The sequence below is a fragment of the Streptomyces sp. NPDC028928 genome, assembly GCF_055564915.1.
This window is the reverse complement of the sequence record NZ_JBVHVI010000001.1, coordinates 485975-541962: the sequence shown is the minus strand read 5'-3', so window position 1 is coordinate 541962 and position 55988 is coordinate 485975. Positions and strand designations below refer to the sequence as shown.

Genomic DNA, 55988 nt, shown 5'->3' with positions numbered 1-55988 from the left:
CGGCCCTGGAGGCGGCGCTCACGACTCTCGCGGACACGGCCCACCAGGGCCTGCGCCACCTGACCCCCGTGACCCGCACCGCCCTCACCGACAGCGCGGCCCGCCTGCGCCGCACCGGACTGGACGCGGCGGCTCGCCTCCTGGAGGACCTCACCCGCACCCTGCATGACCAGGGTGCCCCCGCCGCCGTCCCGCACTGGGTGACGGCGCAGATCCACCTGACGACGAGTCTGGACCTGCACCAGGAGGACGGCGGGCGCGTCGGTGAGCACGCAGGGGGGTGTCAGTAGCGCACGGCGGTGCCGACCTCGGCCTTCACCCTTCCGGACAGCTCGCGGTTGCTGCGCGCCGTCGCCGTGCCGGACTTTCCGGCCGCCACGTCGGGGACCGTCACCACGACGACGTCCAGCACGTTCCCGCCGCCGTCCCGGAAGTCGACCACGACGACGAAGGACTTCTTCGTGTCCGCGGTGTTGTGGGCCGTCACGGTGACGGTGCTGTGCCCGCTGTCGTCCGTCCCGGTGGCACCGAGCTTCACGTCGTCCTTTGCGTCGATGCCGCCCTTGACCGAGTCCACCTTGCGCTTGGCCTCGGCGGTGGCCGACGCCAGGGACTCCGCCGCCCGGGAGCCCGCGGAGGCGGCCGCCGAGGCGGCGTCCTTCGCCGAGCCGCCGCCGTCGTCCGAGCATCCGCCTGCGCCGACGGCGACCAGCGCCATCAGCACGGCGACCGCCGTACTCCGTCCCACGTGTCCAGGCACTCGCGGCCTCCCTGCTCACCGTCCGGGGTCGGTCCCCTTCTCCGAGTGAAAGGCCGCCGGCCGCCGAGCGCACGTCCAGGCGCGCGCACCACCCGGCGTCAGAACGCCCCGAGGTCGGCGGACACCCAGTGTTCCGGCCGCATGAAGACGATGAAGTGCTCGCCGAGCCGGGCCTGGTCGTACTCCACGAACGCGGCGACCTTGTCCTCCGGGAGGTACCGCGCGGCCATGTCCCAGGACCGCTCGCGGCTGTCCGGTGCCGTCCTGGTGACCGGCCCCTCCACGCACACGTAGCGCACGGTGGGTTCCGTGCGCTGCACCATCAGGCTGAAGCGGCCCGCGGAGCGGATCGCCCGGGCCTTGCGCGAATCGGGCCCGGTACGCACCCACAGCTCGCCACCCGGCGTGTACTGGTACCAGATGGGAACCGTCAGCGGGCCCCGGCCCGGCCCTTCGACGACCGACAGCGCGCCGATGTGGGGCTCCGCCAGGAACTGCTCTCGTGCTTGAAGGGAGAGTGTCATCCGGCCGACCCTAGCGCTGATCGCACCATCGGGCGCACGGCCGGTGCCCTAACCGGCTTCGCGGTCCAGGACGCGGCGGGCGGCCTCGGCCTCCGCCGCCGGCGGGGACAACTCGTCCAGGGTGTCCAGCTCGTCGTCGGATTCGAGTTCCCGCTCCCACGCCGCGGCGAGCTGTTCCTGTTCCTCGCGCGGCTTCGCACCGACGGACTCGCGGTGGCCGGGATCCAGTGCCGCCAGGAATCGCTCGACGGGGTCCATCGGCATGCAGTGCTCCTTGTCGCCGCTCAGGGGGCCGCCTCCGGCCAGCATGGCGGGCGGTTCACGGATCGCCCGTCCGACACGGCCCCGGACCACCCTGATGGACCTGGTCGGGCACGGGCTCTAGGTGTGCCGGGCGTGCACCGGGTCGTTGGCGACCTCCTCCGGGCAAGTCCGGCGCCGGCGGCTCGCCCGCCGGTCGCGCTGCCAGTCGGCCGTCGCGAGCGCCAGCGACGCCGCCATGCCGACGAGGGCGGCGCCCAGCGCGGTGACGAGCGCGCCGCGATAGTCCTGGGTCCGGCCCAGCACCAGGTAGAACAGGCCGGGCAGGGCGGCGGTCCCCAGCGCGGCGCCCAGCCGCTGGCCGGTCTGCAGGGCGCCGCCCGCCGCGCCCGCCATGCGTACGGGCACGTCCCGCAGGGTCATGGTGATGTTGGGGGAGACCACGAAACCGCCGCCGACGCCGCCGAGGAACAGGACCGGAGCGGCGACCCACGGCGCGATGCCGAGGGGCGCGAAGCGGAGCAGCAGCGCGGTGCCGCCCAGACCGACGACGACGCCCACGAGGCCGCACACGGTGAGCAGCCGGCCGAACCGTTCCACCAGCCGGCCGGCGACCACGGCCGCGCTCGCCGAGCCCAGCGCGAAGGGCGTGACGGCGAGGCCGGACCGCAGCGGGGAGAATCCGAGGCCGTGCTGGTAGAAGAGGGCGAAGACCAGCCAGACGCCGCTGAAGCCGATGAAGTACAGCGTGCCGATGCCGGCGCCGACGGCGTAGCCGCGCACGGTGGTGAACAGGCGCGGGTCGAGCAGCGGCTGGGCGCCCCGGGCGACGAGGCGGTGCTGCCACCGGGTGAAGACGGCGAGGAGCACGGCACCGGCCGGGAACAGCCACCACAGCCGGCTGAGTCCGCCGGAGTCGGCCTGGACCAGCGGGAACATGAGCGCGAGCACCCCGAGGCCGAGGAGCAGGACGCCGGCTGTGTCCACCCGCCCCCGCTCGGAGCGGCGGGTGCGGGGCAGCAGCCGGCGGCCGAGGAGGACGGCGAGGATGCCGATGGGCACGTTGACGTAGAAGATCCACCGCCAGCCCTGGGCACCGGAGGCCAGGGCGAGGATGGTGCCGCCGATGAGGGGGCCGACGGCGGAGGAGATGCCGACGGTGGAGCCGAAGAGGCCGAAGGCACGGCCGCGCTCGGCGCCGCGGAACATCTGCTGGATGAGCGCGGAGTTCTGCGGAGCCATGAAGCCGGCCGCGAGGCCCTGGGCGAGGCGGGCCACCACCAGCAGCGTGATGTCCGGGGCCGCCCCGCAGGCAGCGCTGCAGACCACGAACCCGCTGAGGGCCAGCAGGAAGATACGGCGCCGGTCCAGGGCGTCGCCGAGGCGGCCGGCGGTGACCAGGGCGAGGGCGAAGGCCAGCGCGTATCCGGAGACCACCCACTGCACCTGGGCGGGAGAGGCGTGCAGATCGCGCTGGATGGTGGGCAGGGCGACCGCCACGATCGTCACGTCCAGCAGGCTCATGAAGCCGGCCACCAGGGTGACCCACAGGGCACGCCACCGGTGCGGATCCGGCTCGTACCCGGCCTCCCGGGAATCCGGGCCCCGACCGTCTGCCGCCGATGCCGACGCTGTCACCTGGACTCCTCTCGCTGGGGCCGCCACCGGGCGGCCCAGGTTCCCCCGCCCGGCACGGGCACACCTACCAGCCTGCTACCACTGGGTGAGCGGCGCCGTCAGGCGGTTGCGGCCGACCGCAGCCGACGGGCCGTCGAGACGGGCGGTGAGGACGCGGTCCAGGCGTCGTGCGGCGTCCTCGGTGGGGGCCCGGGCCGTGGGCCTGGTCCCGGACCGCCGACGCGTCCGCTCGGCCGGTGCGGACATGTCCGGCTTCCCAGCGGGTAGGCGTGCGGCCAGGAGACGGGGGAGCGCTGATGGAGCCGGTGGAGGCGGAGCCTGGCGGTGAGGGTGTGACCGGACCCGAGCCGATGTGCGAGATCGTGCCACTCGACGGTCACGGCGCGTGTATCGCCGAGGCGCGTCATCATGCGGCGGGCTTTCTGGCCCGAGTGCAGGGGGAGTATGGACTTCCGGTGTCGGCGCGGGTGATGGACGTGACCCGGCTGGTGGTCAGTGAGCTGGTCACCAACGCCCGCAAGCACGCGTCCGGCCCGGTGCTGTTGGAGCTGCGGGTCGTCGACGGTCTGGTCGAGGTGGTCGTGTGGGACGGCGATCCAGGACTGCCGGTGGCGCAGGCGGCCGATCCGGGCCGGGTCGGGCAGCACGGGTTGGAGATCGTGATGGCGGTCGTGCAGGGCTTCGAGGTCCACAGGGAGCCGGTGGGCAAGCGCGTCATCGCCCGTATCGCCCTGGCCGACGGAGCCGGACCGGATCCGCACCGGCCCCGCCTCCCGAAGGCCAGGGCACGGGCCCGCACGGACCGAGCCGGGGTGACCGGGACTGTGGCGGACCCGACGCCCCCCGTGTCCTGAACGCCGGAGACGGGGGCGAGCCCGTTGCCGGCGACACCGCCCGTTCAGGCGCCGTCGGCGCGCATGGCCGTGCTGCGTGAATCGGTGAGCGTGAAGTGCTCCAGGGCGCCGGTGAGGGAGAAGAGCCGGCCGACCGCCGGGTGGAGGGGGCCGAGCAGGACCAGCTCCCGGCCGCTCGCCTGATGACGGCGCCAGGCGTCGAGAAGGGCGTTGAGCAGTCCGCTGTCGGCGAAGGTGACGCGGGAGAGGTCCACCATGGTGACCGGACGCGCGGCGTCGTCGGCCTCGTCCCAGGCGGCCTGCAGCAGGTCGCTCTCAGTGTGGTCGACCTCGCCGCGGACCGTGATCTCGAAGACACGGGCATGACAGGTCACCCGCACGGTAGCCCTGCTGTCCCAGTGCATGCCTTCGCCCTCGCGCCGTTCGCCGGTGGCCGGGCGGTGGGGACCGCCCGGCCTTGCCTGATCCTCCTACCCTGTTCGGGCCACAAGTTGCCCAAGGACAAGTTGTTCTGCAGGCAGGTCACCGGGCACCGCGCCCGCCGACCGGGGTGACGGTTGCGCCGCAGGTCAAGTGGGGAACTGGTCGGCCCCGAGCACCTTCCCGCACAGCTGCTCGCGGACCTGCGGCGTTCCACGACGACGAGGGCATCCGGGGCAGCTGGGACCCGGCGGACGAGGAACGCATGGCGGACCGCGTGGAACGGCAGGTCGAGCGCTTCGCGCCGAGCTTCCGCTCGCTCGTCCGGGCGCGGCGGGTGCTCGCACCGCCCACCCTCCAGGCGCTCGACGCCAACCTCTCGGGCGGCGCCCTCAACGGGGGCACGACCGCTCTGCACCAGCAGCTCGTCCTCCGGCCCGTGCCCGGGACCGGACGGCCGGAGACCCCGGTCCCGGGGCTCTACCTCGCCTTCGCCGGAGCCTGATCACACGTCCGGCCGACGGTGCAACCGGTGACCCGCCGGAACGGGAAGGGATGGGCAGACGGCATCCGGCCACAGCATCCGAGGAGTGCCATGAACCAGTACGAGGACGGGCCCGACGCCAGGCACCGCCGTCCCGAGGGTGTCGACGACCTGACCGTCGAGGCCCTCGGATCACTGTCCAAGGCACTGGAGACCACGGAGCGCGCCCGCGGCCACCTGTACAGCTTCCACCAGCTCACCGGCGGTGCGGACCTGGAGCTGGACCGGTCGGTACGGCTGCTGCGCGAGGCCGGGCACCACGAGTGGGCGGACAGGGTGGAGACCGAGATCCTGGGCCGCAACGTCCTTCCCGGTTACTGGACGTTCCAGGTCGTCGAGGCCTACAACGCCACCTACTACCGCCCGTTCTGCGAGCTGGAACGCCTCGCGGTGGGGGAACTCGCCGAGGGCCGGGACCACCTGTACGAGGCCGAGATGAAGGAGGCACGCCGCACCCCCGGACACCCCGACCACACCGCGCGCCCCCCGCCGCCCGAGGACGCCGGAATCTGGGGCAGCCCTCCGTGGTGATCGCCAAAGCCGGGGTCGCGCAAGGCGGCCCGCTCGCCGCGACGGACCCGGCCGACTGGCGCCGGGTCGTGGACCTCAATCTGACCGGCAGCTTCCAGACCGCACGCTTCTCTCGGCGCCGCTCCGCTGATGAGCGCCTACTGCGCGTCGAAGGCGGGAGTGGAGGCCTTCGCGCACGCGCTGCGCGCCGAGGTCGCCGGTTACGGCGTCGCCGTGGGCACCGCCTACCTGAACTGGACCGACACGGACATGGTGCGCGACGCCGACCGGAACGCCGTACTGCGCGAGCTGCGGTGGCTGCGGATGGCGCAGCCGGTGCCGGCCGTCCTGCCCCGCTGGTGCTGCGGCTGGCTCGCCGGCACCTGCCCCGCCTGGAAGCCGAGGGAGTACTGGCACCGACCGGGCTGCTCGGCGCCGGCAGCGAGGCCGACCACGCGGCGGGTGGACACGCGCGCTGAAGGACGCGAGACGCCCCCCGCCCCCGCATCCACCTCCGGACGGTGCCCATGCAGACGTTCCTGCCCGACTCCGACTTCCGTCGCTCCGCCCTGCTCCTGGACCGCCGCCGACTGGGCAAGCAGCGGGTCGAGGCGCTCCAGGTGCTGCGCGGCCTCACGGTCCCCGGATACGGCTGGCGCCGGCACCCGGCCGTGCGGATGTGGCGCGGGTACGAGGAGGCCCTGGTCCGTTACGGCCTCGAAGTCTGCCGGGTATGGCGGGAACTTGGCCACCAGGACAGCTGCGCCGCCTCACTGGTCGCCGGATACGCCGCGTGCCGTCCGGGGGCGCCCGTGCGTGACCAGCCGGCTCTCGCCGCCGTCGGGGAACTGCCGCCGTGGCTCGGTGACGAGGCGTTTCACCGCAGCCACCAGTCCGCGCTCGTCCGCAAGGACCCGGAGGCGTACGCGCACGCGTTCCCCGGCGTCCCCGACGATCTGCCCTATGTGTGGCCGGCTTCCGACCGGGACGAGGACTCCGCCTGACCGCTCAGGGCGTGAACTCCTCCTCCAGGCGGTCGATCGCGCCGTCGGCGCCGAGGTGGTACCTGAAGACGAGCCCGCTGTCGGGGTGCGCGTCCAGCCAGTCGAGGAACTCCTGGACGCCGATGTGCTGGTTCTCGGTGCTTTCCACGATCGGGTTGGTGACGGTGACGTACGCCGCCTGGTCCATGGGGATGTACGTTTCCTTGCCCACGGTCTCGAAGGGTGCGCCGTCGGAGTCCGCGGGAGCACAGCCCCAGGCGCCGTGCTTGACGATGAGACTGAGCGAACCCCCTTCAGGGGTGTAGCGGTAGACCGCGATCTCGTCGGGGGAGATGGGCATCTTGTGGTCGCAGCCGCTGCCCGTGCCGGCGGAGGCGGCCGGTTCGGCCGGTGCCGGTGTCGCGGACGCGGTGGCCGCGGCGGACGGCGACGTGCCGGTCGTGGGCTTGCCCGCCGGCTTGGCACCGGCCGTCGGGGCTGCGGCCCCGGCCCCGCCGCCGCTCGGCTGCGCCGTCGCGGCGGCCCCGCTCGCGTGAGACGCCGTGGGGGCTCCGTCCCCGTCGCAGGCCGTGAGCATCAGCGCCAGGACGGCGGCCGACACGCCCGTCACGGTCGTACGGAGAACGGTGCCGGGTCTGAGTCGGTCGGTGTTCGGGGACGTCGTCATGGCGGATCCTGTCAGGTGAGTGGGAACGGGCTGTGTCTGTCCCAGGGACGGACGATTTCCAGCCACCCACCGGTTGCGCCGTCCCTGCGCCGTTGCCGGCTCGTGACACGGTTCCCGGCACCGCGCCCGCCCCCCGTTTCCTCCACCGCCCCCCGGGGAACCCGGGCGCGGCGACGAGCGGATCGGAGGACGGTCATGACGGGACACACCGACAAGCCCGCCGACCGGTACGCCCGGGCCCGCGGCGACGAGGAGCCCGGAGCGCACTCGGGCGGTGAGAGCCAGGCCCGCGAGCGGTCGATCCCCGGCACGGCGAGCGCGAAAGAGGGCTACCAGCCCGAGCAGGGCACAGTGGCCGGCGAACCGCTGCGCGGCGTCGACGCGGAGGAGCGGGAGAAGGCGGACCGGGAGGGGGAGGACCAGACCGGTTCCGGCCGGTAGACACCACGGGCGGGAACGGCACGGCGTGCGGTCCTCACGGCTCGGCGGAGTGCCGCTCCCCGTCTTCCGACGTGGACGTCTCGGTGCCTCGGCCGGCGGTGTTCCCGCCGTGCGGCCGGTCGTCGGACGGACGCCGTACGACCAGATCCGCCACCTCGAACGACATCTCGGTGGTCTCGGCTGCCGGCGCCGGGTGGTAGCGGCCCGCGCTCACGGAGAGGTTGACGATGAGATGGGCGCGCCACGCCCGCCCCACGCCCCGTTCGTCGGCGAAGACCTGGGTGCCGTTCAGCCACCAGACCACCGAACGGGCCCCGAACTCGGTGCGCACCTCGATCCAGGCGCCGGGGCTGACGGCCTCGTCGTGGACGTACCGGTTGGCGTCGCGCACATGGTTGGTGAACTCCAGCAGGTCCGGGTTGTCGGGGTGGTATTCGAAGACGTCGATCTCGTGGTTCCCGTTCCGCCAGGTCCAGATGGCCGGCCAGGCGCCGATCTCCCGGGGCAGCCGTACCCGCGCCTCCAGGACGTCCCCCGGCCGGACGGTGAACCCCTCCTCGCTGCCCTCCGTGGTGAGCAGTCCCGTGTCCCACTTCCCGTCCGGCCGGCGGGTGGCCCGGAACGTTCCCGAGCGGCTGTAGTCCGCGTCGGAGACCAGGTGGTCCAGTTTGTCGTCGTCCGGATTGACCGGGCCGCCTCCCGGATAGGCCCACGAGCGACCCGCGACCCACTGGGTCTCCGAGGCGAAGTCCGCCCTGAACACCACGTCGGACGCGGGCGGGGTACGCGGACCCGGCACCGGGCCACGGGATGTCGATTTGTCCATACGCGATGTCTCACCGGCTGACAACCGGTCATGCGCGCAGGCGGCGGGCCGCCCGCGGGCACATCCGTTCGGGGTGTCGCTCTAGAGGGCGATCAGCCGTCGGCGTGCAGGGCGTCGAGGGAGGCGTTGACCGTAGCCCTCCGACCCAGGGAGACCGTCTCCCGGATGCCGGACGGACAGATCAGCCTAAACTTGCCCATATGGTCACATCACGTAGTTGTGCGGTGTCGAAGCGTAAGCGGAAGTCCATACGAGCCCCCGGCCTGGTCTGCGCAGCCCTCGCCGCGGCCGGTGCCCTGCTCACCGGCTGTGGTGACGACGCCGGCGGCGGTGCGACGGAGGCCGCCCAGGTGGCCGTACCGCCACCCTCGCCCTCAGCCCCGCCCTCGCCGAGCTCGCCGAGCGGGAGCGCCACCCTCACCGAGGACCAGGCCGAGCGGAAAGCGCTCATCCCCAAGGCCGAGGTCGGCTACGACAAGGCGCTGAGCACCGCGGTGGCGGCGGTGCCGGACTCCAAGCCGGTCTCGATCGAGCTGAAGGGCCCGCCCGACAGCGCCCGCTGGGAGACCGAGGTCGCGACGGCCGACGGTACCGCCCACATGGTCGACGTCGACGCGGCCACCGGCAAGGCCGGTCCCGCACGGACCAAGACGGACCAGGACGCCGACGACAAGCGCAAGCTGGCGGACCGGCTGAAGAAGGCCACCGTCACCGCGCAACAGGCCGCGCAGACCGCCACGGACAGGACCAAGGGCACCGTCAGCGCCGTCGAACTGGACGACTCCGACGGGGGCGCGCCGATCTGGTCCGTCGACGTCGTGACGACCGACGACTGGAACAAGACGACCTTCGACGTCGGCGCGACCGACCGCAAGATCATGCGGGAGCACGTCGACCGGGACTGACATGGACGGAGCAGACACGCACGGCGCGGGCGGCACGGGCGCCAAGGGCGAGCCGGGATCTCCTCGGCTCGTCCGCCGTAGGGCGGTGCTGCGCGCGGCGCTCGCGGCCACCGCCGCGCTCCCCGTCGCCCTGACCGGCAGCCCCGCCTCCGCCTTCGACTTCGCCGCCGACGGTACGGCACCCCGGCCCACCCCGGCCTGCGACGACGGCGACGACCCCACGCCGGAGCAGATCGAGGGCCCCTACTTCACACCGGACTCCCCGGAGCGCACCAGCCTCCTGGAGCCCGGCCTGCGCGGCACCCGGCTCACCGTGACCGGCTGTGTCCTCGACCGGGCCTGCCGCCCCCTGGCCGGCGTCCTGCTGGACTTCTGGCAGGCCGACGACAGCGGCGCGTACGACGACACGGGCTTCCGGCTGCGCGGGCACCAGTTCACCGACTCCCGCGGGTCCTTCGCACTCACCACGATCGTGCCGGGCCTCTACCCGGGACGCACCCGGCACCTCCACGTCAAGGCGCAGGCGCCCGGCCGGCCGGTCCTGACCACGCAGCTGTACTTCCCGGACGAGCCGCGCAACACCACCGACATGTTCTTCGACCCGCGGCTGCTGATGACCGTGCGCGACGACGCGGGCGGCGGCCGGGAGGCGGCCTTCGACTTCGTCCTCGACGGCCCGCAGGACGACGTCCCGCAGGACCCGGGCCCCTTGTGATCAAGGCAGGCTGGCGCCCTGTGCGCGCAGTTCCCGCTGGACCGCGCTCACCGGGACGTCCCGCGGCTGCCGGCCCCCCGTCGCCGCGAGCGCCGCGCAGACCCCCGCCGCCTGCCCGGTGGCCATGGAGATCGGCATGACGCGGTACGAGGAGTGCGCGACGTGGTCGCCGGAGATGCAGCGGCCCGCGACCAGGACCCGGTCCACGCCCCGGGGGAGGAGGCAGCGCAGCGGGATGTCGTAGGACTCCCCGCGGGGCAGCCGTTTCAGCGTGGTGCCGCGACCGCTCGGGTTGTGGATGTCCACGGGGTAGGCGCCGCGGGCGACGGCGTCCTCGAACTTGCGGGCCGTGAGCACGTCCTCGCCGGTCAGCTCGTATTCGCCCAGGATGCGGCGGGTCTCCCGGACGCCGACCTGGACGCCGCTCTGGACGATGTACGAGTCGGTGAAACCCGGCACACGGTCGCGCAGGAAGCGGGCGATCTGCGCCATCTGGCGGTGCGCCGTGAACTCCGCACGGGTCAGGTCCCAGACACTGGTGCCGAGCACCTCGGTGATACGGGTGGAGTTGACCGCCACCTCACCGGCGTTGGGAGTGGCGAAGAACAGCACGTCCTCGCGCGGCAGGTCCAGTTCCCCGGCGTCCGTGGCCGCGCGGACCAGGTCCCACAGCCCGTGCACGCCCCGCCACTGGTCGGGATGGGCACGGGTGTAGTCGGTGAACTCCTCGTGGTCGAAGCGGACCATGCGGAACATCAGCGACATGGGCTGGGTCCAGCCGTCCTCCGGCCGGCCGATCTCGTACGACGCCCCCGCCGCCGCCGCGATGTCCCCGTCCCCGGTGCAGTCCACGATCACGTCCGCGTCCAGCACGAGGGGCCCGGACTTGGTCTCGAACACCGCGCGCGCCCGGTCGGGCAGGCTGAGAACGTCGGAGGCGAAGGCGTGGAGGAGGGTGCGGACCTCGTGGTTCTCCAGCAACTCGTACACCACGAGCTTGAACAGCTCCGGGTCGAAGGGCACCGTGTAGCCGGTCTCCAGCGAGGGCCGGACCGCCGCTCCCCTCCGCACGAGCTGGTCGAGCAGCACCCACAGCACCCCGCCGACGACCGGCTCGCCCTCGCCGTGATCGGGCGGCAGCAGACGCGCGGTGTCGCCGGCCACGGCCTGCTTGACCTCGTTGTGGAAGCTCATCAGCGGCATCACCAGGGCCGCGGTCGCATTGCCGCCGAGGAACCCGTAGCGCTCCACGAGGACGACCTCCGCGCCCGCGTTGGCGGCACCAAGGGCGGCACCGATCCCGGCCGGCCCCCCGCCGATCACCAGCACCTGTGTGGACCCCGCGTGCAGCGCCTGTCGTGGCGGCAGCTCCACCTTCCTCGGAACGCGGGGCGGCATCAGGTAGGTCACGTTCACTCCCTCGCAGAACCGGTGGCCGTCGGCGTCAGCCCGCGGTGGAGGCGGGCACGGGCGTGGCGCGGTCGATGACGGGCCGTGGGGCCGCGCCGTCCAGATAGGTGAGGAGCCGCTCGGCTGTCCCGGCCGCCCGCAGCCGCATCGCCGCCGTACGTACCGCCGTCTCGGCCGCGCGGGCGCGCCGCTCGTCCCACAGGCGGTCCACCTCCGCCAGCAGCAGCCCCGCCGTCTCCCGGACCACACCGCGCAGGGCCGGCGCGCCCACCTGCTGGGCGAAGTCGAAGACCTTGCCCGCGTAGGGCAGGGGCAGCAGGGGGATCCCGGAGAGGGCGGCGAAGACCAGGAAGTGCAGCCTCATCCCGACGGCCAGGTCCAGCTGGGCGACGATGTCCAGGACCTGCTGCGGCCCGTGGTCGCCGCGCAGCACCGTGCAGCGGTCCGCCTCCGCCATGCGGGACGCCACGGCGTGCGCGTGCCGGATGTCGCCGCGTTCCATGGAGACGAAGACGACATGGGCGTCGAGGCGGTGGGCGAGGAAATCACCCACGTTGGCGAGCAGCTGGTGGTATCCCTCTTCGTCGAGGTGCTCGGCCGCACGCCCCGGCTCCCGCACGCTCATGCCCACCAGTCGCACGCCGCGCGGCACGGCCTCGGCCCGCAGCAGCGCCCGGCCGCGATCGCCGGGTTCCAGCAGCAGCGCCGGATCGGCGGTGACGGTGACGGGCCGGGTGAGCCCGGCCTCTTCGAGCACGAGTTTCGACTCCTCGTCCCGGACCGTCACCTCGACCGCGTCGGAGAGCACCGTGCGGACCCATGCGCAGTCCGCCTCGTCGGTGAGCGGACCGGCGCCCACGGCATAGGTGAAGACGGGTACGCCGAGTTCCTGGGCGGTGCGGGCCGTCCGCAGATAGCGGCGCGCCTCGGTGTCGTAGAGGATCCCGCCGCCACCGAGCACCAGGACGTTCAGCCGCCGCAGATGCGCGGAGATGCCCTCCCGGCAGACACCCTCCCAGCCGACGACCTCGACATCCGGATGGACGGCGCGGGTGTGCTCGGGATTGCGCGAGAAGATCACGAAGCGGGTGTCGGGCCGCCCGCCCCGGACCCGGTCCAGCAGGGCGGTGAGGATCGCCTCGTCGCCCACGTTCCGGCCCCCGTAGGAGCCCAGAACGCCTACGGTCACGCTGTCTCCGCCATCCATGACCGCTCCCTGCCGTACGACGATTCGGGCATGTCTGTACCAGCTTGCAGCCTTCCGGTGAGAACGCGCGACCGGGTCGCGCGGCCCTCGGCCCTCGGCTCACCCGGCAGCACGTTCCCGCCCGGCCGTCTCGCGGACAAGGATCTCCGCCAGTTCGTGCGGCCGGGAGAACATGGGCCAGTGGCCGGTGTCCAGCTCGGCCGTCCGCCACCGCCCGCCGGTGAGCAGCCCGGCCACGCCGGCGGGGAGACCCGCGCCGTGGAGCAGGCACCTGACGTATGTCGTCGGGATCTCCGACAGCGGGCGGGGCAGTACCGCCGGTTCGGTCAGCGTGTCACCCGGATGCGGCGTCGAACGGTCCATGATCCGGGTGATCTGCTCGTCGGTCAGTCCCTGGTCCGCGTAGAACCCCCGGTCCGGCGGTGGCCAGAAGCCGCCGTTCGCTCGGATCGCCGCCGCGACCGCCGCGCCGTTCGGCCACCTGTCCAGGCAGGCCTCCCCGGCGACGGGCACGGCCGCGTCGACCAGCACCAGGCGCAGCAGCCGGTCACCGATCCTCCCGGCGGCCTGACCAGCGGGAACACCGCCGTAACTGTGGGCGACGAGTACGACGTCCCGCACGCCGGGACGCGATGCCGCGCCGACGATGTCCTGGACGTGGGTCGCCTGCCCGGCGGCGACGCCCCGCTTCTCCGCCAGCCCGGACAGGGACAGCGGCCGCGCGCCATGGCCGGCCGCGCGCAGCTCCGGCACGACGGCGTCCCAGGCCCACCCCCCGAGCCAGGCCCCCGCGACCAGCAGAAACTGCGCCATGTGCGGGCTCTCAACGGACGATGCGGTGTTTCCGGCCTCCTCGGCTGAAGCGCACGGCGGCATAGACCAGATCGGCGAGGAGAACGACGGCGCCGATGATCAGCAGGTAGAACAGGCCCTGGGCGGCGAAGCCGATGATGCCCAGGATGACGGCCACCAGGACGAGGAGCAGGAACAGGATCATCGGACCTCCCGGAGGCTTCGGTGCGTCAACGGCGGGCCAGGCGCCGCTCGCCGCCCGCGCCCGGTGCGTAGGTCAGTTCGTAGTGGGCGAAGACCTCCGGCTCGTCGGCGGCGGTCAGCTCCCCGTCGGTGTCGATCGACGGTGCCTTCTTGACGCGGTCCTTGCTGTGGGCCACCTTCAGGTACCCCGGACCGACGGTCGCACCCGCGAGCGGCACGAACACCAGCCGGCGCCGGGTGGGCAGGCCCACCGTCACCGTGGCGAAGAACGGCGCGTCGGTGCCTGTCTCGACGTAGATCGACTCCAGTAGACCGATCTTGTGGCCGTCCTTGTCGACAACGTCGTGCCCCCGCCATTCACGGATATCGGATGCCTCGAACATCGCAACCTCCTCTGCGGGGAGGTACCCCTGTGCGGGCAGGTGATGTGGCGACGGGCACCCGAAGCCCTCGGAAGGCGTAGTGGACGCGTCGGCGGGGAAGCGGTCGTCAGCGTGCGGCGGCAGCGGCTGCGTCGGTCTCCAGCGGGTGCAAGCGTACGCGCAGGCTCCGGACGCTGCGGGCGACGCGGGACGGGCTGTAGGACACCGGGTGGTCGGTCGGCCGGGGCCGGCGGGAGAGCAGGTGGGTGAGGGCCGCCGTGGCTTCCAGGCGGGCCAGTGCGGCGCCGAGGCAGTAGTGGGTGCCCAGCCCGAACGCCAGATGCCGGGGCCGGCGGTCGAGCCGGAGCCGGTGCGGGTCGGGGAAGGCGCGCGGATCGCGGTTGGCCGCGCCGAGCAGGACGGCGACGACGGTGCCGCGCGGAACGGGCGTACCCGCGACGTCGGCGTCCTCCAGGGCACAGCGGGGCGCCAGCTGGATGGGCGGGTCGAAGCGGAGGAGTTCCTCCACGGCCGCGGCGCACGCCTGCTCCGAGGGGCCGGTGGCCGCGAGCCACGCCAGCTGGTCGGGGTGCTGGAGGAGGGCGTGCATGCCGTTGCCGATCAGGCCCACCGTCGTCTCGTATCCGGCGGCGACGAGCTGGGCGCACGTGGCCACGGTCTCCGCCCTGGCCGGCCGGCCGTCCGCGCCCTGGGCCAGAGCGCGCAGAATCCCGGTGCCGGCCGGACGGCGCAGGGCGACGCCGATGTCCCGCGCCAGCCAGACCCGCGCCCGCGCGATCCGCTCCCGTGTGCCGGGGGCGATCAGACCGGGCGGATCCATGCCGCGCACCAGCAGCGCGGCCGCCTGCGTGAATCGGTCGCGGAGGTCCTCCGGCACGCCGATCACCTCCGCGACCACCCGCGCGGACAGGGGCCGCGCGACATCCGCGACGACGTCCGCCGTACCGGACCGTGCCGCCTGAGCGACGAGACCCGCCGCCGTCTCGCCGATCCCGCGGCGCAGGGACAGCATCTCGCGCGCGGTGAAGGCACGCCGTACGCGTTCGCGCTGCCGGGTGTGCCCGGGCGGGTCGGTCAGCAGGAAGGTCCGCGCCGGCACACCGTAACCGGTCGGGTCCTGTGCCGTCTGGGCTCCGTGGCCGAAGCGCGGATCGCTCAGGACCGCCTGGGCCTCGAAGTAGCCGAGCACCACCACGTCACCCGACGGCGTGCGGTGCACCGGGCCGCTCGTACGGCGCACCTCCTCGTAAAAGGGGTACGGATTCTGTACGAAGTCGTCGGTGCCGATGTCGAAGGGGAACTGCCGCGTCAGGCAGTCGATGAACGTATCGGATGCTTCCACTCTGATAAAGAATGCACATGACGCGTGAACTCGGAACGGATATCGCTGCTTTTCACGCGGGTGCGGGAAACACGCGAAGACGCCGGGCGAGCACCGCGGCCGTCTGCGCGGGGCTGTTTCTGCTCGGCATGGATCTCACCGTGCTCAACGTCGCGATCCCCGGTCTGCAGACCGCCCTCGGTTCGTCCGCGGGGCAGACGCAGTGGATCGTCGACGCCTACGCCCTGGTGCTGGGCGGCCTGGTGCTGACAGCGGGGGGAGTCACCGACCGGATCGGCCGCAGACGGGCGTTCCTCACCGGCTTGACCATCTGCGCCCTCGCCTCCCTGGCCGGCGCGATGGCCGCCGTGCCGTGGCAGCTGATCGCCGCGCGCGGGGCCATGGGCGCGGGCGCGGCGCTGATCATGCCCGCGACGCTCTCGCTGCTCACCAGCATGTTCCCGGAGCCGGAGGTACGACGGCGGGCCATCTCCCTGTGGGCGGCCGTGGGCGGGGTGGGTGGCGCCCTGGGGCCGGTGATCGGGGGCTGGCTGGTGAGCGACCACTCCTGGCGGGCGGTGTTCTGGCTGAACGTCCCCTTCGCCGCGGCGGTCATCGTGCTCACGCTCCTTGTGGTCCCCGCGCCGCCGCCCGCGCGCACGGAGCGCGTCGACCTGCCCGGAACGGTGCTGTCCGCGACGGGGCTGCCGGCGCTCGTCTGGGCGATCATCGAAGGCCCCGGCCGGGGCTGGACCAGTACGCCGGTCCTCACCGTGTCCGCCGTGGGCGCCGGGCTGTTGACGGCCTTCGGGGTGTGGTTGCGGCGGGCGCCGGCGGCCATGCTGCCACGGCATGTGATGCGACGTGAGGTCACGATCCCGGCGGCGGCACTGGCCATGATGGCGTTCGGGATGTTCGGCGCGCTCTTCGTGATCTCCCTGTACCTGCAAGGGGTGTTGGGCTGCACCCCCTGGCAGGCCGGCGTGCGCACGCTGCCGTTGCCGGCCGCTCTGGTCGCCGGCGCGGGGCTGGCCGCGGTGCTCACCGCGCGCCTGGCCCACCGGTCCGTCATGGTGACCGGCCTCGTCGTGGTCGCCGGCTCCTTCGTGCTGTTGTCCCGTACGACGTCGGAGTCCGGCTACCCGCACCTGGCCCTGGTGCAGGTCGTCGCGGGTGTGGGGGCGGGGCTGACGGCCGCGGCCGGCACCGCGGCGGTGATGGAGAGCGTGGGCGAGCCGTACGCCGGTGTCGGATCCGCCGTCAACGACGCCACCCGCCAGGTCGGCGCCACACTCGGCGTCGCCGTCCAGGGCTCCGTCCTGGCCACCGTCTACCGGGACCGGATCAGCGAGGCGCTGGCGAGTGCGGGACCGGGCGGCTGGCCGTCCGCGGCCAAGGACAGCGTCGTCGCCGCCGCACTGGCAGGCCGGCACGCCACCCCCGCCGTGAGGAGCCATCTGCTGGCTGCCGCGACGGACGCCTTCGTCGCGGGTCTCACCCGCAGCGCCTGGGTGGCCGCCGTGGTCGCCGTCACGGGTGCGGTGGCCGTGTGGCGAGGGCTGCCGCGCCTCCCCGCCGTCGTCCCCGCGCCCCGCGAGGAAAGGCGCACCGCGCGGAGCGGCGGAAGCTTTCCGTAGACCACTCTGGTCATTGTTCTCCGAGACACGCGCGTGCTTCCCGGGCGGGCCTGCCGCGGGTGCGCTTTGCTGGCTGTCCGCCGATCGAACGTCCTTTCCGACCCGGGGAGAATTCTTTGGCTGACCAGCTGATCGTCGACACGGTTATTCGTCTCATCGTGCGCCATTTCGAAATGGACCCGGAGCAGCTGAGCGCCGACAGCAATCTGCAGCAGCTCGGCCTCGACTCGATCGCCCTGGCGGAACTCCTCGTGGTGCTGGACGAGGAGACCGGCATCGACGTCCCCCTCACGGACGAGTCGATGCCGGCCGGTTCCGAGGTCACCATCGGCGCGGTGGCCGACTACGTGGCCAGGTTCGCCGACGAGTCGACCCGCGCCGTCCTGCAGGCGCTGGCGGCCGCGCCCGCGGACGTGGACGCATGAGGCGGTCCCAGACCGTCGTCTCGGGCATCGGTCTGGTCACCCCCGGAGGGATCGGCGCCGAGGCGACCTGGCAGCGGCTGTGCACGGGCACACCGACCGCGTCCACCGACCCCCGGCTCGCGGGCCTGCCGGTGGACTTCGGCTGCCGGGTCCCGGACGCGGAACTGACCGCTGCCCTCGGACGCGGGCTGCGCTGGCGCACCGACCGTTTCGTCCACCTCGCCATCGCCGCCGCACGGGAGGCGACCCGGGACGCCGGTCTGGAGCCGGGGGAGTGGGACGCCGACCGGGTCGCCGTGGTCATCGGCGTGGGCAGCAGCAGCCGCGACACCGACCTGCACGTGACACAGTGCCTGACGTCGGGCACGTACCAGAAGATCTCGCCGACCACGGTGCCACGGGCCCTGCCCAACATGGCCGCCGGTGAGGTCGCCGCCGACCTGGGCGCGAAGGGACCCGGCCTCGGCGTCAGCACCGCGTGTGCGTCCGGCGCCACCGCCATCGGTATCGGCCGGCAGCTGCTGAAGGGCGGCATGTGCGACATCGCGCTGGTCGGCGGGGCGGAGAGCGCGTGCGGGCCGCTGTCCGCCATGGGCTTCTGGCGGCTGGGCGCGTTGTCCACCCGCTGCCACGACCCGGCGGGCGCCTCGCGTCCCTTCGACACGGATCGGGACGGCTTCGTGCTGGCGGAGGGTGCCGGTGTCCTCGTCCTGGAGCGGGCGGAACACGCACGCGCCCGCGGCGTCACCGGGAAAGCGGTCCTCTCCGGCTTCGGCGCCACCAGCGACGCCCATCACCCCACCAGTCCGCACCCCGAGGGCGAGGGTGCCGTACGGGCGGTACGGGCGGCACTGGCGGAAGCCGAGCTGGGCCCCGACGACGTCCACCACATCAACGCCCATGCCACCTCGACCCAGCTGAACGACCGTATCGAAGCCGCCGTACTGCACCGGGTCTTCCGCCGGCCGCCGCCTGTCACGGCCACGAAGAGCATCCTGGGACACTCCCTGGGGGCCGCAGGCGCCGTCGAGGCCGCCGTGTGCGTGCTGTCCCTCCAGCACCAGACCATCCACCCGACCGCCAACCTGGACACCCCGGAACCCGGCATCGACCTCGACATCGTCACCAAAGCCGCCCGTACCTGCCGGATCGACACCGTGCTGAGCACGTCGTTCGGCTTCGGCGGACAGAACGCCGTGCTCGTCCTCCAAGCCCCCTGAGCGCGCGGTGTGGCGCGGGGTGAGGACCGCCGCGCCACGGACGTGCCCGGGGTCAGCCTGCGCTGCAGGAGACGGTCGGCCAGGTCCAGTTGCCGTTGGGCTGGACGGTGACGCCCCAGTTGTTGCCGTTGCCGTTGGGTTTCGCCACCAGTACCTGGCTGCTGGGATAGCTGGTACCGACGTTCCAGGTGGAGAGGATCTTCGCCGGGGACGGCACGTTCATCGTGACCGTCCAGTCGCTGGAGCCGGAGACCGCGACGTTGAGGTTGTACCGGTCGCCCCACTGCTGGCCGGCCGAGAGCGTCGCGGTGCAGCCGCTGCCCCCGCTCCCGCCACCGCCCGAACCGGCGCCGTCCACCGTGATGTTGGAGCTGCCACTGCTCTGGTATCCCTCGGTGGCGAGGATCATGTAGTAGTTGAAGCTGCCGAGGGGCATGCCGGCGCGGGCCCAGGCGTCGAAGTGGTTGCCGGTGGTGATGGTGCCGCCGGTCCGCTTGGACTGGCGGACGCTCCAGTACTGGTTGAAGGTCTTGTTGCCTTCGACGGACGGGGCGTTGTACCGCGTGGTCTGGTAGATGTCGTACGTGCCGCCGTCGCTGGTGACCGTGCCCTTGTAGGTGCCGGTGGGCCGGTAGGTGCCCCAGTTGTCGACGATGTAGTACTCCACCAGCGGGTTCGAGGTCCACCCGTACAGGGCCAGGTAGGCGTTGCCGGACGGGTTGAAGGTGCCCGAGTAGGTCACCGTCCGGCGTCCGCCGTTGCTCCAGCCCTTGCCGGCGACGAAGTTGCCGGTGTTGCTCCAGGACGTGCTGTAGTTGCCGCCGGAACCCAGGTTCATGGAGACCGTTCCGGGCGCGTCCGTCCAGAACGAGTAGTAGTAGCCGTTGTTCGTCCCGGTCTGGTTGGTCGTGACGACCGTGTCGGCCCGGGCGGTACCGGGCAGGGCCAGCGCGGCCACGCCCACCAGCAGCAGGGTGCAGGCGCTGCTGACGAGCAGTCGGAGACGGCCGAGCCACCCTGCGGGTCCGCGCCGTCTGCGCGTCGGATGTAAGGCTGCGTCGTTCATGTGTGCTTCCTCCTCGTCCTCGTGGAGTCGACGGGGGGTCGGACAGCGTGGCGACAGTGTTGGGCGACGCTTGTGTGGTGTCAATACTTTCGGCAATGACTCCGAAACTTTAGGTCAGGCCGTTCTTAATCGAATGCCCAGCTCGCGTAGCCATGATTCACGGTGATGAGCGAGCGTTGGATCGCTGTAGCGCCGAGGGGTGAGGGCGGCGAGTCGTCGTGATTTCGAATGTTTCGAAGCCCTGGCGGGGTCAGTGGATGATCCGGAGGCGGTGCGGCGCGCGTGCGGCGGGTTCGGGCAGGCGCAGGGGGGTCAGGCCGGGGGTGATGGTGCCGAGCAGCGTGGCCCTGGAGGCGCCGGTGGCGGCCGGGTGGGTGCCGGGGAGGCCGTGGACCGTGAGGAAGCCCAGAGCGGCGAAGGCCAGGGCCTCCTTGGCGGCGGAGGGCAGGCCCAGGTCGTCGCTGCGGCACATCGGTACGCCGGGCAGTTCCTCGGCGAGCATGCGCATGAGCACCGGGTTGCGGGTGCCGCCGCCGGAGACGACGAGTTCGGTGACCCGGTGGGCTCGGCAGGCGTCGGCCACCGTCACGGCGGTCAGCCGGGTCAGGGTGGCCAGCACGTCGTCGGGGACGGGCGTGGGTACGGCGTCGAGCGCCCGCTCCAGGTAGGGCAGGTGGAAGTGTTCCTTGCCGGTGGTCTTCGGCGCGGGCCTGCGGTAGTACGGGTCGTCCAGGAGGAAGCGGAGCAGCTCCGGGCTGACCCGTCCGGCGGCGGCACGGCGTCCGTCCTCGTCATGGGTGGCGCCGCCGTCGGTGAAGTGGTGCACGGCCGCGTCCAGCAGGGCGTTGGCGGGGCCGGTGTCGAAGGCCAGCGGATCGGCGCCGGGCGCGAGGACGGTGACGTTGGCGATGCCGCCGAGGTTCAGCGCCGCCGGGGTGCCGGGGCGGGCGCGCAGCAGCAGGGTGTCGGTCATGCCGACCAGCGGTGCGCCCTGGCCGCCGGCCGCCACGTCCCTGCTGCGCAGGTCGGAGACGACGGGAAGTCCGGTCGCCTCCGCGATCCAGGCGGGCTGGCCCAGTTGCAGCGTGCCGCGGACGACGCCGTCCTCCACCCAGTGGTGCACCGTCTGGCCGTGCGAGACCACCAGGTCCGCGGCGCCCGCGCACAGCTCCCGCAGGGCACGCGCGGCCGCGCCGGCGAAGGCCTGCCCGATGCCGGTGTCCAGGGCGCAGACGGCCTGTGTGGTGGTGGGAGCCGGCGGCAAGGAGGCGGCGATGAGGGCGCGCAGGTCGTCCGGGTAGGGGACGGAGAGATGCCCGAGGGGCCGCAGGAGCAGGGCGTCGTCGTCCAGGGCGAGGTCGGCGGCGGCTGCTTCGATCGCGTCGTACGAGGTGCCTGACATCAGGCCGATCACCCGCATGGTGCCTCCCACGGCTGTCGGGGGTCGAGAGGGATCGGGGCGCGGTCCCGCATCCGGTGTGACGGCCCGTCAGTGGGGCGTGGCCGTCGTGACGCGGCCCTGACCGGGGTCCGGCTGGTCGTCGTCCACCCGGGCCTCCGTGATTTCCGGGGCACGGTGCAGCAGGCTCATCAGGCCGCCGACGACGAGGGTGGTGAGTACGCCGATCGGGACCAGCCACTGGGCGGCGATGGCCGTCGGCACGGTGCCGCCGGCCGTGGTGACGTCGATCTTCACCTCGCGGACGATGTACGTCATCACGGCGATGGTCACCAGGAACGCCACGACGGAGTCGGTCTCGCCCGCCCGCCGGACGGTCCGGCCGAGCAGGAAGGCGCCGAGCAGGGCGCCGTAGGTGTAGCCGGCGATCGTCAGGCCGGTGAGGTAGACGTTCCCGGTGCTGGTGCTGAACGCGCAGGCGAACACCGCCATCAGCGCCGCCCACACCAGCGTCATCACCCGCGCGAGCCTCAGCAGCGAGGCCTCGGAGGGCGTCCTGCGGAAGAAGCTGTGGAGGATGTCGGCGACGGTCGAGTTCGACATCGAGTTCAGCGCCGAGGACAGCGAGCCCATGGCGGCGCCCAGGATGCCGGCCACGAGCAGACCGGAGATCACCACGGGCAGCCCGTGCAGGATGAAGTTCGGGTAGAGGTTGTCGGAGCTGCTCAGGCCCATCTCCTGGAAGCTCTTGCCCTCGTTGTACGACCACAGCAGCGCGCCCACCAGGGAGAAGGCCGCGAACTGGAAGGTGACGAAGACACCGGAGGCGATCATGGCTTTCTGGCCGTCACGCAGGGACCGGGTGGCCAGGATGCGCTGGACGATGAGCTGGTCGGAGCCGTGACTGGCCATGGCGAAGATCGCGCCGCCGACGATGGCGGTGGGCAGGGCGAACGGGCTGGTCAGGATGTGTGCGAGGGCGAAGTCGGTGTCGAACAGGCGGAATTCGCCCGCGTGCAGGGCGCGCGTGAGGCCGGCGCCGCCGACGTGCGCGCAGAGGACGGCGATGGCGAGCACCGCGCCGCCCAGGTAGAGCCCCATCTGGATGGCGTCGGTCCAGATGACCGCCTTGATGCCGCCGAGATAGGTGTAGACGACGGTGATCACGGTGAGCACGATGATGATGAGGCGGTAGCTCGTGTGCACGCCGAACTCGTCGAGCAGCAGCTTGATGGGGATCGCGGAGGCGAACAGCCGGACGCCTTCGGCCAGGAGACGGGTGAAGACGAAGGTGACCGAGGCCAGCCCCTGGAGTCTGAGCCCGAATCGCGTACCGAGGTACTGGTAGGCGCTGACGAAGCCGCCCCGCTTGTACAGGGGGATGAGGACGGTGGCGACGACGACGCGGCCGACGACGTAGCCCAGGGCCAGTTCGACGTTGCCGAAACCCTGGCCGCTGTAGGCGCCGCCGGGCACGCTGATGACGGTGAGCACGCTGGTCTCCGTGGCGACCACCGAGAAGGAGACGGTCCACCACGGCATGCTGCTCTCACCGACGAAGTAGCCCTTCGACGTCGTCTGCCGGCCGGCCAGGCGCAGTCCGATCACGGCGATCGCCACCAGGTAGACGACGATCACCACGAGGTCCAGTTGGCGCACGCTCTCTCCTAAGCGACGGCCGGCGGGGTGACCGGCGGGGTGGGGGCGGTGGGGAGGGGCGCCGCCCGCCGGACGCGGACGACATGCGGCTCGTGCGGTGTGCGGGTGTCCAGGGTCAGCAGGCGCGCACCGTCCAGCGGGTTCCCGAGCGGGGGCCGCAGGCGCAGCGGGCGCGGGGAGCCGGCGAGCGCCGAGCGCAGCGGCCCGAGCAGCGGTTCACCGAGTCCGGTGAGGCCGCCGGTGACGGCGACACAGAGGTCGTCGCCGCCGATCCGGCGGGCCGCGGCGAGTACGGCCTCGCCGAGCGCGGTGCCGGCGTCCCGGACGATCGCCGCGGCCGGGGCGTCACCCGCTGCCGCCGCGCGCGCCACGTCCGGGGCGAAGGACGCGGCGGTGCGCGCGGGGTTGCCGTCGCGGCCCAGGGCCACGGGCAGCCGGTCGGGGTCGCCGAAGCGTTCGATCGCGGCCGCGAGCAGCGCGGTGTCCGGCCCGCGTCCGTCGTGGGCGCGCAGCGCGGCACGCAGCCCGGCGGCGCCGATCCAGGCGCCGCTGCCCTCGTCACCGAGCCAGGGACCCCACCCGTCGACGCGCGCGTACGACCCGTCGTCCCCGATGCCGATGGCCACCGAGCCGGTGCCGATGGCGAGGACCACGCCGGTACGGCCGCCCAGGGCACCGGCGTGGGCGGTGACCGCGTCGCTGGTGACGGCCACCTCGTCCGCGGGCAGATCCCGAAGGAGCAGGCCGGCCAGGTCGCGGGCCGCCTGCGGTGCGGCGGCGGCGCCGGCCGCGCCCACGCAGACCGCCGCGGGCCGCAGGGCGGGCTCTCGGGCCAGGAGCGGCCGGACGGCGGCGAGTACGGCCGTACGGGCCGCCTCCGCTCCGCCGTCCGTGGCGAGCCCGGGGGCACCGGGCGCCTCGTGAACAGCGTGAGCAGGGCCGGCGCCGTCCCACAGCACGGCACGGCAGCCGGTCTTGCCCAGGTCAACCGCGACTGCTGCTGTCATGCGGCACGCCTTCGTGTGTCCGGGGATGCAGCGAGTATCAGAACGCGAGCCTCCGGATGTCAACAAGTAACCTCGCTCCGTGAGGCGCGTAAATTTTTGACGCGCCGAGGTGGTGTGGTTACTGTGTCCCCCCACCGAGGAGGGAGCGGTCCATGCCCGGCCAGAAACCACCCCGCACCCCGGCCCGGTCGGCGCAGGCGTCTCCCGCCGGGACCCTGGCGCGCATCCGCGCGGAGCTGCCGTCCATGGCGCCTTCGGAGCGGCGGGTGGCCGACGTCGTCCTGGCCGATCCGGCGCGGGCGTCGGAGCTGTCCATCAGCGCGCTCGGTGAACGGGCGGACACCTCGGTGGCCACGGTCATGCGCTTCTGCCGCACGATAGGCATCACCCACTACCCCCGGCTGCGCCTCGCCCTGGCCGCCGCGGCGGCCCGCGAGCACGCCCTCGACGGCGACCGCCCGATACCCAGCACCGACATCAGCGCCACCGACACACTGAGCGAGATCGTCAACAAGATCATCTACAACGAGGTGCGTGCCCTGGAGGACTCCGGTGCCGGGCTGGACATCGACGTCCTGGGCCGCGCGGTGGACGCCGTGGCGGGAGCACGGCGGATCGACATCTTCGGCGTCGGCGCCAGCGCTGTCGTCGGCCAGGACCTCCATCAGAAGCTGCACCGCATCGGCCACATGGCGTTCATCTGGACCGACCGGCACGCCGCCCTCACCGCCACCGCCCTGCTCGGAGCCGGCGACGTCGCACTGGCCGTCTCCCACTCCGGCGAGACCGAGGACACCGTCGAGCCGCTCCAGGCCGCCGCCGAACGCGGAGCGACCACCATCGCCCTCACCAACGCCCCCCGCTCCACCCTGGCGCGGAGCGCGGACCTCGTGCTGACCACCTGTGCCCGGGAGACACCCTTCCGCTCCGGCGCCACCGTCAGCCGCATCGCCCAACTCGCCGTCGTGGACTGCCTGTTCGTCGGCGTCGCCCAGCGCGGCTTCGACACCGCGACCGCGGCCCTGCACCAGACCTACCGAGCCGTCCAGCACCGCAGACCCCCGCAGCGGCCCCGCCGACCGCCGACCGCCGACTGACGTCAGCCGGCCCCGCCGGGCAAGGTGTCTGTCCCGGAAGAAGCCACCTTGCCCGGCGGACACCTTTCTCAGGAGAAGGCGTACCCGGCGAAGTCGGCCAGCGGGACGTATCCGATGCGCTGGTAGAGGGCGTTGCTGGTGGCGTTGGCCGGGTTCGTGAACAGGACGACGTCCGTCGCGCCCGCGGCCAGCGCGGCCCTGCTCACCGCGACCGTCACGGCTCCCGCGTAACCGCGGCCCCGGAGACGGGCCGGGGTGTAGACGGGGTCGACCCGGACCATGCCGCCGACCATCGAGGTCGAGCCCGCCATGGAGACGGGCGTGCCGTCCGGGATCTCCCAGAACGTGAAGTGTTTGTCGGCGAAGCGCGAGCCGGCCCAGGAGGCGGCGTCCAGGGGTGCCTCTCCCACGTCGGCGACGAACTCGTTGCACCAGCGCAGGAGTTGCTCCTGGTCGTTCGCGTCCAGGGCTCGGCCCCGGCCCTCCGGGGGCGGCTGCGGTGGGGTGAGCGTGCCCAGCCGGTGGAGGCGGCCCCGCCAGTCGTGTACCGGCGCCGCGCCTGCGTGCCGCTGCCATGCCTCGGCGAATGCGGCGGCGGTGTCCCGGTCCGCGGTGACGCCGGAGAGGTGCAGGCCCAGGCCGGCCAGGCGGGCGGCGAGGGTGTCGGCCTGCTCGGGAGAGAGGGGGGTGAGGGTCAGGCGGTGGGTCGCGAGGCGGTAGCAGATGGCGCGGACCTCACCCCCTGACTCCAGCCGGCCGAAGACGGTGGCCTCGGCACCGAACGCGTCCGCCCCGCGGGTGCGCAGTTTCTCGATCGTTGTCAGCGGCGTGTTGTGCAGCGCGGGCCGCGAGCGCAGGAAGTCTCCGGCTCGGGCGAGGAAGTCGTCGACGTCGTCGGTGAGGTGCCAGTCATCCGGGCGCATGCCTCATCATCCCCGAAGTGCCCGGCGCGGGGCAGCACTCCACCGACGACGAGCGGGGGTTCAGCCCTTCCACTCGCGGGCGAGCATCGCGTAGACGTACTCACTGCCCCAGCGGTCCCCGTCGAGGTCGTTCTCGACCAGATGGGCCTCGCGGCGCATGCCAAGACGCTCGCACACGCCCACCGACGCCGTGTTGAGGGCGTCGAGCCGCGCGAAGACCCGGTGGACGTCCAACTGGCCGAAAGCCAGCGACATCAGCGCGCCCGCCGCTTCGGTGGCGTAGCCGTGTCCGGCGTACCGGGGGTTGAACACCCAGCCGATCTCGGCCTGCTGTGCGTGCGCGTTCGTGAGGGTGAGCACCACTTCGCCCATGACAGCGGGCTCTCCCGCCCGGCACACGGCCAGCAGGAGCCCGTCGCCGTCGGCCTTCCAGTCGGTTCCCCCGGCTCGCGCCGCGATGGACTGGGCACAGGCCTCGCGGGTGAGCGGCGGGCGGTAGAGATAGCGCGCGACCTCCGGCAGGGACTGGTACGCGTACCGCCCCTCGACATCACCCGGTGTGAACAGCCGCAGGACCAGCCGCTCGGTGGTGATGGTCGCCGGAGTGCGCCTGGAGACGACGGTCATGGCAAATCCCCCCTGTGCTGCTGACAGCCTTACCGGACAGACTAGTTGATCACCGCCCGCCCTTTCCCGGCCGCCGCAACGGGCACGCGCGGACCCAGCGTGCCTGACGACGACATGGACAAGATTCACGCGCGGACCCTGGCGAGGGTCACCACTCTCCCCGGCGGGCCAACCGGGCATGATCGAGACCGGGCCCACCGGAGCAGTCCCCAGCGCCCACGGCCTCGCCCTGCGCGCACATTCCCCAGCGTGAAAGGAACTCGATGACACTGCGTGAGATCAGGTCCGGCGGCCGCGGCTTCCTCTACGTCAACTCCCACCCCGACGGCTGCGCCGCCGTCGTCGACGATCTGTGGCAGCACACACCCGCCCCGCCCGCCACCTCCGCCGCGCCGGGGCCCGTCGCCCTGGTCATCGGGTCCAGCGCCGGGTACGGCCTCGCCGCCACCGTCGCCGCGCTGCGCACCCACCGGATGCGCGGCCTCGGCATCGCCTTCGAGACGCCCGAGACCGAGCGCCGTACCGCTTCCGCCGGCTGGTACCGCACCGCCCGCACCGCCGAACTCGCCGGAGCGGGCGCGGACTTCGGGTTCCTCAACGCCGACGCGTTCTCCACCGCGGCCAAGGAGCGGGCCCTGGACCACCTCGCCTCCCGGTACGGCAGGGTCGACCACCTCGTCTACAGCGTCGCGGCGCCACGCCGTACGGACCCGGTCACGGGTGAGGTCCACCACTCGGTGATCAAACCCCTCGGCTCCGCCTACCAGGCGAAGACCCTGCAGTTCGACGGTGACACCCCGCTCGTCGGCTCCCTGGAGCTGGAGGCCGCCACGGACGCGGAGCGCGACGCCACCGTGCGGGTCATGGGCGGTGCCGACTGGCGGCTGTGGGTCGACGCCCTGGCCGCGCGTGGGCTGATCCACGAGGGCTTCCACACCGTCGCGCTCTCGTACGTCGGCTCCGATCTGACCGCACCCGTCTACCGGGCCGGCACCATCGGCGCCGCCAAACAGCACCTGGAGGACACCGCCCGCGGACTCCAGCAGGACCTGGCCCCGCTCGGCGGACACGCCCACACCGTCGTCGCCGGCGCGGCCGTGACCCAGGCCTCCACCGCCATCCCCTCCATCGCCCTCTACACCAGCCTCCTCCACGCCGTCCTCGGCGACGGTTTCCAGAGCACCGCCCAGCAGGCCACCGCACTGTGGCAGCAGCTCACGGGCGCGGCACCGCTCCAGCTCGACGAGCAGCAGCGGATCCGTCTCGACGGCTGGGAGATGGACGACAAGGTCCAGGACGCCGTCCGCGAACGCTGGTCCGCCGCGACCACCGACACCGTCACCGAACTCGCGGACACCGCCTGGTTCCGGGCTCAGGTCGGCCGGCTCTACGGCTGGCACGTTCCCGGGATCGACTATGCCGCCCCGGCCGAGACCACGGTCCCCTGGCCGACGACGGTCTGAGCGGGTTGCGCGGCACCCCGGGCCCTGACGCCGCCCGCCGCTCAGCCCAGGGTTACGACCACCTCGCCCGTGCCGGTCGCGCTCGCCCCGCCGGCGACGCGGACGGTGAACGGGCGGTCGGTGCCGCGTCCGGTGACGCGCAGCCGCGTGCCGTCGCGGCGGACGGTGAACGCGGCGGCCGGGGCGCCCGTCAGGTCGGGCACCGTGGCCTCGGCGGTGTAGTCCGGCGCGGCCGTCGGGTGGACCAGCAGGGTCGGGGTGTCCAGCCAGTCGCCGTCCGGGCGGCTGTCGTCGGCGGCGAGCGGCAGGACGGCGCCCTCGCGGACGTACAGCGGCAGGCTGTCGTAGCCGTGCCGTTCGGTGCGCCAGGCCGGGCCGGTGATCCGCTCGCCGGTCAGCAGGTGCGTCCAGGTGCCCTCGGGGAGGTAGACCTCCACCTCGCCGTCCGCCGTGAACACCGGGGCCACCAGCAGGTCCGGGCCGAGCATGTACTGGCGGTCCAGCGGGCGGCACGCCGGGTCGTGCGGGAACTCCAGGAGCATCGGGCGCATCACCGGGGCGCCGGTGCGGTGGGCCTCGGCCGCGGCACCGTACAGGTAGGGCATCAGCCGGTGCTTGAGCAGCGTGAACCGCCGGGCCACCGCCACCGCCTCCTCGCCGAAGTTCCACGGCACCCGGTACGACGTGGAGCCGTGCAGGCGGCTGTGCGAGGAGAGCAGGCCGAAGGCGAGCCAGCGCTTGAAGACAGCGGGATCCGGGGTGCCCTCGAAGCCGCCGATGTCATGGCTCCAGAAGCCGAAGCCGCTCAGGGACAGGGACAGCCCGCCGCGCAGGGACTCGGCCATGGCCTCGAAGGACGCCCAGCAGTCGCCGCCCCAGTGCACGGGGTACTGCTGGCCGCCCGCCGTCGCGGAACGGGCGAAGAGGACGGCCTCGCCCTGGCCCCGCTCCTTCTCCAGCAGTTCGAAGACGGTCCGGTTGTACAGATGGGTGTAGTAGTTGTGCATCCGCTGCGGGTCGGAGCCGTCGTGCCACACGACGTCGGTGGGAATGCGCTCGCCGAAGTCGGTCTTGAAACAGTCCACGCCCTGGTCGAGCAGCGCCTTGAGCTTGGCCTGGAACCAGGCGCGGGCGTCGGGGCTGGTGAAGTCGACCAGGCCCATGCCGGGCTGCCACAGGTCCCACTGCCAGACGTCGCCGTTCGGCCGGCGCACCAGGTGGCCCAGCTCGGCCGCCTCCTCGAAGAGCGGGGACTTCTGTGCGATGTAGGGGTTGATCCACGCGCTGACCTTCAGGCCCTTGGCCTTGAGACGGGCGAGCATGCCCTCCGGGTCGGGGAAGACGGCGGGGTCCCACGCGAAGTCGCACCACTGGTACTCGCGCATCCAGAAGCAGTCGAAGTGGAAGACCGACAGCGGGATGTCGTGCTCGGCCATGCCGTCGACGAAGGACGTCACCGTCGCCTCGTCGTAGTCGGTGGTGAAGGAGGTGGTCAGCCACAGGCCGAACGACCAGGCGGGCGGCAGGGCCGGGCGGCCGGTGAGGGCGGTGTAGCGGGCGAGGACCTCCTTGGGAGTGGGGCCGGCGATCACATAGTACTCGACGGCCTGGTCCTCGACGCTGAACTGCACCTGGCCGACGGACTCGGAGCCGACCTCGAAGGAGACCCTGCCGGGGTGGTTGACGAAGACGCCGTAGCCGCGTGAGGAGAGGTAGAACGGGATGTTCTTGTAGGCCTGTTCGCTGCTCGTGCCACCGTCGGCCTGCCAGACGTCGACGACCTGGCCGTTCTTCACGAACGGGGTGAAGCGCTCACCGAGGCCGTACACCTGCTCGCCCACCCCGAGCGTCAGCTGGGCGAGGACATGGTGGGCCCCGTCGTCGGTGGTGGCGAAGGCGGTGCCCTTGGTGCCGGCCCGGGTCAGCTCCCGTCCGTCCGCGCCCTGGAACACCAGCGCCCAGGGGGCCGCCTCGTCCAGGCGGAGGGTCAGCGGGCCGCTGGTCAGCTCGGTGACGGCGCCGTCGCGGCGGACGGTGCCCGCGCCGTCCGGCGTGCCGGTGAGCGCGAAGTCCGGACCGGGACGGTGCTTGCCGGCGTGGTGGGTGACACGGACGCCGATGACGCCCTCGGCGGGCGAGAAGCAGTCGACCGTGAGGAGCGGCGCGTTGAGCGTGTCCCCCCTCCGCGTCACCTTCTTCACGGCCGCATAGGCGGTGAAGCGCTTCGATTCCACGCGGACGTCGCGGGCCTCGGCGGCATACGCGATCTGCACGCCGTCGCGGATGCGCCAGAAGCCGTCGGTGAACTTCATGTTCTTCCTCGGGGAGAGGTGGAGTGGTTCGAGCGGGGCGCGGAGGCGTCGCCCAGGATGTGGATCGTACACAGACCACCTCCCCGCCGGACAGGGGCAAGTGCCGTAAAAAGCTAGGTGACCAGCCATGATCACGAGCCTCTCGGTCATCGTCGCGGGAACGTGCGCACGGGCGGACAGGTACGCGGGTCTTCCGTCCGGCGCGCGCATGGCGTATTAGTCATGCCAGTAAACAAACGTGTCCGGCAACGTCGCCGGACAGCAACGACAGCAAGGGCCGCGCATGTCGAAGCGCTTCAATAGACGCTCCCGCAGTGCCGTGATACCACTCGCAGCCGTCTCCGCCCTGGTCGCCGGGGCGGCACTGACCGGCTGCGGCCAGCAGCGCGACAGCTCCGTCTACACCGTGCTGAACTCCTCGACCGACGAGACCTACCACCGCTGGGACGCGCAGGCGATGGCCCGCTGCAGCGAGCGGCTGGGCGTCACCGTCGAGCAGCAGAGCGTCCCGGCGGCGCAGGTGATGACGAAGGCGCTGCGCATGGCGTCGTCCAAGTCGCTGCCCGACATCGTGCAGTTCGACGCCTCGGAGATGCCGACGTTCGCCGAGGCCGGCGGGCTGATCGACCTCAGGACGCTCGGGCTGGGCACCGAGGACATCCCGCGGGGCATCGTCAACTTCGGCTCGTACCGGGGGACGTACTACGGAGCCGCCCGGTCGGTGAACACACTCGCGCTCTTCTACAACAAGGACATCCTCGACCGGGCGGGCCTGAAGGTGCCCGCCACCTGGGCGGAGCTGCGCGAGAGTGCGAAGAAGCTCACGCGGGGCAAGCGGTACGGCCTGGCGCTCAGCGCGGGCGGCGCCGAGGACGGCGTCTTCCAGTTCACGCCGTTCATGTGGTCCAACGGCGGGGACGAGACCCGGCTCGACGGGCCGGAGGTCGTGCAGGCGCTGGACTACTGGAAGGGCCTGCTGAAGGACGGCTCGCTGTCGAAGTCGACGGTGGGCTGGACGCAGGCCGACGTCAACGACCAGTTCATGGCGGGCAACGCCGCGATGATGATCAACGGTCCGTGGCAGGTCGAGACGCTGAACACCAAGAAGTCGCTGCACTGGGGCATCGCGCGGATCCCGGTGCCGAAGGCGGGCGGGAAGTCCGTGGGCCCGCTGGGCGGTGCGGTGCTCACCGTGCCCAACACCGGTGACGAGCGGCGGGAGCGGATGGCGGGGAGGATCGTCGCCTGCCTGGCCGGCGAGAAGGAGCAGCTGACCTACGCGCTCAACAGCTGGATGGTCCCGGCCAACGAGAAGGCCGCCGCCGTGTGGCGCAAGCGGGTGCCGGAGCTGGACGCGCTGGCCGACCAGGTGGCCGCGGCCCGGTCCCGCACGGCCAAGCTCGGCGCCGGCTGGTCGGGCGTGTCGCTCGCCCTGCAGAGCGCCTTCCAGTCCGCCCTGACCGGCCAGTCCAGCCAGGCCGCCCTCCAGCGCGCCCAGCAGCGGGCCACCAGCGGGAACTGAGGTACGCGCAGATGACCACGTCCACCGCCACCGCGCCCACCGCGCTGTCCCGGGCCGGCGCACCGGCCCCCGCCCGGCCCCGGCGCCGGCTCGCCCAGTGGGGGTTCGTCGCCCCCGCCGTCCTCTTCATGCTGCTGTTCTTCGGCTACCCGCTGGTCCGTAACGTCGTGATGAGCTTCCAGCACTACACGCCCAAGACGTTCTTCACCGGCGAGGCGCCCCTCAACGGCTTCGACAACTGGTCGAACGTCTTCCGGGACGCCCTCTTCGGCAAGGCGCTGTGGCACACGCTCGTCTTCACCGCGGGCTCGCTGCTCGGACAGTTCTGCGTCGGCCTGGCCCTCGCCGTCTTCTTCACCCGGAAGTTCCCGCTGAACGGGACGCTGCGGTCGCTGATCCTGCTGCCCTGGCTGGTGCCCATGGTGGTCTCGGGCATCGTCTGGCGACGCATCCTCGACCAGGACACGGGTGTACTGAACTCCTTCCTCGACACGATCGGCCTCGGCGGTCACACTCCATGGCTGACCGATCCGCACATGGCCCTGCTGTCCGTCATCCTGGTCAACATCTGGATCGGCATCCCGTTCAACATGGTCATCCTGTACGGCGGTCTGCAGGAGGTCCCCCGCGAGCTGTACGAGGCGGCAGCCCTGGACGGCGCCTCCGCCTGGCGGACCTTCCGCTCCGTCACCCTGCCGATGCTCCGGCCCGTCATCACGGTCGTCCTCGTCCTCGGCTTCATGTCGACGGTCAAGATCCTCGACCTGATCCTGGCCCTCACCGACGGCGGCCCCGCCGACGCCACCCAGACCCTGGGCACGCTCACCTACCAGAACTCCTTCGTACGGCTGGACTTCGGGGCGGGCGCCGTCGTCGGCAACGTACTGATCCTGATCTCCGCCGTCTTCGCGGTGTTCTACCTGCGGGCCAACCGCACCGAGGGGAAGTGACCGACGATGGCCGCTGAGAACGTGAAGCCGCGTGCGCGCGGGCGCCGCCTGGGCTCCACCGTGGCCGGTGTGCTCGTCCTGGCCGTGATGCTGTTCCCGCTGTACTGGATGCTCAACACCGCGCTCCAGCCCGAGGCCGGGCTGCTCGAGGTCGATCCCGTGCCGCACGGCCTGGACCTGTCGGGCTTCTCCAAGGCGCTCGGCGACCAGGGCGGGCACCTGCTGACCTCGCTGGTGGTCTCGCTCGGAGCCGTCGTCATCTGCCTGGCCATCGCGGCCCCGGCGGCCTACGGGCTGGCGCGGTTCCGGCTGCGCGGCACGCGCACCCTCGTGTTCGGCACGCTGATCACGCAGATGGTGCCGGGGATCGTCATCGCCAACGCGCTGTACACGTCGTACGTCGATCTCGGCCTGGTCAACTCCTACGTCGGCCTGATGCTCGCGGACGCCTCGCTCGGCATCCCCTTCTCCATCGTGCTGATGCGCTCGTTCATGGTGTCCATCCCCGGCGAGGTGATCGAGGCCGCGCAGATGGACGGGGCCGGGCGGCTGCGGACCTTCGTGCGGGTGGTGCTGCCGATGAGCCGCAACTCCCTGATCACCTCGGGTCTGTTCGCGTTCCTGTTCGCGTGGAGCGACTTCATGTTCGCGCTCACCCTCAACACCACCGACGACGTCAAGCCGGTCACGCTGGGCATCTACCAGTACATCGGCGCGCACGTGGGCGACTGGGGCTCGGTGATGGCCGCCTCCGTGCTGTCCGCGATCCCCGCCGCGATCCTGCTCGTCCTCGCGCAGAAGTACATCGCCGCCGGCATCACCGGCGGTTCCGTCAAATGACCCCTGGAGCCCCGCACATGACCCACTTCCCGCGCTTTCCCCCGGGGTTCGTCCTCGGCGCCGCCACCGCCTCCTACCAGATCGAGGGCGCGGCACGCGAGGACGGCCGCGGCCCGTCGATCTGGGACACCTACAGCCACACCCCCGGCCTGGTCGCGAACGGAGACACCGGTGACACCGCCTGCGACCACTACCACCGCTACCCCGAGGACGTGGCGCTGCTGCGGGAGCTGGGGGTGGACTCCTACCGCTTCTCGATCGCCTGGCCGCGGATCGTGCCCGCCGGCTCGGGCGCGGTGAACCCCAAGGGCCTGGACTTCTACGCGCGGCTCGTGGACGAGCTGCTCGCGGCGGGCATCGAGCCGGCCGCCACGCTCTACCACTGGGACCTGCCGCAGGCCCTGGAGGACCGAGGCGGCTGGCGGGTCAGGGAGACCGCCGAGCGGTTCGCCGAGTACACGGCCGTCGTCGCCGAGCACCTCGGCGACCGCGTGCGCCGCTGGATCACCCTGAACGAGCCGTGGTGCAGCGCCTTCCTGGGCTACTCCGTCGGCCGCCACGCCCCCGGCGCCCGCGAGGGCCGGGGCGCGCTCGCCGCCGCCCACCACCTGCTCGTCGGGCACGGACTGGCGGTCCAGGCCCTGCGGGCGGCCGGGGTGCGCGAGGCCGGCATCACCCTCAACCTCGACCGCAACCTGCCCGCCACCGGCTCCGCCGCCGACCGGGCGGCCGTCGTCCGCGCGGACACCCAGCACAACCTCGTCTGGACCGAGCCGCTCCTCGCCGGCCGCTACCCGGACACCGAGGAGGAGACCTGGGGCGAGCTGATCAGCGGCCAGGACTTCCGGTGCGACGGCGACCTGGACCTGATCGGGCAGCCGCTGGACTTCCTCGGCATCAACTACTACCGGCCGGTCGTCGTAGCCGACGCCCCGCACCGGGAGGCGGACCCGGCGCGGCGGACGGCCACGGACAACCGGTACACGGAGGTCCGGCTGGAGGGGGTACGGCACACCGCGATGGGGTGGCCGGTCGTCCCGGACAGCTTCACCGACCTGCTCGTGGCGCTGAAGGAGCGGTACGGTGACGCGCTGCCGCCGATCCACATCACGGAGAACGGCTCCGCCGAGCACGACGAGCCGAGCGCGGACGGGCCGGTCCACGACCGTGACCGGGTCGCCTACCTGCGCGACCATCTCACCGCGCTGAAGCGCGCGATGGACGCGGGCGTGGACGTGCGCGGCTACTACGTCGGGTCGCTGCTCGACAACTTCGAGTGGGCCTTCGGCTACGGCAGACGGTTCGGCATCGTCCGGGTCGACTACGACACCCAGCGGCGGACCCCGAAGGACAGCTACCACTGGTACCGCGCGATGATCGCCGCCCAGCGGCACTGACCGTGTCCGGCAGCCACACCGGGTCACACGGCGGGATCGGCGTGCTTCCACAGGTTCCGGTACTCGGTGGGCGTCATCCCGGTCGCGGTGCGGAAGGCACGGGTGAAGTCGGAGGCCCTCGGGTAGCCCCAGCGGGCACCGATGGCGCTGACGGGTGTCGCGTGGAGCAGGGGGTCCGCCAGATCCCGCCGGCACCGCGCGACCCGCTCCTGGCGGATGAAGCTGTTCACGGTCGTCCCGTGCACCTGGAAGACCCGGTGCAGATAGCGCGCGGATATGCTGTGCGCCGCCGCGAGCGTGGCCGGACCCAGGCCGGGGTCGTGCAGATGCTGCGAGATGAACGCCGTGACCTGCCGGAACAACACCGCCGTGCGGCTCTCCGGAGGCAGCGCGGACGTACGGTCGACGCGCCGCGCGATGACCGCCGCGGCGAGGTCGACGACGGCCGCGCCCAGCCGTTGCCGGTCCAGCGCGGTGAGGTCGGACTCCGCCTGCGCCAGGCTGACCAGGGTCTCGCGGAAGACGTGCCCCACGCCGTCAGCCGTGCCGAGGGCCGTCCCGCACAGGGGAGCGACCAGGTGGTCGGGTAACGGCAGGAGGCTCCGGGGGAACTGCACCACCAGGGAACCGCAACGGCCCGGGCCGCTGACCGAGGCCTCGAACGGCCGGGAGCTGTCGTACAGGACGATCTCACCCGGTGCCAGGTCGGTGCTGTGCCGCGCCTGCTCTATGCCCTGCCGGCCCGAGGTGATGACGGCGATCTGGTACAGCTCGGGATCCGAGGCGCGGATCTGCCGCCGAGAGCGGTAGGAGACCAGCTGCGCGTACGACAGGGCCGACAACTGGACCGGCCCCAGCATCACGGCACCGATGCGCGCCCCGAAGTTCGCGGGGTCGGGAAATCGGAAGCGGGTGGTCACCAGGGCCAGCGCGGTGGTCTCCGCCCAGGCGGCCGTCCTCTCGGCGGGCGGCAGGCAGGAGGTGTCCAGGACGGTGATCATTGCTTTTCCCCGTGGTGTCGCAGGTGTTGCTCATGGTCACCCAGCACTCTCTGCCGCTCGCACCGCTCACCGGAAGACGGTTCCGCGTCAAACGCCGTGTGCGCTGCGTGCCAAGCACTGTGCGCCGTGTGCTCACGACACCGGGGGCGGGGAGCGGGCAGGCTCGGGATCGCACCGCCGGTCTCCAGGCGGTGCGTCCCTGACACAGGAGGATCTTTCGTGCGGACGTCACAGAAGGTCGGCCTGGCCGCGGCCGCCGCGGCGCTCGGCCTGGCAGGCATGCTCGCCCCCACCGCCTCTGCCCAGCCGCAGATGACGGCGGCTCCGTCCGACTGCCCGAAGTACTACTTCTGCGGCTACAAGCAGGCGAACTTCAAGGAGCTGGCCTTCAGGTTCAAGGACTGTTACATCCAGGAGATCCCCGACGGCCTGAACAGCGGCGGGTCCTGGTACAACAACCAGTCGGCCGGAACGAAGGCCCGCATGTACGACAAGAACAAGAGGCTCATCTACACCACCCCGGGCGCTCCCTCGTCGGATGCGTACGGTGACTGGGGTCCCGTCTGGTACGTGGACGCCTGCTGATCCCCTGGCCGGGGCCCCTGCGCGGGCCCCGGCCGTGTGGACGGGGGATGACGGCTGCGCCACCCGGCAATCTGGGAACATTCTCCTTAGGTGCCAGCAAATGGGGCATGTGTGGTCGATGCCCGCACGGGAGGCATGATGAGCCAGCAGCCAGTTCTTCTCCCCTATGCCGACCCGGCCTTCGTGGCGGATCCCTTCCCGCTCTACCGACGGCTGCGCGAGGACGGCCCGGTCCGGCGCGCGGTCCTCGCCGGCGGCCTGGACGCCTGGCTGGTCACCCGTTACGAGGACGGCCTCGCCGCGCTGTCCGACCCGCGGCTGAGCAGCGATGTCCGCGACGCCTCGGACCCACGCCTCATCCAGCAGCTGCCCCGGTTCGAACGCGAGTCGATGATGAGCAACATGCTCCGGTCCGACCCGCCCGACCACACCCGGTTGCGCCGCCTGGTGTCCAAGGCGTTCACCGCACGCCGGGTCGCCGAGCTGCGTCCCCGGATCCAGGAGATCACCGACCGGCTCCTCGACGCGGTGGTACCGGCCGGGCGGGCCGATCTGGTGGCGGACTTCGCGCTGCCGCTGCCGGTCACCGTGATCAGCGAGCTGCTCGGCGTGCCCGTGGACGACCGGCACGACTTCCAGCGGTGGACCGACGCCATGCTCGTACGCGGGGAGGAACTGCCCGACCCGGCTGTCGTCAACGAGGCCTGGCAGCGGATGCGCGCCTATCTGACGGCGCACCTCGAAGCCAAGCGCGCCCGCCCCGGAGACGATCTTCTCAGCGCGCTGATCAGCGCCCATGACGAAGAGCAGCGGCTGAATCACGACGAGCTGATCGCCATGACCTTCCTGCTGCTGGTGGCCGGATACGTCACGACGGTCAACCTGATCGGCGGCGGCATCGCCGCGCTGCTCACCCACCCCGACCAGCTGACCCTCCTGCGCGAGCACCCGGACCTGCTGCCCGACGCGATCGAGGAGTTCCTCCGCTACGACGGCCCGGTCAGCCCGGGCATCGCCCGGTTCGCCCGCGAAGACGTCGAGATCGCGGGCGTGACCGTCCCGCGCGGCGCGACCGTGCTCATCGCGTCCGCGATCGCCGACCGCGATCCGGCCCGGTTCCCCGACCCCGACCGGCTGGACATCACCCGGCGGGACAACGGCCACCTGGCCTTCGGGCACGGCATCCACTACTGCCTGGGCGCGCCACTCGCCCGGCTCGAAGGCCAGATCGCCATCGGAACCGTCCTGCGCCGCCTTCCGGACCTCGCCCTGGCGGTGCCCCCGGCGGAGCTGAGCTGGCGGCCGGGCGGTCTCCGGGGCCCGGCACGGCTTCCCGTCACCTTCACCCCCGACGGCCGGGCGGACTGACCACCGAAGGCGGCCGCCCGGCGGACGGTTCGGCGCCGCGTACGACGAGTTCGACCGGGGTGACGGGACACCCCCGGTCGTGCCGGCCGGGCCGTCGACACGGTCCAGCAGCAGGCGTACGGCACATGTCTCCCGCCTTCAGGTGCTCGGGCGGCGGGTCGGTCCGCGACAGCTCCCCCTGCACCGGGACGAGGCCCCACGTCACACCTCGTTCGGCTCTGGCCGGGGTGAAGGGGCAGGCGGCCGTCAGCACGTCATCGAGCCAGGCGGGAACGGGCGCCATGCGGCTCCCCGCCGGCCTGTGGTCAGGTCTCAGGTCTCCGGCAGCACCAGCCAGATCTCGGAGAGGGAGAGGCCGTGCTCCCGACTCACCACCCCGCAGGGGCAGCCCAAGGTGGCCCGACGCCAGTCGCAGGTCACGGTCCACGGCCCGTCCCCGCCTCCGCACCCTGGGCAGCCGACGGTTCGAGCTGCCCACACCCCCGGGCCGGGTCTGCTGTAGTGCCGGAACCTCCCCAGGTACCGGGCCTGCCAGGGCTCGACCGGCGGTGTGAGCGCGGGAGTGCCGGGTGCGCTCGTCGCGGCGAGGGCGGTGAACAGCGCGGTCAGCTCGGGAAGCAGGGCTTCGCCCGCTTCGGTCGGCGGCACCGCGCCGCCCGTCGTACCCGGCACGGTTGCGTACCTCGGGGCCGCGGCGGCCCCGGGTGGGTTCGGGGCGGCGTGCCAGGGCAGCAGGGCGCGGGCGACGGCGGCCAGAAGGGCGGCGGCAGGCGGACTGACGGCACCGGCGTCGAGGTGGTGGACGGTGGTCCGGAGGATGCGTTGGAGCCGCCTGTCCCGGTCCGTCGCCCGGGTCCGCGTCGCCGGGCCCCGCCGGGCCGGGAGCGGGGCGGTGAGGCGGGCGAGGACGGCCCCGGCCGCCCCGGCGTCCGCCGGGGACAGGCGCCACTCGCCCGCGGCGAGGAACTGCCGGGCTCGGCCGGACTCCAGGGTGAGAGCGCGCGTGTGCAGGGGGAGGGGGCTCGGTGCCGCCATCGGCTCTCCGTGCGTGCCTGCCATCGCATCCCCCTTTCTCGCCCCCATCGGGGGCACGGCAATTCTCGCAGGACGTACCCCGCTCGCCCCCGCCGTGCGGCTGTGCGATCGACTGGGGCAGACCTTTCGAGCGTCCGGGCTGAGAACCGGGTCGGTGAGAAGACGGCGAGTGCCGCCGAGACGCTGGACAACTCCCTTGCTGTCTACGGACCTTCGGTCTCTGTTCGATGCGTTTCAGCCCATTGCCCGGCACTCCCGGCTCCGTCACTCTGGTCGTCCGCACCGGCCGCGCCATGGACCGGGCTCGGCCCCCGCTTCCCGCCCGGCCCCGGAAGCGACCTCCTCTTCGGGCTTGGCGTCGGGATCGCCAACGCGGTGGCCGTGGGCCTGGCCTTCGGTTTCCTGCGCGCCGCGTACGGGCGGTACACCGTCGCCCGCACCTGGCCGGCACTGCGCGGCGACCGCCTTCCCAGGCATCTGATGAGCTTCCTCGCCGAGGCACACCAGCGCGGGGTGCTACGGCAGAACGGCGCGCACTACGAGTTCGCCCACCAGGATGTGCAGGAGCACCTCGCCAGCGATCCGGCATCCTCGTGAGAACCATGTTCAGGGCGGCGACCACCGACGACGGCCTGGCCCTCGACCGGTTGCGTCGACTTCCCCAGGCGCAAGACGGTGGGGCACGCGCCGGCGGCGTGGGTCCCCATGCTCGATCCCGTGTCCGCGGCGGACCTGTACCCCGCCGGGCTCGGTAGGGTCTGCCCCACCTCGCGCCGGGGGGCTTGTCGGAGTGCCTGTGGTCAGCGGCGCGTGATCCGCTGTTCGCACGTGATCGTGCGACAGAAGGCGGACAGGTGAAGACTCGGATCGGATACGCCGTGTGGGTCGCAGGTGTGGTGCAGTTCTTCGCGGCCCATGTGATCGTGGAGTCGGCCTGGAGCAGGCCGTACAGGTGGGCGCGGAACAACATCAGCGACTTGGGCAACGCTCACTGCGCCCTGCAGTCGCAGCCCGAGCCCCGTTACGTCTGCTCGCCCGAACACGGCCTGATGAACGCCTCGTTCACCACGTTGGGAGTGCTCCTCCTGGTCGGCGTCCTCCTCACCGGGGCCGGGTGGCGCCGGGGCGCCACCGCCCTCGCGGCCCGGGGGCTGCTGGCCTGCGCCGGCGTGGGCTTCGTGTTGGTCGGTCTGGCGCCCGCGGACGTCCAGGAGAACCGGCATGTGCTTGGCGCGGCGCTCATCATGGCTCTGGGCAACCTCGGTCTCGTGCTGGCGGGCGTAGGCCTGGCGGACGACGTACCGGGTCCGCTGCGGCGGGCGACCAGCCTGCTGGGAGCCACGGCGATCACGGCCTTCGGGCTCTTCCTCTCCCACCACTATCTCGGACTCGGGATGGGAGGCATGGAGCGGGTGGCGGTGTTCCCCATCCTGGTATGGGCACTTGCGGTCGGGGTCCGTGGCCTGTTCCGCCAGGCGACGCGTGTGCAGGACGCGCCGCCGCGTGAGCACCGTGCGCAGGCCGTCCACAGGTGATGCGGCGTCCTGCGGTCGCGTCGTTCGCGGCCTGGTCGCGGCCTGGTCGCGGACGAGTCGGCGGCTGCGGCGGTGGCCGACGCGGAGGAGGCGCCGCGCGGCGGCACCGGACGGCCGGTGCCGAGGCCCCTGGAGTGGGGCGAGGGGGCACCGGCCGTGGCCTGGCTGCCGGGGACGCGAGACCTGGAGTGCTGACGGGTTCCCAGGCGCCGTACCCGCGATTCCCGCTTGCGGGAAACGGCACCGGAAACCGGCGGCAAAACCGGTTCGCCCCGGTCTCCCGCTCGCGGACAGCAGTCGGCGTCTCCAGCATTGCCGATGCGCACCCGCGAGGGGTGCACGAGATCACTGATGACCGCACGTGCCGGCCGGCGACCCCGCGTCACCGAGCATGCAGCACACAATCAGTCGATATCTAGGGCCAATCTTTTACAGCAAAACCGCATGACACTAATTACACTGACCCGGAGTCAGCACAAGCCCCCGGGGGACAACGCGCCAGTGAACCGCCAAGCACTGAAAAAGCTTCTCAAAGACCGCCGTGCTCTCATATCCCCCGAATCCCACGGTCTCTCCCGCCCCACCGGCCGAGGGCGCCGCGCCCCGGGTCTGTCCCAGGGGCAGGTCGACGAACTCCTCGGCTACGCCGACCGCACGTACCAGCGCCTGGAGTCCGGCAACTACCCCCACCCTCCGGTCGACCTCCTCCGTGACGTCGCGCGCCTCTACGGCATGAACGAGCAGGAGTGGGTCAGCCTCTGCCGGTACGCCCGGGGCGAGGACCCGCCCGGCCCCCTCTACGACACCTCGGGCCACGCCCTCCCGGCGGCCTGGGCCGACGCCGTCGCCGGCATCACGTACCCGGCGTACGTCACCGACGCCTCCTGGAACCTCGTCACCTGCAACGACCGCTTCCACGCCCTGTTCGAGGGCGGCCGGGCCCCCGCCAACACCATGCGGTGGATGCTCCTGGACGGGCGTGACCAGCTCATCGAGTGGGACACGGCGTGGGCGCCGCTGGTGATGCCGCAGCTGCAGGCCGCGCTCGCCCAGCGCCCCGAGGACAAGGTGCTCCGGCAGATCGAGGCCGACGTCCTAGCCGACCCCGTCGGACGACTCCTGTACGAGAAGGGCGGCGCCTCCATCCACCCCGACGGTGACGAGCGTCCGATCCGGCACGCGGTCGAGGGACCGGGCTGGGTGACGATGTGTGTGGCGCAGCCGCTCGCGGCGCCCGGGTCCCGGTGCATGATCCTCGTTTTTCGGCCGGGTCCGCGGCGGGCCGGAACCCGGCCGCGCATGTTGCAGGCACAGGGAGCGCCTCTGGACGTCTGAATTTGCCCCTCTTTGGTGCTCGACCAGCACTATTTCGGGGACGGTGAAGGAAACGAACCAGCCAACTTTGCCGTACCTTGACCTAATCAGGTCGCAGCGCCTCCAGGGGGGAACTCATGCCCGCTCATATCGCCCGCCCCAGCACCGTCCTTGCCCCGCACAAAATCACCACGGACGAGATAGCAGACGACATCCGGACCCATCACCCCGACCATCCGCGCCTCCGCGCGATCATTCGCGTCATTCACAACTGCGGCGTGGACACCCGCTACTTCACCCAGCCGCTGGACACTCCCACCGTCAACGGCACCGCGGACATCGGCGAACGCGCCACCCGTGCCTTCGACGACGGCCTCGCCATGGCCGAACAGGCCGCCCGTGCCACCCTTCACCGACACGGACTCCAGCCCGGCGACATCACCGGCCTCATCACCACCCACGCCACCGGCTGGGCCGTCCCCAACCTCGACATCCACCTGATGGCCCGGCTCGGTCTACGGCCCACCATCCGCCGTACGGCCCTGACGACCGTTGCCTGCGCCGGCGGGGCCCACGCCCTCATCCGGGCCGTGGAGCAGGCCCTCCTCCATCCCGGATCCCGCGTCCTCGTCGTCGCCGCGGAAGTCCTGTCCACCGCCTACAACCACGCCGACACCGAGATCGAGCACATGATCTACAAGGCGTTGTTCGGCGACAGCGGAGCCGCCACCATCGTCTCCAGCGAGCCGCTCGGTCCCGGCCTCACCGTCGACGCCGACGGGGTCTTCGAGTACGCCCTGCCCGACAGCCTCACCATGTACGCCGGCCGCATCGACAGCACGGGACTGCACTTCGACAGCACGAAACAGGCCACCGGCGGAGCCAGACACGTCATGCCCACCGTCCTCGACTGGCTCGCCGGCCGCCCCGTCGACGTGCCCGTCATCCACCCCGGGTCGAAGCCCATCATCCTCGACACCGCCACCGCCCTCGGCCTGACCGAAACCGACGCCCGGCACTCCGTCGACACCCTCGCCGAAGAGGGCAACCTCGGTGGCGTATCGGTTCTCCGCGTCCTCGAACGCACCCACGGCCGGCCCCCGGCCGACGGTGAGAGCGCGCTGATGGTCGCCTACGGGCCCGGGTTCTCCGTCTCCGCCCTCCACGGCACCTGGCAGAACTAGCCCGGGCCACGCAGGGCCTCCCCCTCCTCCCGGGGGGAGCCCTGCGCCGCCCCTGCCGGGGAGCGGCCCTAGCGGCGCAGCGCCGCCAGGTTGCGGTAGCCGACGGCCGCGTGCTCCAGGGACCGGGCCGGGTTGCTCGCGCTCGGCGCGTTGTCCTGCTCGGCCATCGGGTTGGGGGAGTGGCAGTGGCCACGCACGAGAAGAACGCCGCGTAGTCGATGACCCCGGTGCCGTACTCGCGCCGGATCGCCTTCAGCGCCACGGGCTGTCCGCCGCGGGTGCGGGAGAGGTAGACGGTGGCCAGGCCCGCCTCCCCGATGCGGGCCGGCAGCCGGTAGCCGGCGATCTCCCGGGGGTTCTCGGCCCTCAGCTGCTCACCTGCCATGCCCGCCGCCATGCGGACCACGCCCCTCTCCTGACAGGGGGAGCGGGGCCCGTTCGGTTCTCAGTGGCCGGCCGGTGGCTCGAAGCAGTCCGTCTCCGGGTAGGGGCCGTTGGTCGACACCTGGTAGTTGGTCTTCTGCACGAACGCCGTGACGCAGGCGTCGTCATGGACGCGCAGGCCCACCCGCGCACCCTCGGGCCGGACCTCCCGGCCGTTCACGAAACGCGAGTTCATCGGTTCGACCCGCAGCGGGCTGCCGTAGCCGAGCCCGAGCAGCGCCGCGCGCACCGTCTTCGGGTCCCACTTCCCTTGCTGCCAGAGCCGCTTGAGCACCGGTTCGATGCGCTCGGCCTCCCGCTGGGCGTCCTTGGCGCTCGCGGCGGACATGTCGCCCGGGATACGGAAGCCGTTGTTCTCGCGGTAGTGAGGGGCGCCTTCACCGGCACCGGGCTCCACGTAGGGAGACCCCACGGAGGGGCTCGGGGTGGTTCCGGTTCCCTCGGCCGCGGCCCCGCCGGTCGCTCCCGCCGACGGGCGCTCCGTGCCGCAAGCGCCCAGCGACAACACCGCGAGGACGGTCAGGGCGGCCGCCACAGCCGCCGTGCCGCGCTGTCCGGCCGCCCCGAACACGCCCTCTTCCACGTTTGCCTCCCGCACCTCTGCGCCCCCCACTCCGAGGCCGAGCCCACGGTACGAGCCGCCCCCCGCCGTGTCGTGAGTACCCGTACTCACTTCGACCCCGGTCCGCGCGGACGGGAGCAGGCCTCACCGCCGGTCAGCGCGTGGTGTAGCCGCCGTTGAGGAAGAGCGTCTGGCCGTTGGCCCACCAGCCGTCGGTCAGCAGGTGCCTCACCCACGGCACGATGTCCTCGATCTTGGTGAGGTCGCCGTTCATGGCGGAGGACTTGTGGTAGGCGACGGACTCTTCGTCTTCGGCGGGGTAGAAGAACGAGGTGTCCATCGGCCCCGGGGCGATGTTGTTGACCGAGATGTTCCGGCCGTACAGCTCCTTCGACAGAGCCCGGGTGAAGTGCTCGACCGGCGCCTTGCTGCCCGCGTACGCCGAGTACAGGCCGGTGTACGCGGCGAGCAGCGAGGTGACGATCGTGATGATCTTCCCGCCGTCCTCGATCCGGCGTGCGGCCTCGCGCATCACGAAGAACGCGGCCTTGGAGTTGACCGCGAACATCCGGTCGTACTCCTCCTCCGTGATCTCGGTGAGCGGCTTCTTCAGCACCATGCCGGCGGTGTTGATGCTGTAGTCGAGCTTGCCGAACCGGTTCACGACGTCGTCGAAGACCCGCTCCACCTCGGCCACGCGGGTCAGGTCGCCCTGGATCGCGAACGCCTCGCCCGGCCCCTGGTTGATCTGGGCGACCACGTCCTCGGCCTTGGACCGGGAGGAGTCGCTGTTGTAGTGCACCGCGACCAGCGCGCCTTCCGCGCCGAGGGTGGTGCTGATCAGCCCGCCGAGGTTGCGGGACGCGCCGCCCACGAAGGCGACCTTGCCTGCGAGTGTCTTGTCCGGGGTGTTGACCATGACGGCCTCCTACGGTGTGCCGAACGGGGACGGCACGGCCTGGGCGGACACCCGGGCCGTGACACGTCCAGCAGCTTCACCGCAGCAGGGGCCGTAGATCTTGAACGATCCGACCACCGCTGGAACGAACCGCTCACCACGTCGAGCACGGGCCGTCAGCGTCGGCCGCTCCCGCCGGTGCCGGCCGCTGTCCTCAGCGTCGGCCGCCGCCGTCGGCGTCCCGCAGCATCCGTGGGGTGGTCCCCTCGTAACGCCGCATCGTCCGGGTCAGATGGCTCTGGTCGGAGAAACCCGCCTCCGTCGCGATCTCCGCGATGGGCCTGTCGGTCCGCATCAGTTCACGCCGTGCGTGGTCGAGGCGCCGCTGTGTCAGGTACTGGTGCGGTGACTGGCCGGTCGACGTCCTGAAGGCGCGGGTGAAGTGGGACTCGCTGACCCCCGCCACCGCCGCCAGATCCGCCAGCGTGACCCGCCGGGACAGATTCGCGTGCATGAAGTCCACGACCTCGGTCAGCCGACGCGGTGACAGCCCGCCCTCACGGACCGGCACGCTGCCGCCTTCGCCCGCGACACGCAGCATCATCGCGGCGGCGGCCTGCGCCAGCGACTGCGCGTACAGCAGGTCGGCCGGGCCGGGGCCCGTGTACTCGGCCACCAGCCGCTCCAGCAGCATCCTGAGCAGCGGATCGGTGAAGTGGAACCGCGGGACCAGCTCGACCCGGCCCGTGGCCCCGCTCTCGGCCGCCAGCTTCTCCAGCCACGCCGGATCGATGCCGAGCAGCAGCAGCTCCACGTCGTCCTGCCAGCGGGGCCGCGATGCCCATCCCGCGGGATTGACCAGGGCCTCACCGGCGTGGAACCGCTCACGCCGGGCGGTTCCGTCCGCCGACCAGCGCAGATCCGCCGACCTCCCGGTATGCACGACGAGGACGTGCACCGGCGGGCCGACCGGCAGCGGCGCTACGTCGGACACCCCCGCCGCGCGTTCCAGCGCCCGCTCGGCCACCACATGCCCGAGGTCGGACCCGCTGCCGTACAGACACCGCAGGTGAGGCTTGATGCGCGAAACACTCACCCCACCAGTATCCGGTCCCCGGGCACCGGCGGCTCGCGCGACGCCTCGGCGCCGGCGGGCCGGTGCGGATGCGCGGCGACCGCGCGCCGCCTCACCCCGCGCCCGCCGACGGGCGGAGGCGTCCGTCGTGGACTTCGGCGATCCGGTCCGCGGCGGTGAGGTGGGCGCGGTCGTGGGTGACCAGCACCGTGGCGGTGGCCCGCCGGCGGGTGAGGCGGGCGATCAGGTCGATGACGGCGGCGCCGCGCTCGTGGTCGAGGGCGCTGGTCGGCTCGTCGACCAGCAGCACCGTCGGGTCGTTCATCAGGGCGCGGGCGATGTTGACGCGCTGGCGCTGCCCTCCGGAGAGCTGGTGCGGGCGGCGGTGCGCGTGGTCGGCGAGGCCGACGGCGTCGAGCAGGTCCATGGCCCGGCCGCGGACCCCGGCGGGGGATCGGCCGTCGATGTGGGCCATGACCTGGAGTTGTTCGGCGGCGGTGAGGGACGGGAGCAGATGCGGCTGCTGGAAGACGATGCCGATCTTGTGGCGGCGCAGGTCGGTGAGGTCGCCGCGGGTCATGCCGGTGGTGGTGGTCCCGTCGATGGTGACGGTGCCGGCGTCCGGGGCGACGAGGGTCGCGGCGACGGCCAGCAGGCTGGACTTGCCCGAGCCGGAGGGGCCGACGACCGCGGTCAGGCTGCCCCGGGGAACGTCCAGGGTGACGTGGTCGAGGGCGGTCAGGCGCTCCTCGCCGTCGGGGTAGGTGAGGGTGATGTCGGACAGCTGCAGGCTCATCGGGCGCTCCCCAGGGCGGTCAGCGGGTCGACGGAGGTGATGCGGCGGATGGCCAGGGCGGCCCCGACCGCGCCGAGCAGGATCGTCACGGCGGCCGGTACGAGGACGGTGGCGGGCGTCAGGACGAAGGGCACCGGCGAGTCGGAGAGAAAGGCGCCGACGGCGGCGGCGACGGCGGTGCCGAGCAGGGTGCCGCCGGTGAGCAGGACGACCGCCTGCCCGAGGGCGTCTCTCAGCAGGTGTGCGGTGGAGGCGCCGAGGGCCTTCAGGACGGCGACGTCGCTGCCGCGCTGGACGGTCCACACGGTGAAGAAGGCGCCGATGACCAGGGCGGAGATGACGAACAGCAAGCCGCGCATGAGCTGCAGGGAGCCGTTCTCGGAGGCGTAGGAGCCGATGGCCGGCAGCGAGTCCGCCTTCGGGACCGTCCTCGTGCCCGCGGCCTCGTCGGCGGCCTGCACGTCGACGGCCGAGGTGGTATTCAGAGCGATCACGGTCGCGGTCGGAACCTCGCCGCCGCCGGTGGGGGGCGCGGTCTTCCGCCAGACGTCCAGGCTGGTCCAGATGACCGGGGTGTGGCTGAACGAGGCATCGCCCTGGACGGCGGCCACCGTCAGCCGCTGCCCGGCCAGGGTGACGTCGTCGCCGGGCTTCAGACCGAGCGCTTGGGCGGCCGGAACCGACAGCACCACCGCGCGCTCCTTGATCTTGGCGCCGGCGGGGGCGAGTCGGGAGCCTGGCTCCACGCCGAAGGCGGAGACCCCGGCGCTGTGGTCACCGGCGGTGGCCCTGGTCGTCGTGATGCCCAGCGGCTCGGCGCCGGTGACGCCGGGAGTCCTGGCCCACCGCTGCCACTGTCCCTCGGTGACGGTGGAGTCGCCGTACGACAGCTCCTGACCGTCACCGGGCGCGGCGAAGGCGATCCGGTCGGCGGGCAGGCCGTTGATCGCGGAGATGTTCTGCCGGCCCAGCCCGGCGGTCAGTCCGGACAGCAGCCCGACCAGCAGGGTGATCAGCACGATGACGGTTCCCATCAGGGCGAACCGCCCCTTGGCGAACTTCAGATCTCTCCAGGCGACGAACACGGCCTCGGCCTGTCCTTTCCGGGGTGGAAACGGAGCGCTCCCCAGCGGGGGAGCGGGATGCTCTCCGCTGGTGGAAGCGGAGTGCCTCCACCCTCGCCGCCGCTCCCAGCGCGGGCGTCCGGCGACGGACGGCAGTTCTCGGATCGGAAGGCGACCTGCGGGTTCCAACTTTCGATGGAGGCCACCAGGAGGTCTCCATCCTTAGGCTGGAAGGACTGTGAACACCACCACCGTCCCCGCCCCGACCCCGACCACCCGTGCCCTGGCCTGGTGCCTGCACCTGCTGACCGTCGGTCTGCTCGCCCTGGCCGGCGTCCGGGCCGTGGCCGACGGGCGACCGCACGCCGGGCTGATCGTCGCCGTGGCGGCGGTGTGCGGGCTGGTGTACGCGGCCGGGCCGCTGCTGCCCCGGATCCGCCGCTCCCGGCGGGCCGCCGCCTGGTGGCTGGCCGCCGTGGGTGCCGTATGGCTGGTGCTGCTGGCGCTGACCGCGGACGGGGTGTGGGTCGCCTTCCCGCTGTACTTCCTCCAGCTCCACCTGCTGTCCCGCCGCACCGCCCTGCCCGCCGTGGCGGTGACCGCGCTCGCCGCGATCGCCGCCTTCGCCGCTCACCAGGGTTCCTTCAGCCCGGCCATGGCCATCGGTCCCGCGCTGGGGGCCGCCGTCGCCGTCGCGGTGGTGTGGGGGTACGACGCCCTGTACCGCGAGAGCGAACAGCGCAGACGCCTGATCCAGGAGCTGACCGCCACGCGCGCCGACCTGGCCGAGGCCCAGCACACCGCCGGTGTCCTGGCCGAACGTGAACGTCTGGCCCGGGAGATCCACGACACCCTCGCCCAGGGCCTGTCCAGCATCCAGCTGCTGCTGCGTGCCGCCGAACGCGCCCTCCCCGACCGGCCCGACGCCGCCACCCGCCACGTGGAGGCGGCCCGCCAGGCCGCCGTGGACAATCTCGCCGAGGCCCGCCGCTTCGTCGCCGCCCTCACCCCGCCCGCCCTGGACGGCACCACGCTGGCCGACGCCCTGGAACGCCTCTGCGACACCACCGGCACCCGCCACCGGCTCACCGCACGCTTCCACCTCACCGGCGACCCGGCCCCGCTCCCGACCGAACACGAGGTCGCCCTGCTGCGCATCGCCCAGTCCGCCGTCGCGAACACCGTCCGCCACGCCCGCGCCACCACCGCCGATATCACGCTCAGCTACCTCGGAGACCAGGTCGCCCTCGACATCGTCGACGACGGCACCGGCTTCGACCCCGGCCGACTGCCCGCCCCCGGCCCCGAGAGCGGCGGCTTCGGCCTCGCCGCCATGCGCACCCGTGTGCACACGCTCGGCGGGACCCTGACCCTCGAATCCGCCCCCGGCCACGGCACCGCCCTGGCCGCCCGGCTGCCCCTGACCCCGCCCAGCGAGACCGAACCCGAGGCCCGCCCGTGACCGACACCCCCATCCGTCTCCTCCTGGCCGACGACCACCCCGTGGTCCGCGCCGGACTGCGCGCCGTACTGGAGACGGAACCCGGCCTCGCGGTGACCGCGGAAGCCGCCACCGCCGAGCAGGCCGTCGACCGCGCCGCCCAGGGCGACATCGACGTCGTACTCATGGACCTGCAGTTCGGCAAGGGCATGAACGGCGCCGAGGCCACCGCCCGGATCACCGCCCGCCCGGGCGCCCCGCGCGTGCTGATCGTCACCACGTACGACTCCGACGCCGACACACTGCCCGCCATCGAGGCCGGCGCCACCGGCTACCTCCTCAAGGACGCCCCTCCCGAGGACCTGGCCGCCGCCGTGCGCACCGCCGCCGCCGGACGCACCACCCTGGCCCCGGCCGTCGCCGAACGCCTCATGAACCGGCTGCGCACACCCGGCACCGCCCTGACCCGGCGCGAGACGGAAGTCCTCGCCCTGGTCGCCGAGGGCCTGTCCAACCAGGCCGTCGGCCGCCGCCTCCACCTCACCGAGGGCACGGTCAAATCCCACCTGGCCCGGATCTACACCAAGCTCGCCGTCGACTCCCGCACCGCCGCCGTCGCCACCGCCGCCCAGCTCGGCCTCATCCGCCGCTGACGCCGATACCGGGCGCGTCCGCGCCGGAGAGCACCGCTAGGCCGACCCGCGCCGCGCGCTCGCCCCGGAGGCACCGGCGCCGGGCGCCGACCACCACCACGTCATGGCTGCCCGGTGGGACATGTATGTCGCCCTTTCCCCAGGCGGACTTCGCACCCTTTTTGACTGGCGGAACTCTCGGACGAAATACGCGCGGCCCGCTCGGGCGTGATCGCATAAAGGCTAGCCTCGCCTAGGCCGACAGGCGGCGCGAGAGGAAATGACAATGACCGAGGAAGTGCAACGATGGCTGAAAGAGAACGCTTTGCCACTGAAGAGCCCGCACGCCGAGGCATCGGACCCGGGCCACGCTGACCTGGAGCCGCTGCGCGAGGTCCTGCGCGACGTGCGTGTTCTGGGGATGGGGGAAGCGACGCACGGAACAGCCGAGTTCTTCCGGCTCAAACACCGGTTACTGCGCTTCCTCGTCGAGGAGATGGGATTCACAGCCCTGGCCATGGAGGCCAGTGCATCGGCTGCCCAGGCTGTCGACGACTACGTGCTGCACGGAACCGGTGATGCCGCCGACGCCGTGGTCGGTCTCGGCTTCTGGACATGGCGGACCCGGGAAATGCTCGACGTCGTCGAGTGGATGCGCGACCACAACCGAACGGTTCCCAAGGACCAGGCCGTACGTTTCGTGGGCATCGACCCCCAGCGATGCGGCCCTTCCCTGGCGGCGCTGGCCGGCATGCTGCGCACGCTGGCACCGGAACGGGCGGACATCACCGGCGGCCTGCTCGGCACATTGGCGGAGGCCCGAACGGGTTCCCTCGGGGCCCAGCGCCCCCAACTCCTCGGCGAGGCTCGTGACCTGGAGCGATTCCTCGAGGAAGAGCGTCTCCCACTTGCTTCGCGCATCGGAGACGCGGCCGTCGATCAGGCACTCAGGCATGCGCGCAGGATCGTGGCCGCGGCCGACGTGGCCTCCCTGCCGCCGCGCGGCGAGGGTGAGGAGCCGGGCGCACTGGCCGCCCGGGACCGGTACATGGCTCAGGAAGTGATCTCCCTGGAGGAGGGATCCGCCGGAAAGGTGGCCGTCTGGGCCCACAACGGCCATGTCTGTACCGACTGTTACGCCCGAGGCATACCCGCCATGGGGCAGCACCTCAGGAACCACTACGGTGAGCGGTACTACGCCCTGGGCCTGCTGTTCGGAGAGGGGGCCTTCCGCGCCCGACCCGGAAACTCCGCGACACGACCGCCCAGGAAGCACACCATCGGTGCGGCGGGTCCTCGCTCCGTCGAGGCCCGGCTGGCCTCGGCCACACCCCAGGACCACATGATCGACCTCCGCGCCGGCCGGGCCCGACCCGCAGTCGCCCAGTGGCTGGAGAGCCCGCAGTTCATGCGGTCCTTTGGCGCTGGTGTGCCGCGCGTGACGTACCGCTTCTCCATGGCTTCAACGGTGCTCATGCGTGAGTATGACGGATTGGCGTACGTGGCCCGCTCGACGCCTTCGGCACTCCTCAGCTGAGATCGAGTGTGGAAGGCCAAAGTGTTCACCCGGCACCCGGAACACTGGACGCGGCCGTACCCCGGTGAGAAGAAGATCGACGCACCGAACGACGTGCCCGGCGCGTTCGTCCCGTCACCGGAGTCCGACGACGACCCAGCTGCCTCGGCTGGGTCGCCAAGCCCTCCAGGAAGCGTCCGAGGGAGGTCCTCGTGAGGCCTGTCACGGGGAGAACGCGTATCGGTGGGATGACCGATGTGCGGAGGGCGGGCGCGCGGTCATAGTCCTCGGGAGATCGTTCGCGGGTGGCCGTCGTGCCCCCGGTTTTCGAAGGGACCTTCTGTGGATGCGTATGCGGACCTGGTGTTTCTCGGCGGACGGGTGGTCACGGTCGATGCGGAGTTCTCCGTCGCCTCGGCCCTGGCGGTGACGGGCGGGACCATCAGCGCCGTCGGTGGGCGGGACGACGTCGCGCCGCTCGTCGGACCCGGCACCCGCGTCATCGACCTGCGGGGGGCGACGCTGCTTCCCGGTATCAACGACTCCCATCTGCACGGGTGCGCCTTCGGCATGGCGACGCCGCCGCTCTCCCTCGACCTCGGCCATCCCGCCGTGTCCTCCCTCGCGGACGTGGCCGAGGTGGTACGGCAGGCCGTCGGGCGGGTTCCGGCCGGGCAGTGGATCACGGGGCACGGCTGGGACACCGGTTACCTCCACGAGTGCGTCTCCGATCCGTCACGGCTGCCCTCGCGGCGCGACCTCGACGCCGTGAGCCCGGACCACCCCGTCGTCCTGTACTCCTTCTCCGGGCACGCCACCTGGGTCAACTCCAAGGCACTGGAGCTGATCGGGATCGACCGGCACACCGTCGCGCCGCCCGGCGGGACCATCGTCGTGGACGAGGCCGGGGAACCGACCGGGCTGCTCCACGAGGGCGCGCAAGCCGTCGTCCAGGACGCGCTGCCGCCGCTCAGCCGGCAGGAACGGACCGACGCGATCAGAGCGGCCCTCGCCACGCTCGCCCGGCTCGGCGTGACCAGCTACACCGAGCCCGGGCTCGGCCCCGGCGGCGACGGCATCATGCGGGGCGCGCTCGGCGCGGAGACCCTCGATGTCTACCGCCAGTTGTTGGCCGACGGAGAACTGACCGCCCGCGTCGGCGTCCTGCTCCTGCCCACCGGAATGGCGAGCACCGCGGACGAGTTCACCCGCGCTCTCACCGCCCTCAGCGCCCTCAGCTGGGTCGGCGAGTCCGGCGGCGCCGATCCGCGCCGCCTCGCGATCCACGGGGTGAAGATCTTCGCCGACGGCATCGTCCCCAACAGGACGGCCTGGATGCACGAGCCGTACGTCGGCGGCGGCTGCGGCTCCCTGTGCGTCGGCGGCGAGACGGACGCCGAGCGGGTCGCCGAGATCGACGCCATGATCCGGCAGGCCCACGCGGCCGGGCACCAGCTGGGCGTCCACGTCACCGGCGACCGGGCCGTCGACACCGTCGCGGACGCCTTCGCCGCGGCCGTGGCCGGGCACCCGCGGCCCGACGCCCGCCACTACGTCATCCACGGCGACTTCCTCACCGGGCACAGCATGAAGGTGCTGGCCGCGCACGGCTTCGGCGTCAACATGAACCCCACCATCAAGTGGACCGTCGCCGACATGGAGGAGGAGTTCGTCGGCGCCGAAAGAGCCGCGTACGCATGGCCGTACCGCGCCGCCCTCGACGCCGGCGTGCGGGTCGCGAGCGGGTCCGACGCCCCCGTGACCTACCCGGACTGGCGCCAGGGCGTCGCCACCATGGTGCTGCGCGAGTCGAAGGCCGCCGGCCGGGTCAGCGGCCCCGAGCAGCGCATCGGCCTGGCCGAGGCGATCCGTACGTACACGATCGACGCCGCCTGGCAGGACTTCGCCGACGACTGGAAGGGCTCCCTGGAGCCGGGCAAGGCCGCCGACCTCTGCGTGCTCGACGGGGACCTGCTCACCGCCGATCCCCACGACATCCCAGGGATGCCCGTCGTCCTCACGGTCGTGGACGGGCAGGTCGTGTACGACGCCCATCGCGATTGACGTCTTCCGGGCACAAGATCATCCTTGGAGGATGGCAGCGCAGCGGAGCACGGCGGACATCCTGGACGCGGCCGTCCACGTCCGTGCGGCCGCCAGGAGCGCCACGAGCGGCGCGACCGGCGTCGACACGGTCCTGACGGCGCTGTCGGAGGTGATGGAGTACGACCACGCCTCCCTGGCCCGCTGGGATCCGCTGCGCCGACGCCACACCACGCTGGCCGGGAGCTACCCGGACGACGCCACGGCCTACATCGAGACCCGCCTCCACCACGACCCGGTGTTCGCCGTGCTCCGCAGCCCCGCCCGGGGCGGTCTCTGGCTCGGGGACGTGCCCCGGCAGCTCCTGGCGGCATCCCCGGGCTTCCAGGAGGTGCTGTCCCCTCTCGGCATCGAGGACGGCGTGGCCCAGTGCCTGTTCGCCGCCGACGGCCGGTACGTCGGCATGCTCAACGTCAGCCTCCGCCGGCCGCGGCGCTCACCCGACCCGGCGCGCGCCGTGGTCACCCTGCTCACCGAGGCCCTCACCGGAGCCGTCGACGGCGGCGCGGGCCCGCCGCCCGGCGGACTTACGCCGCGGGAACTCCAGGTGCTCGCCGAACTGACCACCGGCCGCACCAACAAGGAGATCGCCGAGCGGCTGTACATCACACCGCGCACCGTCGGCACTCACATCGAGCACATCCTCGCCAAGCTCGACCTCCCCAACCGCGCGGCCGCCGCCGCCCGAGCCGCCACCTGGGGAGTCGAACCGTCCCGCTGACCGTTCACGGTCCACCTGGTCGAGATCCCCCGTTGCCCGCGCGGCCGCCAGGTCGACGTCCGCCGGCGAGCCGGGAGCCGAGTTGTTGAGGGTGGTCCCGTGGACTCCGCTGTGGATCGTGTGCGCCACCGTGCCGGCTCCGCGCGCGTCGATCCCGATGTGCGGCTGGTTCCGCTTCCGCCCAGGGCGGTGGCGTAGATGGTGGCCGCGTGGGCGGTGTTCAGCGCGCTGCGCAGGCTCGCCCATGTGGACGTCTCGGCGAAGCTCTACGGTCTACGGCACGGACGGGGTGCCTTCGGAGCGAAAGAAGAGCTGATATCCCGTTCGAGACGTCGTTCGAGACCGTGGCATCATGTGCGGCATGACGACGAACCGAAAGGCCCATGCCGCGTAGCCGGCCAGGACATCTCCGGACCGGCACACCACGCCGCCGGACTTCCGACACGAAGCCAGTCATCGACGGCTTGTCCGCGCGCGCACTGTCCGAGATCCGCCGCCTCGAGTACACGCGCAACTATCTGCAGCCAGGAGACGTCAGCGCAGCCGTGCGCTTGTGGAAGGACTACGTCCACCTTCCCGAGAGGCAGCTGTGGCACGACTACGAGTGGGGCAACGCGCACTGGTACTGCTGCGGCAGTCCTCTCGAAGCCCGTGCTCTCCTCGACACCGTGACGCAGGCGATCTCACCTCGCAGTGCACGCGAACTCCGCAGGCTGGTCAGCCGGTTCGACGCCGTCTGGAACCGACCGTCACCGCCGTACGACACGGACGGAGGGTGAACAGCAGACTCGGAGGCCGTGCGTGGTGGCCACGGCGGAGGCGGAGGCGAGCGTGGCGGCGGTGAGGCTGCCCCGGAGGGCGGCCCGAACTGCAGGACAAGGCGGCTGGGAACCAGCCGGCGATCACACATCCGGCCGGGCCCCGCGTGCGGCGCCCGCCGATGCCGCCACCACGCACAGCACCGCGATCCACTGCGACCATCGCAGCGACTCCTGGAGCACGACCAGACCGATGAGGGCCGCCATCGCCGGTTCGAGGCTCATCAGGATGCCGAACACCCGCGGTGGGATCCTGCGTAGCGCTTCCAGATCCAGCGAGTACGGGATGACGGACGACAAGAGTGCCACGCCGAGCCCCGCGACCAGGACCCACGGCTGCATCAGCGCCGCTCCGCTGTCGGCCACGCCGAAGGGCACAGCCACCAGTGCCGCGACGGCCATTCCCAGAGCCAGACCGTTGCCTTCCGTGGTGTGGCGGCCCAACGCCGCGCCGACCAGGATGTACAGGCCCCAGAACGTCCCCGCGGCGACGGCGAACAGAAAACCGACGAGGTCGAGGTCGCCGCGTCCCTCCATCAGCAGGACCACACCGCCTGCCGCGAGCCCGGCCCAGAACACGTCCAGCCAGCGCCTCGACCCGGCCAGGGCCACCGCCAGCGGCCCCAGGAACTCGATGGTCACCGCGATACCCAGCGGGATCCGGGCCAGCGCCAGATAGAAGCACAGGTTCATCAGGCCGAGCGTCACACCGTAGCCGAGCACTACAGCCCACGCACGGCGATCCATGCGCAGCGACGGCCGCCACAGCAGCATCAGCACCGCCGCCGCGAAGAACAGCCGCAACGAGACCGTGCCGAAGCTGCCGACCGCGCTGAACAGGTGCTTGGCCAAGGCCGAGCCCACCTGGACGCTGACGATGCCGAGCAGTACCAGTGCCGTTGGCGGGATCGCACCGAAGGTACGGCCTGCCAGCGCGGAGAGGGAGGGTCGGGGGGAGGGGCCGCG

General features: G+C 72.1%; 56 protein-coding genes and 4 pseudogenes (2 of these 60 running past the window's edge). 31 read left to right on the top strand and 29 right to left on the bottom strand.

Translation table 11 applies throughout. The annotated features are described in order from the left end of the window. A protein-coding gene (locus tag ACZ4U1_RS02470; protein WP_467898648.1) for a hypothetical protein crosses the window boundary here: on the top strand, positions 1–290 show its 3' portion. It extends 1702 nt beyond the left edge of the window; 290 of the gene's 1992 nt are visible here — the last part of the coding sequence; the start codon falls outside the window, past its left edge; the stop codon is at positions 288–290. Here the strand turns inward: ACZ4U1_RS02470 and ACZ4U1_RS02465 are convergent. The 5 genes from ACZ4U1_RS02465 to ACZ4U1_RS02445 all read right to left on the bottom strand — a co-directional run bounded on the left by ACZ4U1_RS02465 (position 284) and on the right by ACZ4U1_RS02445 (position 3429). Continuing rightward, positions 284–760 carry a hypothetical protein gene (locus ACZ4U1_RS02465; RefSeq protein ID WP_467898646.1) on the bottom strand — a complete coding sequence of 159 codons (477 nt, stop codon included), beginning with the start codon at positions 758–760 and terminating at the stop codon, positions 284–286. The two genes, ACZ4U1_RS02470 and ACZ4U1_RS02465, sit on opposite strands and share 7 nt — an antisense overlap. A gap of 98 nt (positions 761–858) precedes the next feature. Next, complete coding sequence (locus tag ACZ4U1_RS02460) at positions 859–1284, bottom strand: pyridoxamine 5'-phosphate oxidase family protein (RefSeq protein WP_467898644.1); 426 nt, start codon at positions 1282–1284, stop codon at positions 859–861. Between the two features lie 48 nt (positions 1285–1332). Next, positions 1333–1548: a hypothetical protein gene (locus tag ACZ4U1_RS02455; RefSeq protein ID WP_467898642.1), complete on the bottom strand. Its 216-nt coding sequence runs from the start codon at positions 1546–1548 to the stop codon at positions 1333–1335. 117 nt (positions 1549–1665) lie between these two features. Further along, positions 1666–3183, bottom strand: a complete 1518-nt coding sequence (locus ACZ4U1_RS02450; protein WP_467898639.1) for an MFS transporter — start codon at positions 3181–3183, stop codon at positions 1666–1668. Between the two features lie 75 nt (positions 3184–3258). After that, on the bottom strand, positions 3259–3429 hold the full coding sequence (locus ACZ4U1_RS02445; protein ID WP_467898636.1) for a hypothetical protein: 171 nt from the start codon (positions 3427–3429) through the stop codon (positions 3259–3261). Positions 3430–3533: 104 nt separating this feature from the next. On the opposite strand from ACZ4U1_RS02445, the pseudogene ACZ4U1_RS02440 reads away from it, so the two are divergent. Next, positions 3534–3938 (top strand): annotated as a pseudogene (locus tag ACZ4U1_RS02440) (ATP-binding protein); the annotation flags it as partial. 143 nt (positions 3939–4081) lie between these two features. Here ACZ4U1_RS02440 and ACZ4U1_RS02435 read toward each other — a convergent pair. After that, complete coding sequence (locus ACZ4U1_RS02435; RefSeq protein ID WP_467898633.1) at positions 4082–4441, bottom strand: STAS domain-containing protein; 360 nt, start codon at positions 4439–4441, stop codon at positions 4082–4084. 236 nt (positions 4442–4677) lie between these two features. On the opposite strand from ACZ4U1_RS02435, the pseudogene ACZ4U1_RS02430 reads away from it, so the two are divergent. The 4 genes and pseudogenes from ACZ4U1_RS02430 to ACZ4U1_RS02415 all read left to right on the top strand — a co-directional run. After that, a pseudogene (locus tag ACZ4U1_RS02430) lies at positions 4678–4959 on the top strand (NAD(P)/FAD-dependent oxidoreductase); the annotation flags it as partial. A gap of 93 nt (positions 4960–5052) precedes the next feature. Further along, on the top strand, positions 5053–5532 hold the full coding sequence (locus tag ACZ4U1_RS02425; RefSeq protein ID WP_467898630.1) for a hypothetical protein: 480 nt from the start codon (positions 5053–5055) through the stop codon (positions 5530–5532). Continuing rightward, positions 5502–5990, top strand: a pseudogene (locus tag ACZ4U1_RS02420) (SDR family NAD(P)-dependent oxidoreductase); the annotation flags it as partial. The gene ACZ4U1_RS02425 and the pseudogene ACZ4U1_RS02420, both read left to right, overlap by 31 nt. A gap of 48 nt (positions 5991–6038) precedes the next feature. Continuing rightward, the gene (locus ACZ4U1_RS02415) at positions 6039–6515 is read left to right on the top strand and encodes an MSMEG_6728 family protein (protein WP_467898627.1); all 477 of its coding nucleotides are present in this window, start codon (positions 6039–6041) and stop codon (positions 6513–6515) included. A 4-nt stretch (positions 6516–6519) separates the two neighbouring features. On the opposite strand, the gene ACZ4U1_RS02410 is transcribed toward ACZ4U1_RS02415, so the two are convergent. After that, positions 6520–7182 (bottom strand): hypothetical protein, encoded by a 663-nt coding sequence (locus ACZ4U1_RS02410; RefSeq protein WP_467898624.1) that lies wholly within the window; start codon positions 7180–7182, stop codon positions 6520–6522. 195 nt (positions 7183–7377) lie between these two features. Between ACZ4U1_RS02410 and ACZ4U1_RS02405 the strand changes: the two genes are divergently transcribed. Further along, positions 7378–7623: a hypothetical protein gene (locus ACZ4U1_RS02405; protein ID WP_467898621.1), complete on the top strand. Its 246-nt coding sequence runs from the start codon at positions 7378–7380 to the stop codon at positions 7621–7623. A 34-nt stretch (positions 7624–7657) separates the two neighbouring features. Here the strand turns inward: ACZ4U1_RS02405 and ACZ4U1_RS02400 are convergent, their stop codons facing one another. Then, positions 7658–8449, bottom strand: a complete 792-nt coding sequence (locus tag ACZ4U1_RS02400) for a beta-glucanase (RefSeq protein WP_467898618.1) — start codon at positions 8447–8449, stop codon at positions 7658–7660. A gap of 224 nt (positions 8450–8673) precedes the next feature. Here ACZ4U1_RS02400 and ACZ4U1_RS02395 point away from each other — a divergent pair, with 224 nt between their 5' ends. After that, the gene (locus ACZ4U1_RS02395; protein ID WP_467898615.1) at positions 8674–9354 is read left to right on the top strand and encodes a PepSY domain-containing protein; all 681 of its coding nucleotides are present in this window, start codon (positions 8674–8676) and stop codon (positions 9352–9354) included. Between the two features lies 1 nt (position 9355). Then, a pseudogene (locus tag ACZ4U1_RS02390) lies at positions 9356–10060 on the top strand (dioxygenase family protein); the annotation flags it as partial. 9 nt (positions 10061–10069) lie between these two features. Here ACZ4U1_RS02390 and ACZ4U1_RS02385 read toward each other — a convergent pair. From ACZ4U1_RS02385 to ACZ4U1_RS02360, 6 genes are all read right to left on the bottom strand, one after another. Then, positions 10070–11479, bottom strand: coding sequence for an FAD-dependent oxidoreductase (locus ACZ4U1_RS02385; RefSeq protein ID WP_467898612.1), 1410 nt, complete (start codon positions 11477–11479; stop codon positions 10070–10072). A gap of 34 nt (positions 11480–11513) precedes the next feature. After that, a complete protein-coding gene (locus tag ACZ4U1_RS02380) occupies positions 11514–12668 on the bottom strand; it encodes a polysaccharide pyruvyl transferase family protein (protein WP_467898609.1) in 1155 nt (384 codons plus the stop codon). Positions 12669–12785: 117 nt separating this feature from the next. After that, on the bottom strand, positions 12786–13499 hold the full coding sequence (locus ACZ4U1_RS02375; protein ID WP_467898606.1) for an alpha/beta fold hydrolase: 714 nt from the start codon (positions 13497–13499) through the stop codon (positions 12786–12788). A 10-nt stretch (positions 13500–13509) separates the two neighbouring features. Next, a complete protein-coding gene (locus tag ACZ4U1_RS02370; protein ID WP_467898603.1) occupies positions 13510–13683 on the bottom strand; it encodes a hypothetical protein in 174 nt (57 codons plus the stop codon). Positions 13684–13708: 25 nt separating this feature from the next. After that, positions 13709–14065: a PRC-barrel domain-containing protein gene (locus ACZ4U1_RS02365; RefSeq protein ID WP_467898601.1), complete on the bottom strand. Its 357-nt coding sequence runs from the start codon at positions 14063–14065 to the stop codon at positions 13709–13711. 106 nt (positions 14066–14171) lie between these two features. Beyond that, positions 14172–15407 (bottom strand): cytochrome P450, encoded by a 1236-nt coding sequence (locus tag ACZ4U1_RS02360; RefSeq protein ID WP_467898598.1) that lies wholly within the window; start codon positions 15405–15407, stop codon positions 14172–14174. A 128-nt stretch (positions 15408–15535) separates the two neighbouring features. On the opposite strand from ACZ4U1_RS02360, the gene ACZ4U1_RS02355 reads away from it, so the two are divergent. The 3 genes from ACZ4U1_RS02355 (at position 15536) to ACZ4U1_RS02345 (ending at position 18668) form a co-directional block, all read left to right on the top strand. Then, positions 15536–17023: an MFS transporter gene (locus ACZ4U1_RS02355; RefSeq protein ID WP_467898595.1), complete on the top strand. Its 1488-nt coding sequence runs from the start codon at positions 15536–15538 to the stop codon at positions 17021–17023. 116 nt (positions 17024–17139) lie between these two features. Further along, positions 17140–17448, top strand: coding sequence for an acyl carrier protein (locus ACZ4U1_RS02350; protein WP_467898592.1), 309 nt, complete (start codon positions 17140–17142; stop codon positions 17446–17448). Then, the gene (locus ACZ4U1_RS02345) at positions 17445–18668 is read left to right on the top strand and encodes a beta-ketoacyl-[acyl-carrier-protein] synthase family protein (protein WP_467898589.1); all 1224 of its coding nucleotides are present in this window, start codon (positions 17445–17447) and stop codon (positions 18666–18668) included. The genes ACZ4U1_RS02350 and ACZ4U1_RS02345 overlap by 4 nt, the downstream gene beginning before the upstream one ends. 52 nt (positions 18669–18720) lie before the next feature. Here ACZ4U1_RS02345 and ACZ4U1_RS02340 read toward each other — a convergent pair whose 3' ends face one another. The 4 genes from ACZ4U1_RS02340 to ACZ4U1_RS02325 form a co-directional block, all read right to left on the bottom strand. Continuing rightward, on the bottom strand, positions 18721–19734 hold the full coding sequence (locus ACZ4U1_RS02340; protein ID WP_467898587.1) for a glycoside hydrolase family 11 protein: 1014 nt from the start codon (positions 19732–19734) through the stop codon (positions 18721–18723). A 250-nt stretch (positions 19735–19984) separates the two neighbouring features. Then, positions 19985–21154: an anhydro-N-acetylmuramic acid kinase gene (locus tag ACZ4U1_RS02335; protein ID WP_467898584.1), complete on the bottom strand. Its 1170-nt coding sequence runs from the start codon at positions 21152–21154 to the stop codon at positions 19985–19987. 69 nt (positions 21155–21223) lie between these two features. Next, positions 21224–22792 (bottom strand): sodium:solute symporter, encoded by a 1569-nt coding sequence (locus tag ACZ4U1_RS02330; RefSeq protein WP_467898582.1) that lies wholly within the window; start codon positions 22790–22792, stop codon positions 21224–21226. A gap of 8 nt (positions 22793–22800) precedes the next feature. Continuing rightward, entirely contained in the window at positions 22801–23799 is a 999-nt protein-coding gene (locus tag ACZ4U1_RS02325) for an N-acetylglucosamine kinase (protein ID WP_467898579.1), read from the bottom strand. A 152-nt stretch (positions 23800–23951) separates the two neighbouring features. Between ACZ4U1_RS02325 and ACZ4U1_RS02320 the strand changes: the two genes are divergently transcribed. Then, complete coding sequence (locus ACZ4U1_RS02320; protein ID WP_467898576.1) at positions 23952–24896, top strand: MurR/RpiR family transcriptional regulator; 945 nt, start codon at positions 23952–23954, stop codon at positions 24894–24896. Positions 24897–24964: 68 nt separating this feature from the next. On the opposite strand, the gene ACZ4U1_RS02315 is transcribed toward ACZ4U1_RS02320, so the two are convergent. Both ACZ4U1_RS02315 and ACZ4U1_RS02310 read right to left on the bottom strand, forming a co-directional pair. Continuing rightward, positions 24965–25819: a GNAT family N-acetyltransferase gene (locus ACZ4U1_RS02315; protein ID WP_467898574.1), complete on the bottom strand. Its 855-nt coding sequence runs from the start codon at positions 25817–25819 to the stop codon at positions 24965–24967. Between the two features lie 60 nt (positions 25820–25879). Next, complete coding sequence (locus tag ACZ4U1_RS02310) at positions 25880–26446, bottom strand: GNAT family N-acetyltransferase (protein ID WP_467898572.1); 567 nt, start codon at positions 26444–26446, stop codon at positions 25880–25882. Positions 26447–26709: 263 nt separating this feature from the next. On the opposite strand from ACZ4U1_RS02310, the gene fabV reads away from it, so the two are divergent. Further along, the gene (fabV, locus tag ACZ4U1_RS02305) at positions 26710–27909 is read left to right on the top strand and encodes an enoyl-[acyl-carrier-protein] reductase FabV (RefSeq protein WP_467898569.1); all 1200 of its coding nucleotides are present in this window, start codon (positions 26710–26712) and stop codon (positions 27907–27909) included. Positions 27910–27950: 41 nt separating this feature from the next. On the opposite strand, the gene yicI is transcribed toward fabV, so the two are convergent. Further along, a complete protein-coding gene (yicI, locus tag ACZ4U1_RS02300) occupies positions 27951–30221 on the bottom strand; it encodes an alpha-xylosidase (RefSeq protein ID WP_467898566.1) in 2271 nt (756 codons plus the stop codon). Between the two features lie 283 nt (positions 30222–30504). On the opposite strand from yicI, the gene ACZ4U1_RS02295 reads away from it, so the two are divergent. Genes ACZ4U1_RS02295 through ACZ4U1_RS02280 form a run of 4 tightly spaced genes read left to right on the top strand, consistent with a single transcriptional unit; the run spans position 30505 to position 34930 of the window. Beyond that, positions 30505–31743, top strand: coding sequence for an ABC transporter substrate-binding protein (locus ACZ4U1_RS02295; protein WP_467898564.1), 1239 nt, complete (start codon positions 30505–30507; stop codon positions 31741–31743). 11 nt (positions 31744–31754) lie between these two features. Further along, positions 31755–32693, top strand: a complete 939-nt coding sequence (locus tag ACZ4U1_RS02290; protein ID WP_467898561.1) for a carbohydrate ABC transporter permease — start codon at positions 31755–31757, stop codon at positions 32691–32693. Positions 32694–32699: 6 nt separating this feature from the next. Beyond that, the gene (locus ACZ4U1_RS02285) at positions 32700–33533 is read left to right on the top strand and encodes a carbohydrate ABC transporter permease (protein WP_467898558.1); all 834 of its coding nucleotides are present in this window, start codon (positions 32700–32702) and stop codon (positions 33531–33533) included. A gap of 17 nt (positions 33534–33550) precedes the next feature. Further along, a complete protein-coding gene (locus tag ACZ4U1_RS02280) occupies positions 33551–34930 on the top strand; it encodes a GH1 family beta-glucosidase (protein WP_467898555.1) in 1380 nt (459 codons plus the stop codon). Between the two features lie 23 nt (positions 34931–34953). Here the strand turns inward: ACZ4U1_RS02280 and ACZ4U1_RS02275 are convergent, their stop codons facing one another. Beyond that, entirely contained in the window at positions 34954–35931 is a 978-nt protein-coding gene (locus tag ACZ4U1_RS02275) for an AraC-like ligand-binding domain-containing protein (RefSeq protein ID WP_467898552.1), read from the bottom strand. 219 nt (positions 35932–36150) lie between these two features. On the opposite strand from ACZ4U1_RS02275, the gene ACZ4U1_RS02270 reads away from it, so the two are divergent. Together ACZ4U1_RS02270 and ACZ4U1_RS02265 are read left to right on the top strand one after the other, a co-directional pair. Beyond that, complete coding sequence (locus tag ACZ4U1_RS02270; protein ID WP_467898550.1) at positions 36151–36516, top strand: hypothetical protein; 366 nt, start codon at positions 36151–36153, stop codon at positions 36514–36516. A gap of 138 nt (positions 36517–36654) precedes the next feature. After that, entirely contained in the window at positions 36655–37884 is a 1230-nt protein-coding gene (locus ACZ4U1_RS02265; RefSeq protein ID WP_467898547.1) for a cytochrome P450 family protein, read from the top strand. 312 nt (positions 37885–38196) lie between these two features. On the opposite strand, the gene ACZ4U1_RS02260 is transcribed toward ACZ4U1_RS02265, so the two are convergent. Continuing rightward, a complete protein-coding gene (locus tag ACZ4U1_RS02260) occupies positions 38197–38943 on the bottom strand; it encodes a hypothetical protein (protein ID WP_467898544.1) in 747 nt (248 codons plus the stop codon). A 351-nt stretch (positions 38944–39294) separates the two neighbouring features. Here ACZ4U1_RS02260 and ACZ4U1_RS02255 point away from each other — a divergent pair, with 351 nt between their 5' ends. The 5 genes from ACZ4U1_RS02255 (at position 39295) to ACZ4U1_RS02235 (ending at position 42952) form a co-directional block, all read left to right on the top strand. Then, positions 39295–39516, top strand: a complete 222-nt coding sequence (locus ACZ4U1_RS02255) for a hypothetical protein (protein ID WP_467898541.1) — start codon at positions 39295–39297, stop codon at positions 39514–39516. Between the two features lie 257 nt (positions 39517–39773). Continuing rightward, on the top strand, positions 39774–40454 hold the full coding sequence (locus ACZ4U1_RS02250) for a DUF998 domain-containing protein (RefSeq protein WP_467898538.1): 681 nt from the start codon (positions 39774–39776) through the stop codon (positions 40452–40454). Between the two features lie 72 nt (positions 40455–40526). Then, positions 40527–40649 (top strand): hypothetical protein, encoded by a 123-nt coding sequence (locus tag ACZ4U1_RS02245; protein ID WP_467898536.1) that lies wholly within the window; start codon positions 40527–40529, stop codon positions 40647–40649. Between the two features lie 306 nt (positions 40650–40955). After that, positions 40956–41789, top strand: coding sequence for an MmyB family transcriptional regulator (locus ACZ4U1_RS02240; protein ID WP_467898533.1), 834 nt, complete (start codon positions 40956–40958; stop codon positions 41787–41789). A 116-nt stretch (positions 41790–41905) separates the two neighbouring features. Then, entirely contained in the window at positions 41906–42952 is a 1047-nt protein-coding gene (locus tag ACZ4U1_RS02235; protein WP_467898530.1) for a beta-ketoacyl-[acyl-carrier-protein] synthase family protein, read from the top strand. Between the two features lie 445 nt (positions 42953–43397). Here the strand turns inward: ACZ4U1_RS02235 and ACZ4U1_RS02230 are convergent, their stop codons facing one another. From ACZ4U1_RS02230 to ACZ4U1_RS02210, 5 genes are all read right to left on the bottom strand, one after another. Then, positions 43398–43979, bottom strand: a complete 582-nt coding sequence (locus ACZ4U1_RS02230) for a hypothetical protein (RefSeq protein WP_467898528.1) — start codon at positions 43977–43979, stop codon at positions 43398–43400. A 133-nt stretch (positions 43980–44112) separates the two neighbouring features. Further along, complete coding sequence (locus ACZ4U1_RS02225; RefSeq protein ID WP_467898525.1) at positions 44113–44877, bottom strand: SDR family oxidoreductase; 765 nt, start codon at positions 44875–44877, stop codon at positions 44113–44115. A gap of 193 nt (positions 44878–45070) precedes the next feature. Next, a complete protein-coding gene (locus ACZ4U1_RS02220) occupies positions 45071–45952 on the bottom strand; it encodes a helix-turn-helix domain-containing protein (protein WP_467898522.1) in 882 nt (293 codons plus the stop codon). 91 nt (positions 45953–46043) lie between these two features. Then, the gene (locus tag ACZ4U1_RS02215) at positions 46044–46727 is read right to left on the bottom strand and encodes an ABC transporter ATP-binding protein (protein ID WP_467898519.1); all 684 of its coding nucleotides are present in this window, start codon (positions 46725–46727) and stop codon (positions 46044–46046) included. Then, on the bottom strand, positions 46724–47812 hold the full coding sequence (locus ACZ4U1_RS02210) for an ABC transporter permease (RefSeq protein WP_467898516.1): 1089 nt from the start codon (positions 47810–47812) through the stop codon (positions 46724–46726). Before ACZ4U1_RS02210 ends, ACZ4U1_RS02215 begins: the two co-directional genes overlap by 4 nt. Positions 47813–48029: 217 nt before the next feature. On the opposite strand from ACZ4U1_RS02210, the gene ACZ4U1_RS02205 reads away from it, so the two are divergent. From ACZ4U1_RS02205 to ACZ4U1_RS02180, 6 genes are all read left to right on the top strand, one after another. After that, the gene (locus ACZ4U1_RS02205; protein ID WP_467898513.1) at positions 48030–49253 is read left to right on the top strand and encodes a sensor histidine kinase; all 1224 of its coding nucleotides are present in this window, start codon (positions 48030–48032) and stop codon (positions 49251–49253) included. Further along, a complete protein-coding gene (locus tag ACZ4U1_RS02200; protein WP_467898510.1) occupies positions 49250–49885 on the top strand; it encodes a response regulator in 636 nt (211 codons plus the stop codon). Before ACZ4U1_RS02205 ends, ACZ4U1_RS02200 begins: the two co-directional genes overlap by 4 nt. A gap of 265 nt (positions 49886–50150) precedes the next feature. Next, positions 50151–51401, top strand: coding sequence for an erythromycin esterase family protein (locus ACZ4U1_RS02195; RefSeq protein WP_467898507.1), 1251 nt, complete (start codon positions 50151–50153; stop codon positions 51399–51401). A gap of 321 nt (positions 51402–51722) precedes the next feature. Continuing rightward, positions 51723–53444: an amidohydrolase gene (locus ACZ4U1_RS02190; protein WP_467898505.1), complete on the top strand. Its 1722-nt coding sequence runs from the start codon at positions 51723–51725 to the stop codon at positions 53442–53444. 31 nt (positions 53445–53475) lie between these two features. Beyond that, complete coding sequence (locus ACZ4U1_RS02185) at positions 53476–54204, top strand: helix-turn-helix transcriptional regulator (protein WP_467898503.1); 729 nt, start codon at positions 53476–53478, stop codon at positions 54202–54204. A gap of 464 nt (positions 54205–54668) precedes the next feature. Continuing rightward, on the top strand, positions 54669–54983 hold the full coding sequence (locus tag ACZ4U1_RS02180; protein ID WP_467898501.1) for a hypothetical protein: 315 nt from the start codon (positions 54669–54671) through the stop codon (positions 54981–54983). Between the two features lie 123 nt (positions 54984–55106). Here ACZ4U1_RS02180 and ACZ4U1_RS02175 read toward each other — a convergent pair whose 3' ends face one another. After that, positions 55107–55988: the 3' portion of an EamA family transporter gene (locus tag ACZ4U1_RS02175; RefSeq protein ID WP_467900034.1), read on the bottom strand. The gene runs 21 nt beyond the window's last position; 882 of the gene's 903 nt are visible here — the last part of the coding sequence; its start codon lies off the right edge, out of view; it ends in the stop codon at positions 55107–55109.

Excerpts from the sequence above, each read along its gene's own strand:
- ACZ4U1_RS02460 (WP_467898644.1), bottom strand. The coding sequence starts at position 1,284 with ATGACACTCTCCCTTCAAGCACGAGAGCAGTTCCTGGCGGAGCCCCAC.
- ACZ4U1_RS02455 (WP_467898642.1), bottom strand. The coding sequence starts at position 1,548 with ATGCCGATGGACCCCGTCGAGCGATTCCTGGCGGCACTGGATCCCGGC.
- ACZ4U1_RS02445 (WP_467898636.1), bottom strand. The coding sequence starts at position 3,429 with ATGTCCGCACCGGCCGAGCGGACGCGTCGGCGGTCCGGGACCAGGCCC.
- ACZ4U1_RS02435 (WP_467898633.1), bottom strand. The coding sequence starts at position 4,441 with ATGCACTGGGACAGCAGGGCTACCGTGCGGGTGACCTGTCATGCCCGT.
- ACZ4U1_RS02425 (WP_467898630.1), top strand. The coding sequence starts at position 5,053 with ATGAACCAGTACGAGGACGGGCCCGACGCCAGGCACCGCCGTCCCGAG.
- ACZ4U1_RS02415 (WP_467898627.1), top strand. The coding sequence starts at position 6,039 with ATGCAGACGTTCCTGCCCGACTCCGACTTCCGTCGCTCCGCCCTGCTC.
- ACZ4U1_RS02410 (WP_467898624.1), bottom strand. The coding sequence starts at position 7,182 with ATGACGACGTCCCCGAACACCGACCGACTCAGACCCGGCACCGTTCTC.
- ACZ4U1_RS02405 (WP_467898621.1), top strand. The coding sequence starts at position 7,378 with ATGACGGGACACACCGACAAGCCCGCCGACCGGTACGCCCGGGCCCGC.
- ACZ4U1_RS02400 (WP_467898618.1), bottom strand. The coding sequence starts at position 8,449 with ATGGACAAATCGACATCCCGTGGCCCGGTGCCGGGTCCGCGTACCCCG.
- ACZ4U1_RS02375 (WP_467898606.1), bottom strand. The coding sequence starts at position 13,499 with ATGGCGCAGTTTCTGCTGGTCGCGGGGGCCTGGCTCGGGGGGTGGGCC.
- ACZ4U1_RS02370 (WP_467898603.1), bottom strand. The coding sequence starts at position 13,683 with ATGATCCTGTTCCTGCTCCTCGTCCTGGTGGCCGTCATCCTGGGCATC.
- ACZ4U1_RS02365 (WP_467898601.1), bottom strand. The coding sequence starts at position 14,065 with ATGTTCGAGGCATCCGATATCCGTGAATGGCGGGGGCACGACGTTGTC.
- ACZ4U1_RS02355 (WP_467898595.1), top strand. The coding sequence starts at position 15,536 with ATGGATCTCACCGTGCTCAACGTCGCGATCCCCGGTCTGCAGACCGCC.
- ACZ4U1_RS02345 (WP_467898589.1), top strand. The coding sequence starts at position 17,445 with ATGAGGCGGTCCCAGACCGTCGTCTCGGGCATCGGTCTGGTCACCCCC.
- ACZ4U1_RS02340 (WP_467898587.1), bottom strand. The coding sequence starts at position 19,734 with ATGAACGACGCAGCCTTACATCCGACGCGCAGACGGCGCGGACCCGCA.
- ACZ4U1_RS02335 (WP_467898584.1), bottom strand. The coding sequence starts at position 21,154 with ATGCGGGTGATCGGCCTGATGTCAGGCACCTCGTACGACGCGATCGAA.
- ACZ4U1_RS02325 (WP_467898579.1), bottom strand. The coding sequence starts at position 23,799 with ATGACAGCAGCAGTCGCGGTTGACCTGGGCAAGACCGGCTGCCGTGCC.
- ACZ4U1_RS02320 (WP_467898576.1), top strand. The coding sequence starts at position 23,952 with ATGCCCGGCCAGAAACCACCCCGCACCCCGGCCCGGTCGGCGCAGGCG.
- ACZ4U1_RS02315 (WP_467898574.1), bottom strand. The coding sequence starts at position 25,819 with ATGCGCCCGGATGACTGGCACCTCACCGACGACGTCGACGACTTCCTC.
- ACZ4U1_RS02310 (WP_467898572.1), bottom strand. The coding sequence starts at position 26,446 with ATGACCGTCGTCTCCAGGCGCACTCCGGCGACCATCACCACCGAGCGG.
- fabV (WP_467898569.1), top strand. The coding sequence starts at position 26,710 with ATGACACTGCGTGAGATCAGGTCCGGCGGCCGCGGCTTCCTCTACGTC.
- yicI (WP_467898566.1), bottom strand. The coding sequence starts at position 30,221 with ATGAAGTTCACCGACGGCTTCTGGCGCATCCGCGACGGCGTGCAGATC.
- ACZ4U1_RS02295 (WP_467898564.1), top strand. The coding sequence starts at position 30,505 with ATGTCGAAGCGCTTCAATAGACGCTCCCGCAGTGCCGTGATACCACTC.
- ACZ4U1_RS02290 (WP_467898561.1), top strand. The coding sequence starts at position 31,755 with ATGACCACGTCCACCGCCACCGCGCCCACCGCGCTGTCCCGGGCCGGC.
- ACZ4U1_RS02285 (WP_467898558.1), top strand. The coding sequence starts at position 32,700 with ATGGCCGCTGAGAACGTGAAGCCGCGTGCGCGCGGGCGCCGCCTGGGC.
- ACZ4U1_RS02280 (WP_467898555.1), top strand. The coding sequence starts at position 33,551 with ATGACCCACTTCCCGCGCTTTCCCCCGGGGTTCGTCCTCGGCGCCGCC.
- ACZ4U1_RS02275 (WP_467898552.1), bottom strand. The coding sequence starts at position 35,931 with ATGATCACCGTCCTGGACACCTCCTGCCTGCCGCCCGCCGAGAGGACG.
- ACZ4U1_RS02265 (WP_467898547.1), top strand. The coding sequence starts at position 36,655 with ATGAGCCAGCAGCCAGTTCTTCTCCCCTATGCCGACCCGGCCTTCGTG.
- ACZ4U1_RS02260 (WP_467898544.1), bottom strand. The coding sequence starts at position 38,943 with ATGGCAGGCACGCACGGAGAGCCGATGGCGGCACCGAGCCCCCTCCCC.
- ACZ4U1_RS02235 (WP_467898530.1), top strand. The coding sequence starts at position 41,906 with ATGCCCGCTCATATCGCCCGCCCCAGCACCGTCCTTGCCCCGCACAAA.
- ACZ4U1_RS02225 (WP_467898525.1), bottom strand. The coding sequence starts at position 44,877 with ATGGTCAACACCCCGGACAAGACACTCGCAGGCAAGGTCGCCTTCGTG.
- ACZ4U1_RS02215 (WP_467898519.1), bottom strand. The coding sequence starts at position 46,727 with ATGAGCCTGCAGCTGTCCGACATCACCCTCACCTACCCCGACGGCGAG.
- ACZ4U1_RS02195 (WP_467898507.1), top strand. The coding sequence starts at position 50,151 with ATGACCGAGGAAGTGCAACGATGGCTGAAAGAGAACGCTTTGCCACTG.
- ACZ4U1_RS02185 (WP_467898503.1), top strand. The coding sequence starts at position 53,476 with ATGGCAGCGCAGCGGAGCACGGCGGACATCCTGGACGCGGCCGTCCAC.